This window comes from Ancalomicrobiaceae bacterium S20 (genome assembly GCA_040269895.1).
Taxonomy (GTDB): domain Bacteria; phylum Pseudomonadota; class Alphaproteobacteria; order Rhizobiales; family Ancalomicrobiaceae; genus Methyloraptor; species Methyloraptor flagellatus.
On the sequence record CP158568.1, the window covers coordinates 1,072,765 to 1,130,435 of the forward strand.

Below are 57,671 nucleotides of genomic sequence, written 5' to 3' on the forward strand. Positions count from 1 at the left end.
TTATAAGAGAACGTTGAGAGAAATTTTACTGCTGAGCCGATTGTGTTGCGTCGTGGTGACAGGTGTGGATAGCGGCCGCTATCTGCTTCACCTGCGGCGAATTGTACATTGGCCGCGATGATGTCGGCTTTATTGTGATCCTCCGATACACACGGGCGCCGCTTCAAGACGACGCCGTGACTCTGGGGGGAAACCATGTCGAAGCATACCCTCTGCGGCCTTGCGGCCGTGTTTCTCGCCGGTACGGCGGTGCCGGCCGTCGCGGGTCCTGCGCCCGGCGCGATCGACTACGTCAAGGTCTGCGGCGAATACGGCGATGCGTTCTTCTACATCCCGGGCACCGAGACGTGCCTCGCGATCGGCGGCTACGTCCGCTTCGACGCGATGGCCGGCTCGACCAGCAAGGGCTATCAGAACTTCAACGACTCGAGCCTGTGGACCGAGGTCGAGTCGGCCCATGAAGGCCCGGTGATCGGCTCCGGGCGGTCGTTCCACAATGCGCTGACCAACACGCAGGCGAGCCTGTCGTTCGATGCGCGCACGGCTTCCGAATACGGCCTCGTGCGCAGCTACGCCGAACTGCACTGGTCGGTCGGAAGCGCGACGCGCGCGGTCGAGATCGAGATCGAGAAGGCCTTCGTCCAGTTCGGCGGGCTGACCGCCGGTCGGTCGCAGTCGTTCTTCGACTTCTTCACCGGCTTCGATGATCCGGTGTATTTCGCCCCGTCGGTGTCGAACCGGCAGACCAACCTGCTCGCCTACACCTTCGCCTTCTCGCGCGAGATCACCGCGACGATCTCGATCGAAGACGGTACGTTCCGCCGCGCCACCAACGGCTCCGACGAATATGCGGCGGGCCACAAGGTGCCGGATATCGTCGCGAACGTCCGTATCGACCAGCAGTGGGGCATGTTCCAGGCCATGGCGGCCTACCACCAGGACTACGGCTCGCAGCAGAGCACGGCGGCCGGCACCGGCCCCTGGCAGAAGGACGGCTACGCCTTCGGCGTCGGCCTGATGTTCCGCCTGCCGCAGCTCGGCAAGGGCGACAAGCTGTGGCTGCAGGCGGCCTGGGCCAAGGGCGCGGTCGATTACACCGGCGCCGATCCCTACTGGCAGTCGGACTTCGCCGACCGCTCGAACACGGGCCTGTTCCAGCGCACCGACTGGTCGCTCACCGGCGGCTTCCACCATGGCTTCTCGAAGCAGTATGGCGTGAACCTGCTGGCGTCCTGGCATGACTCGCGCGGCTGGGTGTGGCGCAACACCTTCACCGGCGCCAATGCGATCTACGGACCGAAGTCGGCCGACTACACCCAGCTCGACCTCGGCGCGAGCTTCGACTGGACGCCGGCGGACAACTTCCTGGTCCGCGTCGGCGGCGAGTATCGCCGCGTCGAATACGCCACCGCCAACAACTACTTCAATCGCCGGCCGACCAACGTCGCCCGGAGCTCGGACGACGGCCTCGTCGGCTACGTCCGCGTGGTGCGCAAGTTCGGCGGCGACGACGATTGATCCTTGGCGCAACTGCGCATTCGGGCGTCGCCGCGGAGTATCTCCGCGGCGACGTTTTGCTTTTGGACGTCATCGGTGCCGGGCAAAATGGAGTTGGAAGGGGTGGTCATGAGAAACGGGTCTTTGGCGGTCATGACCTTGACGATGCTCGGTGTGGTCTTGGCCTGGGACGGAGCACGGGCGGGCCATCCCGCCATCGAGGAGCGCCAGGCGCTGATGAAGACGCTCGGCACCGCCACCAAGGCCGGTGCCGAAATGGTCAAGGGCGCGCGGCCCTACGACGCTGCGGAGGCCAAGCGCATCCTCGATACCTACGTGGCGGCGTCGAGCCGTATCGCCGGCCTGTTCCCGGCCGGCTCGGAGGAGGGCGGCTATACCAAGGCAATGATCGAGATCTGGTCGGACGCGACCGGGTTCAAGGCGGCTGTGGACAAGTTCGAGGCCGATGCCCGCGCCGCGGCCACTGCGACGGGCGATCTGGAGACATTCAAGCAAGCCTTCGCAACGGTTGGAGCCGACTGCCGATCCTGCCATTCGGACTATCGTCAATAGCGGCCGGCGACGTCCTCGTTTGACGCAGGTCGGCTCTGACATTGCGAGCCGCTTGACCGCGACCGGGCCGATCGGGTCTCTTGCCGACCGAACCGGCCGCCAGGGTCCGGCGGAACGGGGAGCGCCATGGCTGACAAACCTTTCACACTCTACGGCATGCTCGGCTCCGGACCGACCTACAAGGTCGCGCTGATGCTGACGCTCGCCGATGCACCCTTCGCCTTCGAGGCGATCAATCTGCGCGAGGGCGCCCACAAGCAGCCCGACTATCTGGCCAAGAACCGGTTCGGGCAGGTGCCGTGCCTGTCGCACGAAGGACGCTTCGTCGCGCAGTCGGCGACGATCCTCGAATACCTCGCCGACCGGCTGGGCGTTTTCGCCGGCCGCTCGGTCGAGGAGGAGTTGCGCATCCGCGAGTGGCTGTTCTGGGACTTCGATCGCCTGGCGCCCGGCATCTACCGGTCGCGCGCGATCAAGCGTGGCTTCCTCGCCGGCGACGACTCGCTGATCGACTATTTCAAGGGCGTCGGCGAGGCCGGGCTCGGCGTGCTCGAGGCGCATTTCGCCGCGCACGAGTGGCTGGTCGGCCGCAGCCCGACGATCGCCGACATCGATGTCTACGGCGTCGTCTGCTTCGCCGAGGAGGCGGGTTTCGACCTGTCGGAGCGGCCGGCGCTGAAGGCCTGGAAGGAGCGCTTCGAGGCGCTGCCGCGTTTCGGCACCATGGCCGAGATCGTGCCGGCGGAGTCCCGGCCCTGAGCGCCGCGGACCGCCCTGCGACAGCGGCGCGGGCTGCCGAGCCGTCGCCGCTACCCGGCATGACGATCCGCGCAGCCGAGGCAGCCGACGTCGCCGGTATCGTGGCGCTGTTCGCGGCCGACACGCTCGGCGGCCACGGCGACACGACCGATCCGGCCGCGGCGCCGGTCTATGCGGCGGCATTCGAGCGGATCCGCGCGCGGAGCGGGGAAAAGCTGTTCGTGGTCGTCGGTGACGGCGCCGTGGTCGGCACGGCGCAACTGTCGCTGATCACGACGCTGCTGCATCGCGGGCGCACACGGGCACTGATCGAGGCCGTGCATGTCGCTCCGGAGCTGCGCGGGCGTGGGGTCGGCGCGGCGCTGATGCGGCATCTGATCGCCGTCGCCAAGGCAGAGGGCGCCGGCGTGGTCGAGTTGACCTCGAACAAGACGCGCAAGGATGCGCACCGCTTCTACGAGCGGCTCGGCTTCGCCCGCAGCCACGAAGGGTTCAAGCTCACGCTGGAGGCCTGATGGCGGCGGGTGCGACGGCTCCGGCGCATGGGCGCGAACGAAAAGACCGGCCGGCGCTCGGCGCGCGCGGCCGGTCTCGTTCGTGCTCCGGCGCTCGTCCCGTCTTCGCCAGCCCGTCGTCGGGCCGGGCGAAGAGGCGATCACATGCACTTCGCCATGAAGGTGAAGTAGGCCTTCCAGCCCTTCGCGCCGGTCTTCTCCTTCTCGGTCTTCCACTTGGCGTCGCAGGCCTTCTTCTGGGCGCCGCTGCCGGCCTCTTCCTCGGCCGCGGCGGGCGCGGCGGCGGCGGGCTTGGCGGCGGCGGGCGCCGGCTTGGTCTGGGCGAGGGCGGGCGAGGCGACGAGCATCGCGGCGGTGAGGGCGGCGGCATAGAAGCGGATCGACATGGATCTGTTTCCCCGGTTGGGTATTGTTGCGCGTGCGGCCCGACCGGATCGGCGTTGCGCCGGCCGGCTCTCCCGGACCACGACCCCATGCACTTCCAGAACGACTTCCAACTGAACGGCTTCCAAAGCAGTGACTTCCCGATCGGTGCCGCTCCATGGCCGAGCACGCCTCCCGTGCCGGTTCAGAGGGAATGCCTGGGCATCGATCGTCGTGGGCGTCCGGCGGGAGACGACGAGTCGCCGTCCCGCTCCTCCCGTGATCACTTTATCTCGCGCAGCGAAGATGTCGACGGCATGTCTTCGTGCGACTGCAAGACTGTAACGTCGAGGCGTTCCGCCTCGTCTGACCGATTGCTGACGTGCTCTCGCGTCAGCCGACAGGGCCGCGCTCCGCACCATGGGCCGGACCTGCACCATTTCAGGCGTCCGGCCGTCAGCCGACGCCCTATCCGGAGGGATCCCCGATGGCCGAAGAGACCGTGAGCCCGATCGAACTCTACTACTGGCCGACGCCGAACGGCTGGAAGATCACCATCATGCTGGAGGAACTCGGGCTTCCTTATAGCGTGCGCTATGTCGACATCGGGCGCGGTGCGCAGTTCGAGCCGAAGTTCCTGGCGTTTTCGCCGAACAACAAGATGCCGGCGATCATCGATCCGGCCGGACCCGGCGGCCAGCCGATCTCGGTGTTCGAGTCCGGTGCGATTCTGCTCTATCTCGGCCGCAAGCACGGACGCTTCTACCCGACCGACGAGCGTGCCCGCGTCGCGGTCGAGGAATGGCTGATGTGGCAGATGGGTGGCTTCGGCCCGATGCTCGGGCAGAACCACCATTTCGCGCTCTATGCGCCGGAGAAGATCCCTTACGCGATCAAGCGCTATCGCGACGAGACGCACCGGCTCTACGGCGTGCTCGACAAGCGGCTCGCCGGCCGGGACTTCGTCGCCGGCGACTATTCGATCGCCGACATGGCGATCATCGGCTGGGCGACCGGCCACGAGCGCCAGGGCATCGATCTCGCCGAGTTCCCGAACCTCAAGGCATGGTACGACCGCATGCTGGCGCGGCCGGCGGTGACACGCGGTCTTGCGGTCGGCCGCGACATGCGGCGCGACATCGCGCAGGACGAGGAAGCCAAGAAGGTGCTGTTCGGCCAGCGCTGAGGCGCGGCGGATCGCCAGAGACAGGTGAGTGGGACGGCGTCCGAGCGATCGGGCGCCGTTTTTGTATGAGGATCGCGCGTTTCGCGCAAAAGCGGTTTTGTGGTCGACTGTTTCCTCAGCGGTGTGATTTGATGCTGCAGCAACAATTTGCCTCGCGATTGCATGCGATTTTGGGGATCGTCGATGTTCGGTTTGAAATTATTCAGTGCGGGGAAGAACAAGGCTGGGTCGAGCGACATGGGGCGAACCCTGATCCGGTCGAACCGGGGCGTCGATGGACCCGTGGTCACCGGCCCCTATGTGCGGATGGCGCCGGGACGCTACGTGGTCACCTTCAGGGTCGGCCTCACCGAAGAGCCGGCGGGCACGGCGGATGTGCGCTGCGGCTATCTGGACGTCTGCATCGATTGCGGAAACGTGATCTTGGCGCGGACCGAGCTGTTCCACTCCAGGCTTTCGAAAGAGCTGCGGGAGATCCATCTCGCGTTTGACCTCGATCGGGAAACGGAAGTCGAGTTCCGCGTCTTCAACATCGGGAGGGCCGGACTGGTCGTCGACGAGCAGCGCGACGTGAGCGCTCGCGCCCCCGATGTTCCCGACTTCACGCCGATGCTGCCGCCGGGCGCACCGGTGCCCGATGCGTTCTTCGTCGACAATGCCGAGCATTTCCGGAAGATGTATGAGAACGGCGCACGTCTCGCTGTCGTCGAGACGGGTACAATCGCGCAGTTCGGCGATGTTCGCTTCAAGGTGGCGAACCCTGAGGACTTTCAGATCGCCTATGAGGTCTTCATCGTCCGGGAGTACAATGCCTGCCTGCGGCGACGAAGCACCGTCTTCGATATCGGCATGAATGTCGGGCTGCTGTCCCTGTTCATGGCGTCGAACCCGCAGGTCTCCGAGGTTCATTCCTTCGAGCCATTTGCGCTGCCGAGGCGGCGTGCGGCCGAGAATTTTGCGCTGAACGGTCGGTTCGCGGACAAGATCACCGTTCATCCGTTCGGTCTCTCCGACAAGGACGATCAGATCGCGGTGGCGGTCAGCGACCAGGCGACGATTTCGACCTCGATCCGCGGGCGCGGCGATGGAGTCCGTACGGAGACGATCGATGTGCGCGCGGCCGCCGATGTGCTCGCCCCGCTGTTTGCCGCAGCCAAGGCGCGCGGCGACGACATCGTCATGAAGATCGACTGCGAGGGGGCCGAGTTCCCGATTTTCGAATCTCTGCGCTCCGCCAGCCTGTTCCGGTCGGTGACCGCGATCATGCTCGAATGGCACCGGAGCTGGTCGCCGGCCCTGTCGCAGGACGATCTGCTCGCGGTTCTGCGGGCCGAGGGCTTCATCGCCTTCGATCGCACGCTGGCAACCGATCAATTCGCCGGACAGATCCTCGCTGTCCGTGCGGCGTGAATGGCGATCGGCCGTGCCCGGGGCCCCTTTTGATGGGCCGACGGCCGTAATGCCGCCGTCCGCCGATCGCAGACGGATCATGCGTGATGAACGCGGTTCCGGAAAACGCGGTGAACGAAGGGTTGCCGCGATTTCCGGCATTTTCGGCGGGGGTCTTTGAAATCACTGCGGAATCGGCGCGGCCAAGATGAATCCTTCGTCAACTTAACGAATGGTTTCGCTGGCGTTGTGTGCTTGTTAATCTTGGACGTTAACGCCGACTTCAACGCTCGGGGGGCAGACTTACCCACATCAGATCGAGGACGAACGGTTCTTCGATGGGGACGTCAGAAGTAAACGAGAAGCGTTGGGGAGCGTATCATGGCTCGCTTTGAGATCCAGGAAGCTGAAATGGCGGTGATGGGACAGCAGAACCTGTCGCCGGAGATCTATTTCCAGCTCGGTATCAGCTATTCGACCGGCCGCGGTGTCGATGCGGACATGATCGCCGCGCACAAGTGGTTCAACCTCGCCGCGGCGCAGGGCAAGTCGGAAGCCGCGCAGTATCGCCAGGATGTCGCCCGCGAGATGTCGTCGGCCGATATCGCCGAGGCGCAGCGCCAGGCGCGCGAGCACCTCGCGATGATGACCCGCCACTGAACCGCGATCGGCGCTTGGCACGGATCCGAACGAGGGGCGCGCCGTCTGGGGAGGCGGGTGCGGTCACGCGGATTGATGAGCAAGGCGCTTCCGCATGGCGGAACGACGCGAGCCTCGGCGCATGCGGCCGGGACTCTGAAGACCATGGCCGGCGGCATGCCGGCCCAAGAGCGCGGTCCGGTCGATGCCGGACGGGCGAACGGTCGGCCGATACGGTCGGCTTGAGGATGGAACGAGACAATGCCGTGGCGCGACCGGTCCGGATGACCGTGTGAGGACCGCCGCCGACGGCCGACGCGCAAAGTCGGATTGGGCCGGCCTCTCGGGGGGGCCGACTTGCGTGTCAAGGATTCCGGCGCCGGGCAGGGGAACCCGGCTGCCACGCGGATTTCGGATAGGAGCAGACAAATGAATGCGGCCGCCCCCCTCGGGGGCGGCCGCATGGTGTTTTCGCGCTGGGTCGATCAGGCCGAGACGAACTTCTTGGCGTATTCGGTGCGCTTGGCGACGAACCAGGACTGCTGGGCCGGCCACCACCAGAGCTTCGACAGCGCATCGCCCGGATAGGCGGCCTGGAAGAACTTCTTCGCGGCCGGCTCCATGAGGTCGACGGCGCCCTTGGCGCAGGGGTTGGAACCAAAGGCGTGGCCCCACAGGTTCGAGCCTTCCGGCGTGTTGATCCAGGAGACCCAGGCGTGCGCCTGCTCGAGGTTCTTGGCGCCCTTCAGCAGCACGAAGTTCTGCAGCCAGCCGAACGCGCCTTCCTTCGGCGCCAGATAGCCGATCGGGAAGTTCTCTTTCAAGAGCGAGCCGGCCGAGGAATCCCAGTTGAAGCCGATTACGCAGCCGTTGGTGCGGAAGGCGCCCTGGGCTTCGTTCTCGTTCGACCAGAACTGCGCGATGTTCTTGCGCTTAGAGACGGCGAACTTGAGCGCCTCGTCCCAGTTCTTGACCATCTTGGCTTCGTCGACATAGCTGTCGTCCCACGGGAACGGCAGCTTGCCCTGGGCCTCGAGCCAGCGGCCGGCGGCGGCGAGGCCGGAGTGGCCACGCAGGACGAGTTTGCCGGCGTACTTGTCGTCGAACAGATCGCCGAGCGAGGCCTTGCCGTATTCGAGCTTCACTTCGGCCGTGTTGTACATCAGCGCCTCGGTGCCCCAGACCGAGGGGCTGGCGATGCGCTTGCCGTCGGCGGTCATCGCGGTGGCGAGCTTGCCGGTGGACATGGACGGCTCGACGCCGTCGATGTTGATCTTCTTCTCGTCCCAGGCCTGCAGGAAGCCGTTCTCGGCCCAGTTCGACAGGCGGTCGACGGTCGGCTCGGAGATGTCGAAGCTGCCGTTGGTGGCGGCGCCGGTCTTGGCCTGGGCGAGCATCTCGTCCTGGCTGCCGAGGCCGGTGAACTTGATCTTGATGCCGGTCTTCTTCTCGAAGGCGGCGAAGACCTGCGGGAACTCGTCGTAGCCGGCCCAGCCGAGGAAGTTCAGCTCGCCGGAGGAGGCGAGGGAGCCCTTCACGATGAAGGGGGCGGCGAGGCCGACGGCACCGGCCGCGGCCGTGCCCTTGAGGAGGTGACGACGGGTCAGACCGCCAGAACGAATACGTGACATCGAACGACTCCCTTGCTTCGCTTGAACTGCATGACCGGGTGTCGGGCACCCCTCATCCGGCTGGTCGCCCCGCCACGATCGCCGATCGTGCTCGTCCGGGAGAGACCGTCCTTCGAGTTCCTCGTCGTCCTCGGCGTGGTGCGCGCACGCGCCTCAGCCGCGGATCGTGATCGTCTTCGTGGCGGTATAGGCGTCGATGCCCTCCCGGCCCTTTTCCCGGCCGTAGCCGGATTTGCCCATGCCGCCGAACGGAAGCGCGATGCCCCCCGCCCAATAATCGTTGACGGTGACCTGACCCGCCACGATCTCCCGGGCGAGCCGCATGGCCCGTCCGATGTCGCGTGTGTAGATCCCCGCATAGAGACCGTATTCCGTCCCGTTCGCCGCCGCCAGTGCCGCGTCGTCGTCATCGACCACCTGCACCGACAGGACCGGACCGAAGATCTCTTCACAGACGCAAGCATCGTCGGCGGGCAGGTCGTCGATGATGGTCGGGCGGTAGAACCAGCCGGTATCGGCGATCGCATCGGCGCCGATGCCGCCGCCGGTCACGATGCTGCGGCCGCGGGCGCGCGCCGCATCGACATGGGTGCGAATGCGCGCGAGCTGAGCCGGCGAATTGATCGCGCCGACGTCGGCGCCGCGCAGGCCGTGACCGACCTTCAGCGCCTTGGTCAGCGTCACGATCTTCTCGACCAGGGCGCCATGGATCGACCGCTCGACGATCAGGCGCGAGCCGGCGGAACAGACCTGGCCGGCATTGCAGAAGATGGCCCAGAGCACGCCTTCGGCGGCTGCGTCGAGGTCGCAATCGCCGAGGCAGACGACCGGCGACTTGCCGCCGAGTTCGAGCGTCAGGCTCGCCACGTTGGGGGCGGCAGACTGCGCCACGCGGACGCCGGTGGCGACCGAGCCGGTGAAGGTGATGTGGCGGACGGCCGGATGGGCGACCAGCGGCGCGCCGGCATCGGTGCCGAGGCCGGTCACGACGTTGAGCACGCCGGCGGGCAGGCCGGCCTCCGACAGGATGCCGGCGAAGAGCAGCGCGGTGAAGGGCGTCGTCTCGGCCGGCTTGGCGACCGCCGAGCAGCCGGCGGCGAGGGCCGACGCGATGCCGCGCGCGAAGGTCGACGAGGGATAGTTCCAGGGGATGATGTGCGCGGTGACGCCGACCGGCTCGTTGACCGTGAAGCTGGTCAGGTCGGGGCCGAGCGGGATCGAGGCGCCCTCGTGGAGCTCGGCGAGACCGCCGTAATAGTCGAACAGGCGGGCGACATTGGCGATGTCGCCGCGCGCCTCGGCGATGGTCTTGCCGGAATCGAGCACCTCCATGAAGGCCAGCGTCTCGGCCCGCTCGCGCACTAGGCGCGCGGCCGCCGCGAGCACGCGGCGGCGTTCGATCGGCGTCGAGCGGCGCCAGAGCACGGCGGCGCGCGCCGCCGACGCGACGGCCCGCTCGACGTCCTCGGCATCACCGGCGGCGAAGCTCGCGAAGGCCTTGCCGAGGCCGGGATCGAAGGCTTCCATCGTGCCGCCGTTCGCCGAGGGGCGATAGGCACCGTCGATGAAATGGCCGGAGGGCAGGGCCGGCAGCGTACCGTCCTTGAAATAGGCCGCGGCGAGGGTTTCGGCGGTGGTGCTCACTGTTCGGCCTCGCTGACCTGGCGGACGGCCTTGTCGAGCCAGGCGGGGTTGATCTCGACGCCCCAGCCGGGTGCATCCGGGATTTTCGCGCGGCCGGCATCGATGGCGAAGGGATCGCCGAGGAACAGGCCGTCCTGCCACGGGTAGTAGTCGTCGCCCTCGATCGAGAATTCGAGGTACTTGCCGGCGTTGGGGATCGCGCCGAGCATGTGCATGGTGCACATCGTCACCAGCGAGAGATTGGCGCTGTGCGGCGTCACCGGCAGGCCCGCGGCTTCGCCCAGGCGGCAGACCCTGAGCGTGCGCGACAGGCCGCCCATGTACATGATGTCGGGCTGCAGCACGTCGACCGCACGCATCTCGATCATGCGTTCCCAGATGCCGATCTCGCAGTCCTGCTCGCCGCCGGTGACGTCGAGCGACAAGGCGTCGGTGACCTGCTTGGTCTGCTCGAGCTTCCAGTACGGGCAGGGTTCCTCGAAGTGGCTGATGCCCTCGGCCTCGAGCATGTGGCCGACCTCGATGGCGCGGGCCGGCGAGAAGCCGCTGTTGCCATCGACCAGCTTGGCGATGCCGTCGCCGAGCGCGCGGGCGACGGTCGGGATCACCGCCTCGGTGCGGCCGGGCCACTCGTCGATGTCGCGGCCGCATTCGGCGCCGACGCGCCACTTGAAGGCGTCGAAGCCCTTTTCGTCGCGCAGCCTGACGAAGCGGGCGGCCTCGGCTTCGGGCGTGATGTCGCGCTTCATCGACGAGGCGTAGGCGCGGAGGAAGCCCGGCTTGCCGCCGATCAGCTCGACCACCGGCTTGCCCTCGAGCTTGCCGCGCAGGTCCCACATGGCGGTGTCGAGGCCGGCGAGCGCGCGGCAGCGATAGCTGCCGGGGAACTTGTGCTCGCGTTCCTCGACGAGATCGATCAGCGCATCGACATCGAGCGCGCTGCGGCCGAGCACCCACGGCGCGACCTGCCGATGGAACACCGTCGCGGTGATGTCCGCATGGTAGGTCGAGGTCTGGCCCCAGCCGACGTCGCCGGTGTCGGTCGTCAGCTTGACGAAGCAGACGTAGGCGTTGGTGAAGGTCTCGAGCTTGGCGATCTTGGGCATATCGCGGGTCCGGGCTCCGGAGAGGCGTTTCAGCCGGCGGCGATCATGGCGGCGGCCTTGTGGCCGACCATGATCGCCGGGGCGTTGGTGTTGGCGGAGGTGACATTCGGAAAGATCGACGTGTCGGCGATGCGCAGGCCTTCGACCCCGTGGACCTTGAGGTCCGGGCCGACCACGCCGTCGGCCGCTTGCGGCGCCATGCGGCAGGTGCCGCAGAGGTGGAACACCGAGCCCGAGCGCTTGCGGAAATCCTCCACGATCGCCTCGTCGGAGGCGCGCGCGGGATCGAACAGGGTGATCGCGGCCGCGAGCGCCTTCATCGCGCGGGTTTCCTGCAGGCGCGCGACCAGCCGGGCGCCGGCGAGCACGTCGGCGAGGTCGCGATCGGTCGAGAGGTAGTTCGGGCGGATGCGCGGCTGGGCGAGCGGATCGGCGCCGGCGATGTCGATGCGGCCGGTGCTGGTCGGGCGGCAGGCGTTGAAGCTCAGGATGAAGCCCGGCCACGGGTCGGGCTTGGAGAGTTTGCGCTGGCCGGCGATCTCGGTCGAGTAGGACAGCGGGTTGAAATAGAGCTGCATGTCGGGGCGCGCGAGCTCCGGCGAGGAGCGAACCAGGCCGCCCATCTGGTTGACCGACAGGCTGAGCGCGCCGGTGCGGGTCGCCAGGAAGCGGATGCCGGCGGCGATGCGGCCGGGCCAGGTGCCGAGCACGGCGTTCAGCGTCGGTTCGGTGGCGCGGTAGTAGTAGTTGATGCCGAGATGGTCTTGCAGATGGCCGCCGACGCCGGGCGCGTCATGGACGACGGGCACGCCGAGACCGGCGAGGAGCGCGCCCGGGCCGACGCCCGAGCGCTGCAGGATCGCCGGCGAGCCGACCGCGCCGGCCGAGAGCACGATCTCGGCGCGGGCGCGGTAGCTCCGCCGCTCGCCGCCGATCAGGCATTCGACCGTGCGGGCGCGGCGGCCTTCGAAGCCGATGCGGTCGACGATCAGGCCGGTGGCGACGGTCAGGTTCGGCCGCTTCATGGCCGGGCGCAGGAAGGCGTCGGCGGCCGAGCAGCGCAGGCCCTTGCGCGTGTTGATCAGGTAGGGGCCGACGCCCTCGGCCTCGGTCAGGCCGAGGTCCGACACGATCGGCAGGCCTGCCTCGCGGGCGGCGGCGAGATAGTGCCGCTTCAGCGGATGATATTCGGCCTCGCGGTCGGAGACCCAGAGCGGGCCGTCGCCGCGCGCGCTGCCGTCGCCGGCGACCCGGCGCTCGAACGAACGGAACACCGGCTCGACGTCGGACCAGCCCCAGCCGGGATTGCCGGCATCGCGCCAGTCGTCGAAATCGCCGGGCAGCCCGCGCGCATAGACCATCGCGTTGATCGAACTCGAGCCGCCGAGCACCTTGCCGCGCGGGACGTAGACGACGCGGTCGCCGAGGCCGGGGTCGGGGAGGGACTCGAAGCGCCAGTTGACCGCCGGGTCGAAGAAGGACTTGCCGTAGCCGATCGGGGTCTTGATCCAGAAGCGGAAATCGCTGCCGCCGGCCTCGATCAGCAGGACCGAGCGGCGCGGATCGGCGCTCAGCCGGTCGGCGACCACGCAGCCGGCGGACCCGGCCCCCACGACGATGTAGTCGAACTCCTGCAAGCGCGGCCCCCGTCGTTCCGTCCGTGGCAAACTTGTTCGGCGAGGGATGTTGACACCGGGGCAGCCGTCAAACCATCAATATCAAACCGGTCTCAGGCCTTGTTCCTCTTTGGCCTCGTGCGCACGGATCGAGGGTCGCGCGGACACACCGCGCGACCGTGATGGGAAGGTTCGGCCGATGGCCTATTCGTTGGCATTGCTCGTCAATCTGCGCAGCTTCGAGGCTGCGGCCCGGCATCTGAGCTTCGCCAAGGCGGCGGTCGAGCTCGGGCTGACCCCGGCGGCGGTCAGCCAGCAGATGAAGGCGCTCGAGGCCCATCTCGGCTTCTCGCTGTTCGAGCGGCTGCCACGCGGGGTCAGGCTCACGGCGATCGCCCGCGCCTATCTGCCCTCCGTGCGAAAATCGCTCGATGAACTGACCACGGCGACCGCCGGCCTGTTCGGCACCAAGGGCTCGCGCAGCCTGACCATCCGCTGCCCGGTCAGCTACGCGACGCTCTGTCTGTCGCCGCGGCTGCCGGCGTTTCGCGCCATGCATCCGGGCGTGCAGATCAGCGTCTATTCGTCGGTCTGGGCCGACGATCTCGACGACGATCGCATCGATCTCGACATTCGCTGGGGCAGCGGTGCCAGTGGCGACGGGCGCTGGGAGAATTTCGACGCGACGCCGCTCGATCGCGCGGTTTCGATCCCGGCGTGTCCGCCGGGGACGGTTTTCGGTCCGGACCCGGCCGAGGCGGTGCGTCGGCTCGCGGCCGTGTGTCCGATCCATATCCTCGGCTGCGACAATCTCTGGAGCAGTTTCGCGCGTGCCGAGGGCTGGCCGGAAGGCTCGCTCGGCACCGGCGTGCTGGTCGACAGCACGGTCGTGGCGCTGTCGATGGTCGCGGCGGGCATGGGGACGGCGCTGGTGTCGCCGGATCTGGCGCGCGGCCATCTCGCGGAGGGCCGCATCGTGGCGCCGCCCGGCCTTTCCTATGGCCATGACGGCTGCCACCACGTGCTGATCCCGCGCCGCAAGGTGCAGTCGCCGCTGGCGCTCCTGTTCCGCGACTGGCTGGTCGAGGCCGAGAGCGCCTTCGAGCGGCGCGACGCGCGCGTCGCCTGAGCCGTGTACAGGCTCGGCGCCCGTCGGGGCAGGGCCAATCGGGGCAGGGCCAATCAGGGTTGGGCCAATCGGGGTTGGGCAGTCGGATCAGGGCGAGCCGGAACTCTCGACGGCGGCGAGCAGATGCGCGGCGAAAGCCTCGGCCGCGTCGGGCAGGCGGCGGCCGAGCATGGCCTGGACCTGATAATGGCGCTGGTCGATCGACGGGCCGCTGATCGGCACCGAGACGACGCGATTGCCGGTCCGGCGCGAATGCACGGTAAAGGCGCTCGCGACGGTCAGGCCGCCGCCTTCCTCGACGAAGCTCCACAGACCCGCGATGTAGTTCGATTCCAGGATCGGCTGCACGGCGATGCCTTCGAGGCCGCAGGCGATCTCGAACAGCTGGCGCGCGGTGGTGTTCTTTTCCGGCAACGCGAGCGGTTCGGCGGCGAGTTCGGAAAGCGAGACCGCGACGCGGCCCGCGAAGGGATGGTCGATCGGCGCCACCGCCAGGATCGGCGCCCGGCCGGAGCCGATCAGGCGCACGTCGGCCTCGGGCGCAAAGGTGAAGGTCGCGCCGATATCGACATCACCGTCACGCACCAGGCGCGTGACGTTGGCCGGTGCCGTGATCTTCAGCTCGAAGCGGATGCCCGGATAGCGCTCGCGAAAGCTGCGGATCGCGGCCGGCACCAGCATCATGCCGAAGCCCTCGGTCGCGCCGATGCGGACGGCGCCGGTGGCGAGGCCCTGCAGCAATTTCAGCTCGGTGACGATCGCCTCTTCCTCGAGAAAGGCGCGGCGGGCATGGCGGGCGAGGATCTCGCCGGCCGGGCTCGGCACCATGCCGCGCGGCCGGCGCTCGAACAATTCGACGCCGAGTTCGGCCTCGAGCCCGGCGATCTGACGGCTGATCGCCGAAGAGGCGACGTTGAGCCGGCTCGAGGCCTCCGCGATCGAGCCGGTGCGGGCGACTTCAAGAAAATAGCGCAAGGCCGTGTTGTTCATCGAAAATCCGCGAAAATGCGCTGCTTTTGCTGCATTGCACGCCGGTCAGCCTCGACTCGCGCCCGCCGGCGGAGGTGGAGAGCGTTGCCGATCTGGCAACGAAACATTCGATAGATTATAATTGCGGCATGCCTTTGTGCTCAATACCGTGTCATGGCCAATTTGTTTGCACCGCAACATCGGACGGGGGTTGGGGCATGACGGCAGTGACATTCGGGAAGTCGATCTTGGCTGCGGCGGCGCTGTCGCTCGGCCTGTCGGGCGCAGCTTTCGCCGGCAAGGCGAACGATACGCTGGTCTACGCCTCGGACAGCGAGCCGGAGAACATCAGCCCCTATCACAACAACCTGCGCGAGGGCGTCATCATCGCCCGGCACGCCTGGGAAACGTTGATCTACCGGAACCCCACGACCGGCGCCTACGAGCCCTATCTGGCGACGTCGTGGACCTGGGTCGATCCGGTGACGCTCGATCTGGAGCTGCGCCAGGGCGTGACCTTCCACGACGGTTCGCCGTTCACCGCCGACGACGTCGTCTTCACGTTCAACTACGTTCTGACGCCCGAAGCCAAGGTGGTGACGAAGCAGAACGTCGCCTGGATGGCCTCGACCGAGAAGCTCGGCGACTACAAGGTCCGCATCCACCTGAAGGGACCGTTCCCGGCCGCGCTCGAATATCTCTCCGGCCCGGACGCGATCCTGCCGGCGGCCTATTTCAAGAAGGTGGGCCTCGACGGCTTCGCGAAGGCGCCGATCGGCACCGGGCCGTACCGGATCGTTTCGGTCGACAGCGGCAAGGGCGTCAAGCTCGAGAAGTCGAAGACCTATTGGAAGGGCAGCCCGATCGGCGATGTCGCGATCGGCAAGCTCGAATTCCGCATCATCCCGGACGGCGAGACCCGCATGGCCGAGCTGATGACCGGCGGCGTCGACTGGATCTGGCGTGTGCCGACCGATCAGGCCAAGCAGCTCGAGGCGGTGCCGAACGTCACCGTGCTCGCGGCCGAGACCATGCGCGTCGGCTTCCTGCAGTTCGACGCGATCGGCCGCACCGATCCGAATTCGCCGCTCAAGAAGGAGAAGGTCCGTCAGGCCATTTCCTACGCGATCGACCGCAAGGCGATGGTCGACAACCTGGTCAAGGGCGGCGCCCGCGTGATGAATTCGGCCTGCTTCATCGAGCAGACCGGCTGCACCGACGAGGGCGTCACGCGCTATCCGTACGACCCGGCCAAGGCCAAGGCGCTGCTCGCCGAGGCCGGCTATCCGAACGGCTTCGACATCGATCTCTATGCCTATCGCGAGCGCGACTACGCCGAGGCGGTGATCGGCTACCTGCGCGCGGTCGGCATCCGCGCCAAGCTCAACTATCTGAAGTATGCCGCGCTGCGCGAGCTGAACCGCGCCGGCAAGGTGCCGATCTACTACCAGACTTGGGGTTCGTTCTCGGTCAACGACGCCTCCGCCTTCACCGGCGCGTGGTTCAAGGGCGACGAGGACGACATGTCCAACGACGCCGAGGTCAAGGCGCTGCTCGACAAGGCCGACACGACCAACGAACTCGCCGACCGCAAGAAGCTCTACCAGCAGGCGCTGTCGATCATCGCGGCCAAGGCCTACCTGCTGCCGATGTTCTCCTATTCGACCAATTACGCCTTCTCGTCTGACCTCGACTTCAAGGCCCAGCCCGACGAGGTGCCGCGCTTCTACGCGGCGCGCTGGAAGAAGTAAGGCGCCGGATCGAAGGCCCTGCCGCCGCTTGCCGGGGGCAGGGCGCGAGGGCGGTGGCCCCGCGGCTGACCACGCGGGCCGCCGTTCCGGCGGCGTGTTTCGTCCTCCCTCCGAGGAAGGGCTCCAACCCATGCTGATGTTTCTTCTGCGCCGTCTGGCCGTCGCCCTGTCGGTGGCGCTGACGGTCTCGATCGTGGCGTTCCTGCTCCTGCATCTTTCCGGCGATCTGGCGGTCGCCATCGCCGGCCCCGAGGCCTCGCCCGCGCAGGTCGAGCAGATCCGCGTCCAGTACGGTCTCGACAAGCCGCTGGTCGTGCAGTTCCTCGACTGGCTCGCCGGGGCGGTGCGGTTCGATTTCGGCAACTCGTTCTATTTCCGCGAGACGGTCGCGGCGCTGGTGGTCGAGCGCATCCCGGTGACGCTGACGCTCGGGGCGATCTCGCTCGGCATCGCGCTCCTGGTCGCGATCCCGCTCGGCGTGATCGCGGCGGTCAATCGCGGCGGCTGGATCGATCGCGCGGCGCTGATGTTCTGCGTGCTCGGTCAGGCGATCCCGACCTTCTGGCTCGGGCTCAGCCTGATCCTGATCTTCGCGGTGAACCTGCGCTGGCTGCCGGTCTCGGGCAGCGGCACCTGGGCGCATTACGTCATGCCGGCGATCGCGCTCGGCTGGTACGCGGCGCCGGCGGTGATGCGGCTGACCCGCAACGGCATGCTCGACGTGCTCGCCTCCGACTACATCCGCACCGCGCGCGCCAAGGGGCTGCGCCGCTCGACCGTGCTGTTCAAGCATGCGCTGCGCAATGCCGTCGTGCCGGTGGTCGCGGTCGCGGCGGTGCAGTTCGGCTTCATGCTCGGCGGCTCGATCGTGGTCGAGGCGGTGTTCTCGATGCACGGCATCGGGCATCTGGCCTGGGAGGCGATCGGGCGCAAGGACTTCCCCGTCGTGCAGGCGATCGTGCTCCTGCTCGCCACCATCTACATCGGCCTGACCTTCCTGGCCGACGTCCTCAACGCCTGGCTCGACCCGAGGATCCGCGTCGCATGAGCGCCTCCGCCCCGACCATGGCCGCGGCCGATGCGGGCTTCGTGCGGCGCTCGCCGCTCGCCCGCTTCGCCCGCCGCGCCGCGCGCAATCCGAGCTTTCTCGCCGGTGCGATCGTGCTCATCGTGATCCTGGTCGCGGCGCTGGCCGCGCCGCTGATCACGTCGCAGGATCCCTATGGCCAGGACATCGCCCGCCGGCTGATCCCGCCGGTGTGGCAGCCGAAGGGCTCGTGGGAGCACTGGCTCGGCACCGACAAGCTCGGCCGCGACTACTTCGCCCGGCTGCTCTACGGCGCGCGCATCTCGCTCCTGATCGGCGTCGCGACCGTCGCGGTCTCCGGCGTGATCGGCACCGCGCTCGGCGTCGCCGCCGGCTTCTTCGGCGGCCGGGTCGACATGGTGATCGGCTACATCATCAACGTCCGCCTGGCGCTGCCGGTGGTCTTGGTGGCGCTCGCGGCCTCCGCGCTGGTCGGCTCGTCGCTCGAGATCGTCATCATCGTGCTCGGCCTGCTGCTCTGGGACCGCTTCGCGGTGGTCGCCCGCTCGGCGACGCAGCAGGTCGCCAATGCCGACTATGTCGCGGCGGCGCGCGCGATCGGCTGCACGACCAAGCGCATCGTGTTCTCCGAGGTGCTGCCGAACATCCTCAATCCGCTGATCGTGGTCGCGACGCTCGAAATGGCGCACGCGATCCTGCTCGAGGCGGCGCTGTCGTTCCTCGGCCTCGGCGTGCAACCGCCGCTGCCGTCCTGGGGCCTGATGATCGCCGAGGGCAAGCAATTCATGTTCTTCAGCCCGTGGGTGATCGCCATTCCGGGCGCCGCGCTCGCGGTGCTGGTGCTCGCGATCAACCTGCTCGGCGACGGCCTGCGCGACATCACCGCGCCCGAGAACAGGAGCTGAGACCCATGGCGCTCCTCGACGTCGAAAACCTCACCATCGACATTCCGACCGAGGCCGGCCTGTTGCATGCCGTCGGCGGCGTGTCGTTCAGCCTCGATCGCGGCGAGACGCTGGCGATCGTCGGCGAAAGCGGATCCGGCAAGTCGCTGACTTCGCTCGCGATCATGGACCTGCTGCCGGGCCGCGCGATCCGTCGCGCGACGCGGCTCTCCTTCGACGGCATCGACCTCGCCGCCACCTCGGATCGGCAGATGGAGGATCTGCGCGGCGACCGGATCGCCATGATCTTCCAGGAGCCGATGACCTCGCTCAATCCGGCCTACACGATCGGTGACCAGCTGACCGAGGCGCTGCGCCGGCATCGCAAGGTCTCCCGCACGGAGGCGCGCGACCGGGCGGTGCACCTGCTCGAGCGCGTCGGCATCACGGCCGCCGCCTCGCGGCTCGGGCAGTACCCGCACCAGCTCTCCGGCGGCCTGCGCCAGCGCGTGATGATCGCCATGGGGCTCATGTGCGAGCCGGACCTGATCATCGCCGACGAGCCGACGACCGCGCTCGACGTGACGATCCAGGCGCAGATCCTCCGGCTCCTGCGCGATATCCAGCGCGAGTTCGGCATGGCGCTGATCCTGGTCACGCACGATCTCGGCGTGGTCGCGCGCGTCGCCGACAAGGTCGCGGTCATGTATGCCGGCCGGCTGGTCGAGACCGGCACGACCAGGGCCGTGTTCGGCGCTCCGAGCCATCCCTACACGCGCGGGCTCCTGCGCTCGATCCCGGTGCCGGGCCGGACCGCGCCGGGCGAGCCGCTCGGCACCATCCCGGGCCAGGTGCCGAGCCTGATCGGCAACGTCTCCGGCTGCGCCTTCCGCAACCGCTGCGACCTCGCGGTCGAAGCCTGCGCCGGGGCGATCCCGGATGTCGCGCTCGCTCCCGGCCACAGCATGGCCTGCATCCTCGAACCGTCGCTCGCGAGGCCGCAATGACCGCTCCGGTTCCCGTCCTCGAACTGAGGAACGTCACCAAGACCTACAAGGTGCCGCAGGGCTACTTCAAGCCGATGGCGACGCTGACCGCGGTCGGCGGCGTGTCGCTGACGGTCGCCCGCGGCGAGGTCCATGCGCTGGTCGGCGAAAGCGGATCGGGCAAGTCGACGCTCGCCAAGATGCTGCTCGGGCTGATCCCGGCCAGTTCCGGCGAGATCCTGATCGACGGCGTGCCGATCGCCAAGACCGATCGGCGCGAGGTCGCCCGGCGCATCCAGCCGGTGTTCCAGGATCCGTATTCGTCGCTCAATCCGCGCAAGTCGGTCGCCGACCTGATCGCGCTGCCCCTGGTCGCGCATGGCATCGGCATGCCGGCCGAGCGGCAGGCCAAGGTGTTCGAGATGCTCGACGCGGTCGGTTTGCCGCGCCGGGTGATCGACGCCTATCCGAACCAGCTCTCGGGGGGGCAGCGCCAGCGCGTCGCCATCGCGCGGGCGCTCATCATGCGGCCCGACGTGCTGATCTGCGACGAGCCGACCTCGGCGCTCGACGTTTCGGTGCAGGCGCAGATCCTCAATCTGCTCATGGACTTGAAGCGCGAGTTCAAGCTCACCTACTTCTTCATCAGCCACAATCTGGCGGTGGTCGAGCATCTCGCCGACCGGGTCGCGGTCATGTACCTCGGCCGGATCGTCGAGGAGCGGAGCCGGGCAGGGCTGTTCGAGGCGCCGCGCCATCCCTACAGCCAGGCGCTGCTCGACAGCGTGCTGACGCCGGATCCCGAGCTCGGCATGCCCGAGGCCGGCATCACCGGCGCCTTCCCCAATCCGATCGCGCCGCCGCCCGGCTGCACCTTCCATCCGCGCTGCCCGCGCGCCTCCGACCGCTGCAAGGTCGAGGTGCCGAAGGCGGCCGCCGTCCCCGACGGCTTCGCGACCTGCCATCTGGCCGCCTGACGCCGCCTTCCGCCGTTCCATCGACATCAGTCCAAGGTTCGTTTTCATGTCCGAGACCCCGTCCCGCGCCGGCGCCGTCGCCCGCGCCGCCGCCCACTATTCCTCCGGCCGCTTCCTCGCCGACATGCGCCGCCGCGTGGCGATGAAGACCGAGAGCCAGTCGGGCGCGCGGGATGCGGAGCTCCGCGCCTATCTGACCGAGGAGATGGTGCCGACGCTCGACAAGCTCGGCTTCACGTCGCGGATCTTTGACAATGCGGTTGCCGGCAAGGGGCCGTTCCTGGTCGCCGAGCGGATCGAGGACGCGACACTGCCGACCGTGCTCGTCTACGGCCATGGCGACGTCGTGCTCGGTCACGAGGGCCGCTGGCGCGACGGGCTCGATCCGTGGTCGATCACGGTTGACGGCGACCGCTGGTACGGTCGCGGCACGGCCGACAACAAGGGCCAGCATTCGGTCAACATCGCAGCCCTCGAAGAGGTAATGGCCGAGCGCGGCGGTACGCTCGGCTTCAACGCCAAGATCCTGATCGAGATGGGCGAGGAGGCGGGGTCGCCGGGCCTGCGCAAGCTCGCCGAGACCCATGGCGACGTGCTCGCCGCCGACGTGCTGATCGCCTCCGACGGCCCGCGGCTCCGGGCCGAACGGCCGACCGTGTTTCTCGGCTCGCGCGGTGCGCTCAACATCGATCTGGTGCTGAACCTGCGCGAGGGCGCGCATCATTCGGGCAACTGGGGCGGGCTCCTTGCCAATCCGGGCACCATCCTCGCCAATGCCATCGCCTCGCTCGTCGACGCGCGCGGCAAGATCCTGCTGCCGGCGCTCCGGCCGCCGGCGATCCCGGATGCGGTGCGCCAGGCGATCGCGGACCTCACCGTCGGCGGCGGGCCCAATGATCCGGCGATCGACCGCGACTGGGGCGAGCCGGGTCTGACCCCGGAAGAGCGCGTGTTCGGCTGGAACACGCTCGAGGTGCTCGCCTACGAGACCGGCACTCCGGCCGCGCCGGTCAATGCCGTGCCGCCCTCGGCCAAGGCGACCTTGCAGCTCCGCTTCGTCGTCGGCACCGATCCGATGGCGGCGATCGAGGCGATCCGCGCGCATTTCGACGCCAACGGCTTCGAGAAGATCGAGGTCAAGGCGAGCCGCATGGAGATGTTCGCGGCGACCCGGCTCGATCCGGCCGACCCGTGGGTCGGCTTCGCGCTCGCCTCGCTTGCCGAGACCACGGGCAAGAAGCCGGCGCTGCTGCCGAACCTCGGCGGCTCGATCCCCAACGACGTGTTCTCCGACGTGCTCGACCTGCCGACGATCTGGGTGCCGCATTCCTATCCGGCCTGTTCGCAGCACGCCCCGAACGAGCATCTGCTCGGCTCCGTTGCCGAAGAGGCGCTGCGCCTGATGGCGGGCCTGTTCTGGGACCTCGGCGAGCATGGCCGCACGATCCGGGAGGCCCGTCGCGCATGAGCCCGCTCGCCGCTGCCGCCAGTGCCTGGCTCGCCACCCGTCGCGGCGAGATGGAAGACTTTCTCCGCCGGCTCGTCGACATCGATTCCGGCAGCCGCGACCGCGCCGGCATCGACGCGGTCGGCGATGCCATGGCCGCGATGCTGGAAGCCGACGGCATCGCCGTCGAGCGCTATCCGGACGAAACCTATGGCGCCGTGCTCAAGGCCGAGGTTCCGGGCAAGGTCGGCGGCGCGCCGGTGCTGCTGATGGGGCATCGCGACACGGTGTTCCCGAAGGGCACGGTCGCGTTCCGGCCGTTCAGCCGCGACGGCGACACGGCGTTCGGGCCGGGCGTCGCCGACATGAAGGGCGGGCTCGTCGTCGACCTGTTCGTGCTGCGCGCGCTCAAAGCCGCGGGCGGCACCGACTTCCCGCTGATCGGCCTGTTCACGGCCGACGAGGAGATCGGCTCGCCGTCCGGTCGCCCGATGATCGAGCGGATCGCGACCGGCGCGCGCGGCGTTCAATACCGAACCGGGCCGGGCCTCGGGCAATGTCGTGACCGCGCGCAAGGGCGGGCTGACGCTGCACATCACCGTCACCGGTAAGGCGGCGCATTCGGGCGTGAACCATGCCGATGGCGCGAGCGCGATCGGCGCGCTCGCCGCCAAGGTCGGCCGGCTGCATGCGATGACCGACTACGCGGCGGGGATCACCACCAACGTCGGCACGTTCCGCGGCGGGCGCACCCACAACACGGTCGCCGATCGCGCCGAATGCGAGCTCGACATCCGTTTCGTGGCGGTCGGGCAGCTCGACGATATCCTGGCGCGCGTCGAGGCGATTCTGGCGGCGGAGGATGTGCCGGGCACGGCGGCGTCCTACGAGCGCGGCCACCTGTTCATGCCGCTCGAGGAGCGGCACTCGTCCGATCTCTTCGCGCGCTACCGCCAAGCGGCGGCCGACGTCGGTTTCGATGTCGGCGGTGAGTTCACCGGCGGCTGCGCCGATTCCGGCTTCACGGCCGCGCTCGGCGTGCCGTCGCTGTGCGGCCTCGGCCCGGTCGGCGGCGGTGCCCACACCGATCAGGAATGGTGCCGGCTCGATACGCTGGTGCCGCGCGCGCAGGCGCTGGCGGTGACGATCGCGGGGCTCTGAGGCGAGGGCGGCGCCGATCCCTGACGGCTCCGTCGACATCCACCGCACAAAGAAAAGAGCGCCGGAACCCGAGTTCCCGGCGCTCTTCCTGTGTCTGGGAGACACACAGTCCGCTCCGGCTCAGCCGTTGCGATAGGTGTAGGCGTAGCCGTTGATCGCCGGGGCGCCGCCGAGGTGGGCGTAGAGCACCTTGGAGCCTTCCGGGAAGTAGCCCTTCTTCACGAGGTCGATCATGCCCTGCATCGACTTGCCCTCGTAGACCGGGTCCGTGATCATCGCCTCGGTGCGGGCGGCGAGACGGATCGCCTCGTTGGTCTCCTTGCTCGGCACGCCGTAGGCCGGATAGGCGTAGTCCGGCAGGATCACGATCTCGTCGTCGCGGACGTCGCGGCCGAGTTCGACCAGCTTCGCCGTGCGGTCGACGATCTCGCGCACCTGCGAGCGGGTCTGCTCGAGTGTGCCGGAGGCGTCGATGCCGATCACGCGGGTGGCGCGGTCGTCGGCGGCGAAGCCGACGATCATGCCGGCCTGGGTCGAGCCGGTCACGACGCAGACGACGACATAGTCGAACTTGAAGCCGAGTTCGGCTTCCTGGGCACGGACTTCCTCGGCGAAGCTCACGTAGCCGAGGCCGCCGTAGGGATGGACCGAGGCGCCGGCCGGGATGCCGTAGGGCTTGCCGCCGGCGTCCTTGACCGACTGGATCGCGTCTTCCCAGCTCTTGCGGATGCCGATGTCGAAGCCGTCCTCGACGATGCGGCTGTCGGCGCCCATCAGGCGGGTCATCAGGATGTTGCCGACGCGGTCATAGACGGCGTCCTCGTGCGGAACCCAGCTCTCCTGCACGACCACGCACTTCATGCCGATCTTGGCGGCGGTCGCGGCGACCATGCGGGTGTGGTTCGACTGCACGCCGCCGATCGAGACCAGCGTATCGGCGCCCGACTTGATCGCGTCCGGCACGATGTACTCGAGCTTGCGCAGCTTATTGCCGCCCATGGCGAGACCGGAGTTGCAGTCTTCGCGCTTGGCGTAGATCTCGACCTTGCCGCCGAGGGCGGCGGTCAGGCGCGGCAGGTGCTCGATCGGCGTGGTGCCGAAGGTCAGCGGGTAACGTTCGAACTTGTCGAGGCGCAGCATCGCGGTCTCCAGAATGAGGATGCGCGACGCTAGCAAGTTTGCTATGAAAGGTGCTCTCGAAGTGGATGTCTGATTTTTGTGACTCTTCCGCAGAATTGGCATTTTGTGGAAGAAAGGGCTTAAAATCACGATTTTGATGAAAGAATCTTCCGAACCCTTGGAACTCGATCGGGTCGACCGTAAGATTCTCCAATTCCTGCAAAGGGATGGGCGGATTTCGAATGCCGATCTCGCGGCTGCCGTGAACGTCAGCCCGGCGACCTGCCATCGCCGGACGCAGCGGCTGTTCGAACTGGGCGTGGTGAAGTCCGTCCGGGCCGAGATCGAGCCGCGCATGGTCGATCGCGGCACGCTGGTCATGGTCGGCGTCGAGCTCGACCGCTCGACGCCCGAGGCCTTCGCCGAGTTCGAGATCGCGATCCGCAAGCTGCCCTTCGTGCTCGATTGCCATCTGGTGGCGGGCGACTTCGACTTCTTCCTCAAGATCCGCGTCCGCGACATCGCCGACTTCAACCGGCTGCACGGCGAACAGCTGATCGCGCTGCCGGGCGTGCGGCAGACGCGCACCTTCTTCGTCATGAAGGAGGTCATCGACAACGCGTTGCTGGATTTCTGAAGCGGCACATGGGGCCGGGCAGGGTAGGCGGGGCCACGCCTCCGGCTCCGGCCCGCCTCTCACCCGGTCATGCGGAGCCGCGCTTCGCGAAAGGCGCGGCCGTGCTCGAGGATCGTCTCGGCCAGCGCCTCGACCGGCGCGCTCGGCCGGCCGACCGCGGGCACGACAACGAACTCGGTCTCGGCGAGCGGCGGCAGACCGGCCGCCGGGCCGGGTACGACGACACCGTCGGCCTTCAGGCACTCCGATTGCGCGCCGACGCCGAGGCCGCCGCCAACTGCGCCGACGAGGCCGGACAGCGAGCCGCAGGTGCAGACGATGCGCCAGGGCACGTCGGCGGTCGCCAGCGCGGCGAGCACCGCCTCGCGCGTGATGCTGCGCGGCGGATAGAGCACGAGCGGCAGCGGCCGTTCCGGATCGCGCCGCCAGTCGGGCGCGGCGATCCAGACCATCGGCTCGCGCCAGACCGTGCGGCCGCGGCCGTCGCCGGCGCGGCGCTTGGCGAAGATCAGGTCGAGCGCGCCCTGATCGAGCCGCTCATAGAGATCGGCGGCGAGGCCGACGCTCATTTCGAGGTCGACGCCCGGATGGCGCGCCGCGAAGGCGCGCAGCACCTGCGGCAGCAGGCTCGACAGCGCGAAATCCTCCGAGGCGCCGAGCCGGACGCGACCGCGCAGCTCGGCGCCGGTGAAATAGCGCTCGGCGCGGGCATGGGCGGCCAGGATCTCCTCGGCGAGCCGCGTCAGCTCTCGCCGTCGACGGTCAGCGCGACCCGGTGCGTGTCGCGATCGAACAGGCGCCGGCGCGTCGCGGACTCCAGGCGGCGGACATGCTGGCTGACGGTCGATTGCCGAAGCCCGCGCCGGCGCGCGGCCTCCGAGAAGGAGCCGGTCTCGGCGACGGCAAGGAAGGAGACGAGCAGGTCGGGATCATACATGCCGGTTATCATAGAACATGATGACCGAAACTTCGATGAACGGTATTCCGAATGAGCCGCCGAACCGTCATAAGTCGGTCTTCCGCTCTCTCATCAGCCGGTCCGTCGATGTCGCTCGCCCGTTTCCTGCCCGATCGCTTCACCACCTTCCTGATCGCGACCGTGATCCTCGCCAGCGTCCTGCCGGCCAAGGGCGAGGCGGTGCCCGTGCTGGCGGTCGTCACCGACATCGCGATCGCCTTCATGTTCTTCCTTTACGGGACGCGGCTCGCGACCAAGGCGGTGATCGAGGGCATGGCGCATTGGCGCTTCCATCTCGTCGTGCTGGCGGCGACCTTCGTGATGTTCCCGCTGATCGGCGTCGCGGTGACCAAACTGCCGACCTGGCTGTTGCCGGCGCCGCTGGCGCTCGGGCTGCTCTATCTCTGCCTGCTGCCGTCGACGATCCAGTCGTCGCTCGCCTTCACCTCGATCGCGGGCGGCAATGTCGCCGCCGCGATGGTCGCCGCGACGCTGTCGAGCCTCCTCGGCACCGTGCTGACGCCGCTGCTGGTCGCCTGGCTCGCCTCCGCGCACGGATCGGTCGCGACGGCGGATGCGATCCGCGAGATCGTCAAGCTGCTGCTCATTCCCTTCGTGCTCGGCCAGCTCGCGCGGCCGTTCATCGGCGGCTTCGTGGCGCGCCACAAGCAGATCCTCGGCGCGACCGATCGCGGTTCGATCCTGCTCGTGGTCTATGGCGCGTTCAGCCATGCGGTGGTCGCCGGCATCTGGCAGGCGCTGCCCCCGAGCGGGCTCCTGTTCATGGTGGTGATCGAGGCGGTGATCCTCGGTTTCGCCCTGGTCACGACGCGCTTCGTCGCCCGTCGGCTCGGCTTCGATCGCGCCGATACGATCGCGATCGTGTTCTGCGGCTCGAAGAAGAGCCTCGCCTCGGGCGTGCCGATGGCCGGCGTGCTGTTCGCCGGCCCGGATCTCGGCATGGTGCTGCTGCCGGTGATGCTGTTCCACCAGATGCAGCTCATGGTCTGCGCCGTGCTCGCGCGGCGCTGGGGGGCCGAGTCCGCCGCGCTCGCCGCCGGAGCGCCGACGCCCGTGCCCGCCAAGGCCTGAGCCGGACCTCGCCGCAGGCATCTCAGCGGCGGCCGACGCCGACGCGCCAGAGTGCCAACGCGGCGGCGGCCGCCGAGGCGAGCATCAGGCCGGTCGCCCACAGCGCGCCGTCGGGAATGTCCTGCAAGGGCAGATCTTTGGTGTTCATGCCGAAATAGCCCGTCACCAGCGTCGGCGGCAGCAGGAGGCTGGTCGCGATCGACAGGATGTAGAGGTGACGGTTGGTCTCCTGCTGCTGACGCGTGTCGATCTCCTCATGCAGGAGGCGGGCGCGCTCCTGCAGCGAGACGACGTCCTGATCGAGCGCGGCGAAGTGATGGCCGCGCTGCTCGAACATGGTGCGCGTCGCGGGGCCGAGCTCGGCCGGCAGCACGGCGTCGAGCCGGTGGAACAGCCGCGCCGTGGTGCGCAGCGTGCGGTGCACCTGAATGAGCCCGCGCCGCAGCGTGCCGACGCGGGCGCGCAGGTCGGCGCGGCGCTCGGTGAAGATCTGTTCCTCGATCGTGTCGATCTCGTCGTTGTAGCCCTGGACGATGTCGCCGATCGTCAGCTCGAACGTCTCGGAGAGCGCGCCGAACAGGTCGGCCGGGCCGGCGAAGCGACGGCCGGCGTCGATCTCGGAGCGCACCGTCGCCATGGCGCGCAGCGGATGGGTGCGCGCGGTGACCAGCAGCCGATCGGTCGCGAGGAACCGGAAGCGGTCGTACTCGACCGCGCTCTCGTCGAGCTCCAGTCGGCGGAAGTCCGGCATCACGCCGACGATGGCATGCGGGGTGACCGACAACGACAGGTGCCGGTCGCGGGCGAGCAGCGCACGGCAGCCGTCGGCGGGAAGAAGCGCGAGGTTCGGCAGATAGACCGGCAGGCGCGCGTCGGTCAGCGAGAAATGCAGCCACAGGAAGCCGTCGGCCGGCAGTTCGTTCGGCGTGACGGTTTCGGCCGGCAGCAGCCGCGGCGCGGCGTGCGCGGGGAAATGATAGGCCCAGATCAGGCCGGGGATCGGCAGGTCGTCGGCGCTCATGGCGGCCTCCTCGGGCGGCATCTCGCAGGCGTCGTTCGCGCCGCAGCCTCGAGGGATGGCGCGGGCGCGGCGGCCCGGACGGAGCGGGAAGGGAAGGATCTCGTCAGCGGTCCGGCCTGACGATTCCGTCAGGCGCGTACCCTGAAATGGATCCGCCGGCCTCGCGGCCGGCGGATGGGGCTTGTCGAAAGCTGAGGCTGCGCGGCCGATCAGGCGAACAGCTTGGCGAACAGCACGTAGAGGCCGGCGGAGAGCGCCATGGCGACCGGCAGGGTCAGGACCCAGGCGAGCAGCATGTTGCGCAGCGTCGAGAGCTGCAGGCCGGACTTGTTGGCGGCCATCGTGCCGGCGACGCCGGACGACAGCACGTGTGTGGTCGAGACCGGCAGGCCGAGGCCGTCGGCGGCACCGATCGTCGCCATGGCGACGATCTCGGCCGAGGCGCCCTGCGCGTAGGTCAGGTGCGACTTACCGATCTTCTCGCCGACCGTGATCACGATGCGCTTCCAGCCGACCATCGTGCCGAGGCCGAGGGCGATCGCGACCGCCACCTTTACCCAGTCCGGGATGAACTTGGTCGAGTCGTCGAAGGCCTTCTGCAGCGTCTTGATCTTGGCTTCCGAAGCGGCGTCCATCTTGGCGCCGTGGGTCTTCAGGAGCAGACGCGCGGTCTCGGAGGCGAGGTACATGTCGTTGCGGACGTTCTGCACCGCGGCGGCCGGCACCTTGGCGAGCGTCTTGTAGGCGGCGACCTGGTCGGAGATGTCGAGCGCCAGCTTCTGGAACGACGCGACCGTGGTGTCGGTGATCTGCTTGGTGCGGATGTATTCGGTCAGATCGTCGCGATACTTCTCCGGCGCCGGGGCCTTGACGAAGGCCTGCATCACCGTGACCGCGCCGGCCGAGGCCTGCTGGTAGGCGAGGGTATGGCTCTCCGGCATGGCGCGGTTCAGCGCGTAGGCGGTCGGGACCGTGCCGATCAGGATCAGCATGATCAGGCCCATGCCCTTCTGGCCGTCGTTCGAGCCGTGGAAGAAGCTGACGCCGGTGCAGGTCAGGATCAGCAGACCGCGGATCCACCACGGCGGCGGCTGGTTGCCCTTCGGCTCCTCGTAGAGCGCCGGGTTTCGGATGGCGAACTTGAGCAGCAGGAACAGGCCGGCGGCGCAGGCGAAGCCGAACAGCGGCGACAGCAGCAGCGAGTAGCCGATCTCGGTCGCCTTCGACCAGTCGACGCCCGAGGTGCCGTCGCGACCGCGCAGCAGCGCGTTGGCGATGCCGACGCCGATGATCGAGCCGATCAGCGTGTGCGACGACGAGGCCGGCAGGCCGAACCACCAGGTCGCGAGGTTCCACAGGATCGCGGCGATCAGCAGAGCGAACACCATCGCAAAACCGGCCGAGGAGCCGACCTGCAGGATCAGTTCGACCGGCAGCAGCGAGATGATGCCGAAGGCGACGGCGCCGGTCGAGACCAGCACGCCGAGCAGGTTGAACACACCCGACCACACGACGGCGACGTTGGCCGGCAGCGAGTGGGTGTAGATGACCGTCGCGACCGCGTTTGCCGTGTCGTGGAAGCCGTTCACGAACTCGAAGCCGAGCGCGATTACGAGCGCGACGCCGAGCAGCAGGAACGGCAGGAAGGTGCGATGGTCGTCCGGCGCGGCGGTCGCGTCGACATAGAGCGAATAGGCGACGTAGAGCAGGCCGGCGGTCAGGAGACCGACGAACAGCAGGATCGTCGCCATACCGGAATTATGGTCGAGCTTCGGTCGTTTGGTGGCGGATCCGGCGAGCGCCGGATCGAGTGCGATATCGGACAAGGTCAGCCCCCTTCATTGTGCGCGGCCCGATCCCGCACGGGAGTGCGGGCGGGCCGGCTCCCCGAATGTCAACTGTCGCGCAGGCGGTGGACGTCGTGGACGACCAGGCCGCTGTCGGCCGGCATCTCGAGCCAGCGGCGATGCGCCAGCGTGCGCTTGGTGTCCTCGTAGCCGCTCTGCCAATGCTCGCGCATGGAGGTGCCCGAGAACTCGTAGTCCTTGGCGTGGCCCTCGTAGGCTTTCTGCTGGTAGATCAGGTGGATGATGTTGATCGACGGCAGGTCGGACAGTTCGTCCTTCAGGCGCCGCTCCTCGTCGGTGAGCTGGTCGTCCGGCAGCCGGTCGAGCGCCTTCTTCAGCCGCATCTTCCAGGTCTGGAGGTTGCGGTAGACGTCGGTGTTGTGGCGCGTGCGCGAGGAATAGACGATGTCCTTCTGGCGCCCGAGCACGTCGTGCATGTCGCGGGGCAGGGCGCCGCGCGCGCTGAACAGGTCGACCTGGAACACCAACGTGTCCTTGCGGTCGTCGTGGTCGAGCAGGTGCTGCAGCGGCGTGTTGGAGACGATGCCGCCATCCCAGTAGTAGTCGGTGCCGATCTTGACCATCGGCAGGGCAGGCGGCAGCGCGCCCGAGGCCATCACATGCTCGGCCGCGATCGTCTCCTCGGTGTTGTCGAAGTAGATGAAATTGCCGGTCAGCACATTGACGGCGCCGACCGCGAAGCGGCAGGCGCGATCGTTGATCATCGAGAAGTCGACGAGATCCTCGAGCGTCTCCTTCAGCGGACCGGCGTCGTAGAAGCTCGTCGCGGTCGCGGCACCGGCCGGGCTCATCCAGGCGTTCATCGACTGCGGTTTGAAGAAGCCGGGCTGGCCGAGCATCATCGTCATCATCGAGGAGGTGGCGTTGCGGGCGCGGCGGTAGACGTCACCGTCGGGCGTATAGTGCCAGACCGTGCGATCGGTGATCCGGCGCCAGAACTCGCGCAGCCGCTCCAGCCGCTTCTCGCGCGAATTGCCGGCGATGATCGCCGCATTGATCGCGCCGATCGAGACGCCGGTCACCCAGTCCGGCTCGATGCCGGCTTCGTGCAGCGCCTCATAGACGCCGGCCTGATAGGCGCCGAGCGCGCCGCCGCCCTGGAAGATCAGCGCGATCCGATCACAGCGGGCCGGCTTCCATCCGACCACCGAACCATCGGGGCCCGCGTGAGTGTGCTTGTTGGCGTCGACGCGCTGATCCATAGCCGATCCGGTCCCTCTAAGATTACAGAAAGACGTCCCGCGCCATGTCTCTGGTGCGAGTTGAGCGAGCGAGGTGGTTCGGTCCCTTTTTATTGTGTGAGGGATCAAACACACGAAAGAAAACAAAAATATGACGCAGTGCGTCATGCGAATTTCAAACAGGTCATGGCTTTATCGCCGGCATGTCGGATGGGCCTCGTTACTTTTGAAAGGTTCTTGTCAGCTTTGCGGCAAGCTGCCGCGAGCGTGGAAAACGATGACCATCCGCCGGAATTCGCACCTGCGAAGAGGGGCGAGCCACCGTTCGGGACCGTCGCGGCCCCGGAACGGCACTGGACCGACGATCCGCATGGATCGGCCAACAAGGACGGGGACGGACATGACGGAACGGCGAGTGGCGATCGTGACGGGATCGACGAGCGGCATCGGCCTCGGCATTGCGAGGCGGTTTGCGCATGCCGGCCACGACGTGGTGCTGAACGGCCTCGGCGACACGGGCGAGATCGAGAAGACCCGGGCCGAGCTGGAAGCCGAGACCGGCGCAAAAGTCGTGTTCGACGGAGCCGACATGTCGAAGCCCGACGACATCGTCGGCCTCGTGCATCGCACCGAGGCGGCGTTCGGGCGGCTCGACGTACTCGTCAACAACGCCGGCATCCAGTTCGTGGCGCCGATCGAGGACTTCCCGCCGGAGCGCTGGGACCTGATCCAGCAGATCAACCTGTCGGCCTCGTTCCATTCCATGCGTGCCGCGCTGCCGGGCATGAAGGCGCGGGGCTTCGGCCGGATCGTCAACATCGCCTCGGCGCACGCGCTGGTCGCCTCGCCGTTCAAGTCGGCCTATGTCGCCGCCAAGCACGGCATCGCCGGTCTCGTGAAGACCGTGGCGCTCGAAGCGGCCACCTTCGGCGTCACCGTCAACGCCGTCTGCCCGGGCTACGTGCTGACGCCGCTGGTCGAGAAGCAGATCCCGGACACCGCCAAAGCCCGCGGCATCACCGAGGAGGAGGTCGTCCGCGACGTCCTGCTCGCCGCGCAGCCGACCAAGCGCTTCGTCACCGTCGACGAGGTCGCGGCGCTCGCGCTGTTCCTGGCCGGCGACGAGGCGGGTTCGATCACCGGCGCGATCATCCCGATCGACGGCGGCTGGACCGCGCACTGAGCCCTTTCACCGAGACCTTTCACCGATCCGTTCGAACGGAGGCGTTCCCATGCGCGTCGAGGACATTCTCGATCTGCCGTCCATGCCGCTCGCCGGCCCGAGCTATCCCAAGGGGCCGTACCGGTTCGTCAACCGGGAGTATATGGTCCTCACCTACGAGACCGACGCGGAGATCGTCCGCGAACAGCTGCCCGAGCCGCTCGAACCGCTCGAGCGGCCGGTCGTCCACTACGAGTGGATCAAGATGCCGGACAGCTCCGGCTTTGGCAGCTACACCGAATCCGGCATGGTGATCCCGTGCCGTTTCAAGGGCGAGGAGATGAACTTCGTCGCCCAGATGTATCTCGACGACGATCCGCCGATCGTCGCCGGTCGCGAGATCTGGGGTTTTCCGAAGAAATATGCCCATCCGAAGCTCGAAGTGGTCAAGGACACGCTGACCGGCACGCTCGAATACGCCGGCCAGCTCGTCGCCATGGGCACGATGGGCTACAAGCACGAGAGCATGGCCGGCAACGGCGAGCGCACGACGGCGACGCTGAGCAAGACGCAGGTCAATCTGAAGTTGATCCCTGGCGTCGATGGCGGTCCGGCGCTCGCCCAACTCGTCGCCTACAACCTCGTCGATATCACCGTGAAGGGCTCTTGGATCGGACCCGGCCGGCTGCATCTGGTGCCGCATGTCAACGCGCCGGTCGCCGATCTCCCGGTGCGCAAGATCGTCGGCGCTCATCACTTCATCGCCGACCTGACGCTGCCCTACGGCCGCGTCATCCACGACTATCTGGCGCGCTGATCCGCGCGACGCGTTCGGAACGGCGGCGCCGGGGGTGGTGATCCCGGGCGCCGCTGTTCTTTCCCCGCCTGGTCACTGCCCGGGCCAAGACTGGACCGCGATCCCCGAACGGTTATCCTGCGCAGGATCGAACCCGGCCCAAGACCGGGGCTCGCGCGGGACGGGACCATGGATGCGCTGACGGCCAGACAGACGGACATCATCGAGATCGCGCGCGCCGCGGGGCGGGTCAACGTCGAGGATCTGGCGCGACGCTTCGACGTCACCGCGCAGACGATCCGCAAGGATCTCAATGAACTCTGCGACCGCCGGCTGATGAGCCGCATTCACGGCGGCGCGGTGATCTCGTCGGGCGTGCGCAACCTCGCCTATGACGCGCGCCGTTTCGTCGCCGCCGAGGAGAAGCGCACCATCGGCCGGGCGGCGGCGGAACTCATCCCGAACGGCAGCTCGCTGTTCATCAACATCGGCACCACCACCGAGGAGGTCGCCGAGGCGCTCTCCGGCCACGAGAACCTGCTCGTCATCACCAACAATCTGAACGTCGCGATGAACCTCAGCCGGCGCGAGGGCTTCGACGTGATCGTCGCCGGCGGGCCGGTGCGCGGCGCCGACGGCGCGGTGATCGGCTCGGCGGCGGTCGACCTGATCCGGCAGTTCAAGGTCGATACGGCCGTGATCGGCACCTCGGCGATCGACGAGGACGGCTCGCTGCTCGACTTCGACTACCGCGAGGTGCGGGTCGCGCAGGCGATCATCGAGAACGCCCGCCGGGTCATCCTGGTCGCGGACCGGACCAAGCTGGAGCGCACCGCGCCGGTCAGGATCGCGCATCTCGACCAGATCGACACGTTCGTCACCGACTGGATGCCGTCGGACCGGCTGCGCGCGCTCTGCCGCGAAAAGGGGATTCGGCTGGTCGAGACCATGCCCGAAAACGCATCCGAACCCGAACTGACGGACTGAAGAACAGCAGACTGACGAACGGCTTACCGCGGCGCGGAATCGTTTTCGCTGGTTTCGTTTTGATTTTCGATTGCGCAAAAAACGAAACACCGATACTCCTCAATGTAACAAAAAGCGCTTATGACGGGCTGCACGGCCCGCGATGGCGCGGGGCCCGTCAGTGGCTCGAGGGGAGGAACGGATGGACGAGGTCTATGACCTCGCCGTGATCGGCGGCGGCATCAACGGTTGTGGCATCGCGCGCGACGCGGTCGGCCGGGGCTTGTCGGTCTATCTCTGCGAAATGAACGACTTGGCGAGCGGCACGTCGTCGTGGTCGACCAAGCTCGTGCACGGCGGCCTGCGCTACCTCGAATATTACGAGTTCCGGCTGGTGCGCGAGGCGCTGATCGAGCGCGAGGTGCTGTGGCGCTCGGCGCCGCACATCATCGAGCCGCTGCGCTTCGTGCTGCCGCACCACACCGGCCTGCGCCCCGCCTGGCTGCTCAGGCTCGGCCTGTTCCTCTATGACCATCTCGGCGGCCGCAAGCTCTTGCCGGCGACGCGGACGCTCGACCTGACCCGCGACGTCGCCGGCGCGCCGCTGAAGCCCGGCCTGTTCCGGCGCGGCTTCGAATATTCGGACTGCCGGGTCGACGACGCGCGGCTGGTCGCGCTCAACGCTCGTGATGCCGCCGATCGCGGTGCCGTGGTCGAGACGCGCACCAAGGCGGTGTCGGCCGAGCGCTCGGCCGACGGCTGGACCCTGACGATCGAGGATCGTCTGAGCGGCCGGCGGCGGACGATCCGCGCGAAGGCGCTGGTCAATGCGGCGGGGCCGTGGGTCGCGGACGTTCTTTCGGGTACGCTTCGTTCGAATGCGAAAGCGAAAGTGCGGCTCGTGCAGGGCTCGCATATCGTGGTCAAGCGGCTCTACGACCACGACCGTTGCTACATCTTCCAGAACGCCGACGGCCGCATCATTTTCGCGATCCCCTATCAGCGCGACTTCACGCTGATCGGCACCACGGATCGCGACTACGAGGGCGATCCGGCGCTGGTCCGGGCGACGGAAGGCGAGATCGACTATCTCTGCCAGGCGGCGAGCGAGTATTTCACCCGCGCCGTGACCCGTTCGGACGTGGTCTGGAGCTATTCCGGCGTGCGGCCGCTCTATGACGACGGCGCGAGCGAGGCCAAGGCGGCGACGCGCGACTATGTCTTCGACGTCGATGAGGCGGTCGCCGGCGCGCCGCTCCTGTCGATCTTCGGCGGCAAGATTACGACCTACCGCCGGCTGGCGGAGGCCGCGCTCGAAAAGCTCGGCCGCCATTTCCCGAAAATGGGTGCGCCCTGGACGGCCGAGGGCCGGCTGCCGGGCGGCAATTTCGCGGTCGACGGCCGGGCGCGTCTCGCGGCCGACATCGCGGCCAAGTATCCGTTTCTCGACGAGCGGACCGCGGCGCGGCTGGCCTCGTCCTACGGCACGACGGCGTTCGGCTTTCTCGGCACGGCGCGGAGCCTCGCCGATCTCGGCCGGCATTTCGGCGCCGGCCTGACCGAGGCCGAGGTCAGGCACCTGATCGCCCGCGAATGGGCGGTCGATGCCGAGGACGTGTTGTGGCGGCGCTCGAAGCTCGGGCTGTTCGTCGGGGCGGATGGCGCGGCCGAACTCGAAACCTTCATGCGCGATGCCCGGACGGGGGCGCGCGCGGAAGCCATGACCGGAGGGGGAGCGCGGTGAGCGTCGCACTGGAACACGCATCGAAGGTGGTCGGCCGCGAAACCCATATCGCGGACGTTTCGATCACGTTCGAACGCAGCACGCTCAATGTCCTGCTCGGACCGACGCTGTCCGGCAAGACATCGTTGATGCGGCTGCTCGCCGGGCTCGATCGGCCGACATCGGGCCGCGTGCTGGTCGACGGCCGCGACATGACCGGCGTTCATGTGCGCGACCGCTCGGTGGCGATGGTCTACCAGCAGTTCATCAACTACCCGACGCTCAGCGTCTACGAGAACATCGCCTCGCCCCTGCGCGTGCAGAGGAAGGACAAGGCCGAGATCGACAAGCGCGTGCGTCAGGCGGCCGAGATGCTGCGGTTGACGCCCATGCTCGAGCGTACGCCGCTGCAGCTCTCCGGTGGCCAGCAGCAGCGCTGCGCCATCGCGCGCGCCGTCGTGAAGGGCGCCGATCTGGTGCTGCTCGACGAGCCGCTCGCCAACCTCGACTACAAGTTGCGTGAGGAACTGCGCGAGGAACTGCCGCGCATCTTCGCCGAGACCGGCGCGATCTTCGTCTATGCGACCACCGAGCCGAGCGAGGCGTTGCTGCTCGGCGGCAATACCGCGACGCTCTCCGAGGGCCGTCTGGTCCAGTTCGGCCCGACCGCGGCGGTCTACCGCCGTCCGGTCAGCCTGCGCTCGGCCGAGACCTTCTCCGATCCGCCGCTCAACGAGATGACGGTCGAGAAGCGCGGCGATGAGATCCGGCTGCCGTCCGGGCGCCCGGCCGCGGCCGGCGGCATGCTCGCGGGGCTTGCCGACGGCACCTACACGATCGGGGTCCGTGCCCATGCGCTCGGGCTCGCCCGCCGCGCCGAGAGCGACATCGAGATCGAGGGCACGGTCGACGTGACCGAGATCACCGGCTCGGAGAGCTTCGTGCACGTCCATGCCGGGCGGCTCAAGTGGGTCGCGCTGGCGCCGGGCGTGCACGAGATCGGGCCGGGGGCGCCGATCTCGGTGTTCGTCGACCCGCAAGCGATCTTCGTCTTTTCGACCGACGGCCGGCTCGTCGCCGCGCCGGCGGCGGACCGCTGAGGGGAGGGCACCATGGCACGCATCGATCTGGTCGACCTCGCCCACAGCTACAGCCCGGCGCTCCAGGCGGCCAACATCTACGCCCTGAAGCCGATGACCATGACCTGGCGGCAGGGCGGCGCCTATGCGCTGCTCGGCCCGTCCGGCTGCGGCAAGACCACGCTTTTGAACATCATCTCGGGCCTCGTCGTGCCGACGCAGGGCAAGGTGATGTTCGACGGCACCGACGTGACCCGTCTGCCGACCGAGAAGCGCAACATCGCGCAGGTGTTCCAGTTTCCGGTCATCTACGACACGATGTCGGTCCGCCAGAACCTGGCGTTCCCGCTCAAGAACCGCGGCGTGCCGGCGGCCGAGATCGAGGCGCGCGTCAAGGAGATCGCCGATCTGCTCGATCTCGGCGCCGAACTCGATCGCCGCGCGCGCGGCCTCGGGGCGGATGCCAAGCAGAAGATCTCGCTCGGCCGCGGGCTCGTCCGCGCAGACGTCGCGGCCGTCCTGTTCGACGAGCCGCTGACCGTGATCGATCCAGCGCTGAAGTGGGAGCTGCGCTCCAAGCTCAAGGCGCTCCACCGCAAGCTCGACATTACGATGATCTATGTGACGCACGATCAGACCGAGGCGCTGACCTTCGCCGATACGGTGGTGGTCATGCACGACGGCGGCATCGTCCAGGCCGGGCGGCCGGACGAGCTGTTCGAGCGGCCGGAACACACGTTCGTCGGCCACTTCATCGGCTCGCCGGGCATGAACATCCTGAAGGCCGACGTGGCGGGCCGCTCGGCGCATGTCGGCGGCGTCGCGGTGCCGCTCGGCCGCGGCTACGGCGCGCTGCCGTCGGGGGCGAAGATCGAGATCGGCATTCGCCCGGAATATGCGCGGCTGACGGGCGGCGAGGGGATCGCCGTCAAGGTCGAGCGCATCGACGATCTCGGCCGCATCCGTTTCGCCAAGGTCCGGCTCGGCGAGGCGCGGCTGTCGGTGGTCGCGCCGCCCGGTGTGGCGCTCGACGGCGACGCCGCGCGGATCGTGTTCGATCCCGCGCAGATCCATGTCTACGCCGACAGCCGGCGCGTCGCAGGGGAGGCGTGACGATGGACAAGCCCATCTATCAGGCCGCCTGGTTCTTCGTGCTGCCGGCGTTCCTGATCGTCGTTTTCAACGCCGTCGTGCCGATGATGACGGTGGTGAACTACTCGGTGCAGGACACGTTCGGCAACAACCAGTTCTTCTGGAACGGCATCGGCTGGTATCAGGAGCTGCTCAGCCCCTCAACCGAGCTCGGCGGCCGGTTCTACGACAGTCTCGGCCGCAACCTGTTGTTCTCCGCGATCATCCTTGCGATCGAGGTGCCGCTCGGCGTCGTCGTCGCCCTGTCGATGCCGCGCCAGGGTTGGACGGTCGCGGCCTGCCTCGTGATCATGGCGCTGCCGCTGCTGGTGCCGTGGAACGTCGTCGGCACGATCTGGCAGATCTTCGCCCGCGAGGACATCGGCCTGCTCGGCTACGTCGTGAACCGCGTGCTCGGCATCCCCTACAACTACACCGCCGGTGTGTTGTCGGCCTGGGTCACGATCGTGGTCATGGACGTCTGGCACTGGACGAGCCTGATCGCGCTCCTCTCCTACGCCGGCCTGAAGTCGATCCCGGACGCCTATTATCAGGCGGCTCGCATCGACGGCGCCTCGCGCTGGGCCGTGTTCACGACCATCCAGCTGCCGAAGCTGCGCCGCGTGCTGCTGATCGGCGTGCTGCTCCGGTTCATGGACAGCTTCATGATCTACACCGAGCCCTTCGTCGTCACCGGCGGTGGCCCGGGCAACTCGACCACCGTGCTATCGATCGATCTCGTCAAGATCGCGCTCGGTCAGTTCGACCTCGGCAAGGCCGCGGCCATGTCGATCGTCTATAACCTGATCGTGCTCGCCGTCTGCTGGATCTTCTACACCGTCATGACGCAGGTCGATGCCGACCGGCCGAAGGAGGAGACGCACTGATGCGCGCGCGCTCCCTGATCCTGATCGCCTATCTGATCTTCCTCATGCTGCCGATCTACTGGCTCGCCAACATGAGCTTCAAGGTGAACTCCGAAATCACCGGCGCCGACCTGACGCTGTGGCCGCGCGAGTTCACGGTGAAGAACTACGTCAACATCTTCACCGATCCGGCCTGGTATATGGGCTATGTCGACAGCCTGATCTACGTGGTGCTCAACACCGCGATCAGTCTCGCGGTGGCGTTGCCGGCAGCCTATGCCTTCTCGCGCTACCGGTTCCTGGGCGACAAGCACCTGTTCTTCTGGTTCCTGACCAACCGGATGGCGCCGCCGGCGGTGTTCGCGCTGCCGTTCTTCAATCTCTATTCGGCGATCGGCCTGTTCAATACCCATTGGGCGGTCGCGCTGGCGCATACGATCTTCAATGTGCCGCTGGCGATCTGGATCCTCGAAGGCTTCATGTCGGGCGTGCCGCGCGAGATCGACGAGACGGCCTATATCGACGGCTACTCGTTCCCGCGCTTCTTCCTGAAGATCTTCGTGCCGCTGACCGCCTCGGGCATCGGTGTCGCGGCGTTCTTCTGCTTCATGTTCTCGTGGGTCGAGCTGCTGCTCGCGCGCACGCTCACCAACAACATGCCGATCTCCTCGATCATGACGCGCACCGCCTCGTCGTCCGGCATGGACTGGGGGCAGCTCGCCGCCGCCGGCGTGCTGACGCTGATCCCCGGCGCGCTCGTGATCTGGTTCGTCCGCAACTACATCGCCAAGGGCTTCGCCCTGGGTCGGGTCTGAGGAGGCACGTCATGGACCTCGCATGGATGGCCTGGACGCCGGCGACGATCGCCTTCTACGCCGGCATCGCGTTCCTTCTCGCGCTGCTGACGGTGCTGGCGATCCGCTATCCGGAGACCGAGCGGGTCGGGGTGCTGGCGATCCCGACCACGCGGGGTGATCGCCTGTTCATTTCGCTGCTCGGCGCGGCCTTCATCCATCTCGGCTTTCTGGCGCTGTTCGGCGCCGACACGATCGCGACCCTGCCGGTCGGCGAGGGGCTCGAGGTCTCGAAGCTCTGGATCGGCAGCCTGATTTCCCTCGTCTATGCCGCGGCGGTGTTCCGCTGGGTGTGACGGGCAATGCATCGGAAGGGCGGCCCCGTGCGCGCCGCCCCGACGCACGTCCAGAAGCGCACGCAAAAGAGGTTGGGAGGGAATTCATGACCAGGATGACCAAGCGGTCGGCGCTCGGGGCCTTCGCCGCCCTGCTGATGACGACCAGCGCCATGGCCGGTACCGAAGAGGCCAAGAAGTGGCTCGACGAGTTCCAGCCCTCGACGCTCTCCAAGGAGGAGCAGCTCAAGGCGCTCCAGTGGTATATCGACGCCGCCAAGCCGTTCGCCGGCATGGAGATCAACGTCGTCTCCGAGACGCTGACGACGCACGAGTACGAGTCGAAGACCCTCGCCAAGGCCTTCGCCGAGATCACCGGCATCAAGGTCAAGCACGACATCATCCAGGAAGGTGACGTCGTCGAGAAGATCCAGACCCAGATGCAGTCGGGCAAGAACGTCTACGACGGCTGGATCAACGACTCGGACTTCATCGGCACGCACGGCCGCTACAACCAGACCGTCAACCTGTCCGACTTCATGACCGGCGAGGGCAAGGACGTCACCGATCCCAATCTGGATCTGAAGGACTTCATCGGCACGTCCTTCACGACCTGGACCGACGGCAAGCTCTACCAGCTGCCGGACCAGCAGTTCGCGAACCTCTACTGGTTCCGCTACGACTGGTTCACCAACCCGGACATCAAGGCGAAGTTCAAGGCCAAGTACGGCTACGAACTCGGCGTGCCGGTCAACTGGTCGGCCTATGAGGACATCGCCGAGTTCTTCACCAACGACATCAAGGAGATCGACGGCGTCAAGGTCTACGGCCATATGGACTATGGCAAGAAGGATCCGTCGCTCGGCTGGCGCTTCACCGACGCCTGGCTGTCGATGGCCGGCAACGGCGACAAGGGCCTGCCGAACGGCATCCCGGTCGACGAGTGGGGCATCCGCATGGAAGGCTGCCGCCCGGTCGGCTCGTCGGTCGAGCGCGGCGGCGACACCAACGGTCCGGCCGCGGTCTATTCGATCGTCAAGTACCTCGACTGGCTGAAGAAGTACGCGCCCCCGGCCGCTGCCGGCATGACCTTCGGCGAGGCCGGCCCGGTGCCTGCCCAGGGCAACGTCGCCCAGCAGATCTTCTGGTACACCGCCTTCACCGCCGACATGGTGAAGCCCGGCACGCCGGTCGTGAACGCCGACGGCACGCCGAAGTGGCGCATGGCGCCGTCGCCGCACGGTGCCTACTGGAAGGACGGCATGAAGCTCGGCTACCAGGACGTCGGCTCGGTGACGCTTTTGAAGTCCACGCCGAAGGACCGCGCCAAGGCGGCCTGGCTCTACCTCCAGTTCATCAACTCGAAGGTCGTGTCGCTGAAGAAGAGCCATGTCGGCCTGACCTTCACGCGTGAATCGGACATCTGGGACAAGTCATTCACGGAGCGCGCTCCGAAGCTCGGCGGCCTGATCGAGTTCTACCGCTCGCCGGCGCGCAAGCAGTGGACCCCGACCGGCAACAACGTTCCAGACTATCCGAAGCTCGCGCAGCTCTGGTGGCAGAACATCGGTGACGCCGCCTCGGGTGCGAAGACCCCGCAGGCCGCCATGGATGCGCTCGCCGCCGCGCAGGACTCGGTGCTCGAGCGTCTCGAGAAGTCGGGCGTGCAGGGTGCCTGCGGTCCGAAGCTCAACAAGAAGGAGACGGCCGAGTTCTGGTTCGCCAAGGCGGAGAAGGACGGCACGATCGCCCCGCAGCGCAAGCTCGCCAACGAGAAGCCGAAGGGCGAGACGATCGACTACGACACGCTGATCAAGTCCTGGCCGGCGACCCCGCCGAAGAACTGATCGACGGGACGGTCCTCCCAGGGACCAAACCAACCGCGACGGCCGGGCATCGGCCGTCGCGGCGCTCCTCCCGAGCGCACTTCCGAAGCATGGCCGCGCCGTCCCCTGCACGATCGGCGCGGCCATGCTTCGGCCTTCTCGGCGCCGTCCGCGACGCGGTTGAGGAGCGACGCGGTTGACGGGGCCGGCCGAGACAGCGACGCTGCCGCTTCAACAAGAAGACCGTCGGAAACGCCCAGAGATCGCCCAGAGACCGCCATGACCCACATCCTCGCCGTCGACCAGGGCACCACGTCGTCGCGCGCCATCGTCTTCCGCGCCGATCTCTCGATCGCGGCGGTCGCGCAGGAAGAGTTCCCGCAGCATTATCCGGCCTCCGGCTGGGTCGAGCACGACCCGGAGGATCTGTGGCGCACGACCGTGTCGACCATGCGCGAGGCGCTCGCCCGCGCCGGGATCGGGGCAGGGGCCGTCGCGGCGATCGGCATCACCAATCAGCGCGAGACGACCGTCGTCTGGGAGCGCTCGACCGGCCGGGCGATCCACAATGCCATCGTCTGGCAGGATCGGCGCACGGCCGAGACCTGCGCGCGGCTCAAGGCCGAGGGCCACGAGCCGATGGTCGCGGCCCGGACCGGGCTGCTGCTCGATCCCTATTTTTCCGGCACCAAGGTCGCCTGGATCCTCGATCGGGTGCCCGGCGCCCGGCAGCGCGCGGAGGCCGGCGAGCTCGCCTTCGGCACCGTCGACAGTTTCCTGCTTTGGCGCATGACCGGCGGCGCGGTCCACGCGACCGACGCCACCAATGCGTCGCGGACGCTGCTCTACGACATCCATCGCGGCGCCTGGGACGAGGATCTGTGCCGGCTGATCGGCGTGCCGATGGCGATGCTGCCGGAGGTGCGCGACAGCGCGGCCGATTTCGGCACCACGATCTCCGATCTGGTCGACCGGCCGTTGCCGATCCGCGGCATCGCCGGCGACCAGCAGGCGGCGACGGTGGGCCAAGCCTGCTTTTCGCCCGGCATGGCCAAGGCGACCTACGGCACCGGCTGTTTCGCGCTGCTCAACACCGGCGCGACGCCGGTCGCCTCCAAGAACCGGCTCTTGACCACCATCGCCTATCAGCTCGACGGCAAGCGCACCTATGCGCTCGAGGGCGCGATCTTCGTCGCCGGCGCGGCGGTGCAGTGGCTGCGCGACGGGCTCGGGCTCATCGCCGAGGCGGCCGAGACCGGCGCGCTCGCCGCGACCGCCGATCCGCATCAGGACGTCTATCTGGTGCCGGCCTTCGTCGGCCTCGGCGCGCCCTATTGGGACGCCGATGCGCGCGGCGCGCTCTATGGCCTGACGCGCGGCACCACCAAGCGCGAAATGGCGCGCGCGGCGCTGGAGAGCGTCGGCTACCAGACCCGCGACCTGATCGAGGCCATGCACGGCGACTGGGCCGGATCGGCCGACACGGTGCTGCGCGTCGATGGCGGCATGACCGCGTCGGACTGGACCATGCAGTTCCTGGCCGACATGCTCGATGCGCCGGTCGACCGGCCGAAGGTCATGGAGACGACCGCGCTCGGCGCGGCCTATCTCGCCGGGCTAGCCTCGGGCGTGCTGCCGGAGCCCGGCGTCTTCGCCGCGACCTGGGCGCTCGACCGCCGGTTCGTGCCGCATCTCGACGCCGCGACGCGGGATCGCAAATGGGCCGGCTGGAAGAGGGCGGTAGGGCGGACGCTGAGCTGAGCGCGCGCCTGGCGACTTCGGTATGGAGGATCGCGGCGATGCGCGCCGCGCGTCTGCGCGACTGGCTTGTCCTTGCCGGCGAGCGCGATTATGTTAGAGCCCGCTAATATTCGCTGCGGTTCAACGTGGTGCGCCGGACCGGCGCGACCGGCCGCGCGACAGGACAGGGTTCACCGATGGCTGTTTCGACCGAAAGCGCGGCCGGATCGCCGGCCGTTCAGGACGGCGACGGCGCGGTATGTGCGGTGTCGCAGAGCGAGTTCGACATTCTCGAAGGCAAGGCCGAGCGGGTCGCGCGCATGCTCTCCGCGCTCGGCAATGCCAAGCGCCTGCTGGCGCTCTGCCGGCTCATGGATCGCGAGATGGCGGTCGGCGCGCTCGCCGAAGCCGTCGGGCTCGGCCAGTCGGCTTTGTCGCAGCATCTCGCGCGGCTGCGTGACCTCGGCATCGTTGCGACCCGCCGCGATGGCCAGACGATCTACTACCGTCTCGCCTCCGATGACGCCCGGCGCCTGATCGGCGTGCTCTACGACATCTATTGCCGCTGAACGCGGGCCCAAGCGGCGCGCATTTCTCCGTCCCGGATCATGGAGGGGACGACGTCGAGCCTGCGCGGAGCGTTGCGGGCCGAGGTCGCGCGCGGCCGTCCGCTCCGTGAGGCGAGCGCCGATCCCGGCGGTCCGCCCGCAGTCGCATCATCGATCCGCGCAAAGCCTTAGACGCCGCGATTCCGGGAACGGGGCCCTTGCAATGACGCTGCATCGTTTATATTAGAATATTCGCAGATACATTGATGCGTCGCGGCGGTCGCGGCGCTCACCGCCCAAGGAGCCGTGCCATGACCCTCGACAAGTCCGTTCTCGCCTTCGCCGGTCTGATGGTCCTCGTGTCCGTCGCGCTGACCCTGTTCGTGCATCCGGCCTTCGTCTGGCTGACCGTGTTCGTCGGCGCCAACATGCTGCAGGCCGCCTTCACCGGCTTCTGCCCGGCGGCCATGATCCTGAAGATGATCGGCGTGAAGCCGGGCACCGCGTTCTGACATCGTGATCGCGGAGGGGGTTCGCATGTCCGCATTGGTTCGTCTCGTCGCCGCGTTCGGCGCGGCCGTCATCCTGTCCGGCGCGACGGGGCCGGCCGTCGCCGGTTCGGCGATCGTCGAAGCGCGATCGCTGACCGAATGGAAGGCGGTCTACGGCCGGGTCGAGGCGCGCGAGACGATCCCTGCGCGTGCCCGGATCGGCGGCACGCTGGTCGCGCTCGCCGTGACCGAGGGCGATTTCGTCAAGGCCGGGACCAGGATCGCCACCGTCCGCGACGACAAGATCGCGTTCCAGATCGATGCGCTCGACGCGCAGCTGCGCTCGCTCGCGGCACAGCTCGCCAACGCCGAGAGCGAACTGGCGCGCGGCAAGGCGCTGGTCGAGCGCGGCGTGGTCACCACGCAGCGCCTCGACCAGCTCGCGACCCAGGCCGACGTGCTGCGCGGCCAGATCGCCGCGACCGAGGCGCAGCGGCGCGTCCAGGTCCAGCAGGGTGTCGAGGGCGACGTCACCGCGCCGGTCGACGGCCGGGTGCTGACCGTGCCGGTCACGCGCGGCGCCGTGGTCATGCCGGGCGAGACCATGGCGACCATCGGCGGCGGCGGCTTCTTCCTGCGGCTCGCCGTGCCCGAGCGGCACGCGGCGACGCTGAAGCAGGGGCGGCGCTCGCGATCGAGACCGGCGGCGGCTCGATCGAGGGGCGCCTGAAGAAGCTCTATCCGCAGATCGCCAACGGGCGCGTGATCGCCGATGTCGAGGTGGCGGACCTGCCGACCGACTTCGTCGACGCGCGTGTGCTCGTGCGCCTGCCGGTCGGCACCCGTCGGGCGCTGACCGTACCGGCGACGGCGATCACGACCCGTTCGGGGCTCGATCTGGTCCGCGTCAAGACGCCGGCCGGCGAGGTCGAGCGGGCGGTCGTGCTGGGCGGCCGGGACGGGGTGCCGGGCACGGCCTCCGGGGCCGATCAGGTCGAGATCCTGAGCGGGCTCGATGCCGGGGAAGAGGTGGTGACGCCATGAAGCTCGGGCTCGCCGGAGGGCTGACGCGGCGCTTCATCGGCTCCGCGCTGACACCGCTGTTCCTGGTCGCCGCGCTCGCGGTCGGCGCCGTCGCGCTGATCACGCTGCCGCGCGAGGAGGAGCCGCAGATCTCGGTGCCGATGGTCGATATCGCCGTCGGCGCACCCGGTCTCAAGGCCGAAGACGCGGCCAAGCTGATCACCGAGCCGCTGGAGACGATCGTCACCGCGATTCCCGGCGTCGATCATGTCTATTCGACCACCTGGGACGACCGGGTGCTGGTCACCGCGCGGTTTCTGGTCGGTACGCCGGCCGACGCGGCGGTGCTGCGCGTGCACGACCGCATCCGCGCCAATCTCGATCGCATCCCCGTGGGCATTCGGGAGCCGACCGTCACCGGTCGCGGCATTGACGATGTCGCGATCGTGGCGCTCACGCTGACGCCGACGCCGGGCGAGACCGGCGTCACGCCGGCCGATCTGACGCGGGTCGCGCGAGAGCTGCGCTCGGAGATCGCCAAGGTGCCGGATGTCGGCCTGACCTATCTGGTCGGCGAGACGCCGGAGGCGATCCGCGTCGCGCCCGATCCGGAGAAGCTCGCGCTCTATGGCGTCACGCTGCAGCAGCTCTCCGCCAAGGTCGCCAGCGCCAACCGGGCATTCCCGGCCGGCACCGTTCGGCGCGACGGCGGCATGGCGGATCTGGTCGCCGGCGAGACGCTGCGCGATCCGGCCGAGATCGGCAATCTGGTCGTCACCACGCGCGACGGCCGGCCGGTCTACGTTCGCGATGTCGCAACCGTCGGGCTCGCGACCGACACCGCCGATCCGTTGGTCGGCGTGGTCGTGCGCGGCAAGGATGGTGGCTTCGAGCGCCGGCCGGCGGTGACGCTGGCGATCGCCAAGCGTGCCGGCGCCAATGCCGTCACCGTGTCGCACGATGTGCTGGCGCGCGTCGACATGCTGCGCGGCCGGGTGATCCCGTCGTCGATCGCGGTCGAGACGACGCGCAACTACGGCCACACCGCCGACGAGAAGGCCAACGAGCTTCTGTTTCATCTGGCGCTCGCGACCGTTTCGATCGTCGGCCTCGTGCTGATCGCGATCGGCTGGCGCGAGGCGCTGGTGGTGGCGATCGTGATCCCGGTCACGATCCTGTTGACGCTCTTCGCCGCCAAGGCGATGGGCTACACGCTGAATCGCGTGTCGCTGTTCGCGCTGATCTTCTCGATCGGCATCCTGGTCGACGACGCGATCGTGGTGATCGAGAACATCGCCCGGCACTGGGGCATGGCGGACGGCCGCTCGCGCATGGATGCGGCGGTCGATGCGGTCGCGGAGGTCGGCAACCCGACCATCGTCGCGACGCTGACGGTGGTCGCGGCGCTGCTGCCGATGCTGTTCGTGTCCGGCATGATGGGGCCCTACATGAGCCCGATCCCGGCCAATGCCTCGGCGGCGATGATCTTTTCGTTCTTCGTCGCGGTGATCGTGACGCCCTGGCTGATGATGAAGATCGCCGGCCGGGCCACGCTCTCCCACGGCGGGGCAGGCGAGGGCGGGCCTGGCGAAAGCCATGGTGGCCACGACCAGATTGGCCGCGGCCACGATGGTGTCGGCGCGGGAGGGCGGCTCGGGCGGCTCTACGCGGCGGTCGCTCGGCCCGTCCTCGCCTCCAAACGCGCGTCCTGGGTGTTCCTGCTCCTCGTCGGGGCGGCGACGCTCGGGTCGCTGGCGCTGTTCTACACCAAGGATGTCACCGTCAAGCTCTTGCCGTTCGACAACAAGCCGGAGTTGACCGTCATGGTCGACCTGCCCGAGGGGCGTCGGTCGAGGCGACCGACGCGGTCGTGCAGGCGGTCGCGCGGACCGCGCTGGCGCTGCCGGAGGCGATCTCGGCGGAGACGCATGCGGCGACCGCTGCGCCGTTCGACTTCAACGGTCTGGTGCGCCATTCCTTCCTGCGCGCGAGCCCGGAACTCGGCGATGTCCATCTGATCCTTGCGCCGAAGGACGAGCGCAAGCGTTCGAGCCATGCGATCGCGCTCGACCTGCGCGAGCGGCTCAAGGCGGTCGCGGTGCCGGACGGCACGGTGCTGAAGGTCGTCGAGCTGCCGCCTGGGCCGCCGGTCCTGGCGACGCTGCTCGCCGAGATCTACGGGCCGGATCCGGAGGCGCGGCGCAGGACCGCCGAGAAGGTCGAGGCGGCGTTCCGTTCGGTGCCGTTCGTGGTCGATGTCGACAATTCCTACGGCCGGCCGACGAACCGGCTGCGCACGACCGTGTCGACCGATGCGCTGGAGTTCTTCCGGGTCGAGGAACAGGACGTCTTCGACACGCTGGCGATCCTCGGCAACGGTTCGACCGTCGGCTATTCGCATCGCGGCGGCGGCCGCATGCCGATCCCGATCCGGCTCGAGCGGCCGAAGAGCGACCGGGTGCTCGACGAGCGCTATCTGTCGACGCCGATCCCGGCCAACGTGCTGCCCGGCGACCGCGGCGTGGTCGAGCTCGGCGACGTGGTCAAGGTTTCAAGCGAGAAGGCCTCGTTCCCGATCTTCCGGCACAACGGCCGCGCGGCCGAAATGGTGACGGCGGAACTCGCCGGGGCCTTCGAGGCGCCGCTCTATGGCATGCTGGCGGTGCAGGCCGCGCTCGACGCGCAGGACTGGACCGGGCTCGTCAAGCCGACCATCGCGCTGCACGGCCAGCCGGCCGACGAGAGCCGGCCGACGCTGCTCTGGGATGGCGAATGGGAGGTCACCTGGGTGACCTTCCGCGACATGGGCGCGGCCTTCGGCGTCGCCATGCTCGGGATCTACATCCTGGTCGTCGCGCAGTTCGGCTCGTTCAAGCTGCCGCTGGTGGTGCTGACGCCGATCCCGCTGACCTTCATCGGCATTCTCGGCGGGCACTTCCTGTTTGGGGCGCCGTTCACCGCGACCTCGATGATCGGCTTCATCGCGCTCGCCGGCATCATCGTGCGGAACTCGATCCTGCTCGTCGACTTCGTCCGGCATGCGCCGCGCGTGGTCGACGACGGGGCGGGGGCTAAGCGGCCGCGCGACCCGGTCGAGATCCTGATCGAGGCCGGCGCGATCCGGTTCAAGCCGATCCTGCTCACCGCACTCGCGGCGATGATCGGCGCGATCGTGATCCTGTCGGACCCGATCTTCCAGGGGCTCGCCGTCTCGCTCCTGTTCGGGCTCGCGTCCTCGACCGCGCTGACCGTGCTGGTGATCCCGGCGATCTATCGGGTGCTCCGGACCTGAGGCACGGGACCGGATCGCGCACAGGCCCATGCGGCGGCTCGGATCGGGCCGCCGCATTTTATGTGGAATGCCCGATGAAAGGTTCGATCGATAGTGATAGTTTGTCGGAATGTTTCATTAGAAACAGTGGATACCGATGAGCCGCCGTCCCCGCCACACCACCGCCGAGACCCGCCAAGCGATTTTCGACGCAGCCTCCGGACTGTTCGACACCGTCGGCTATTCCAACACGTCCATGGCGGATATCGCGGCCCAGGCCGGCATGTCCTCGGCCAATGTCTACAAGCATTTCCCCAACAAGGCGGCGATCATCCATTTCATCGCCGAGCACCATTTTCAGGAGATCGAGCGCGATCTCGGGCCGCTCGACCTGGCGCGGCCGGTCGAGGAGCAGATCCTGGCGGATGTGCTGCACCTGGCCCGACGCCTGAGCCTCGACGGAACTCCACAGATTCTCGACGTTCTCGCCTCAACCGTGTTCGATGAACCGCCGGTCTTGCGGAGCTTCCGGGGCCGTCTCGCGGCGCGGTTCGCCGCCGTTTTTGCGGCCGGCGTGGCGCGTGGCGAACTGGCACCGGGCGATCCCGTCGCCTCGGGCCAAACGGTGGTCGAAGCGCTCATGGCGTTCACCGATCCGCTGTTGCTCGTGCGTCGGCTGACCACCGAGCCGGGCTTCGACGCCGAGGGGTTGGCGCGGCGGCTGGTCAAGCTGCTGGTGGCAGGTCTCAAACATTTGCCTTGATAAGTGACGATTTACGTGATTTGTCACTTATAGAGGCGGGCGTTGTGGGGCGCGTCCGCACGACCGGTCATACGGAACGGACGCTCATGTCTCTGTCTTTGCCTTCCAGCGCGGCCTCGGTCGCCGCGCTCCTGCTCGCCACCGCGCTCGCCGGCTGCGCGGTCGGACCCGATTTCGAAACGCCGAAGGCCGATCCGGCGGCCGGCTATCTGCCGGGCGCATCCGCCGTTGCGGGGCTATCGCGCCGGTCGGCGGCGCGCGGCTCGTCTACGGGGCCGATATCCCCGGCCGTTGGTGGGAGCTGTTCCGCAACCGGCCGCTCAACGACCTGATCAAGGTCGCGATCGCCAACAATCCGGACCTCGAGGCGGCGCGCGCGGCCTTGCGCAAGGCCAACGAGGCGGCCGCGAGCGATCAGGCCAGCCTGTTCCCGACCGTCTCGGCCTCGGGCACGGCGACGCGAGCCGACAACACCGGCGCGCTCGCCACCAATGTCGGGCCCTACACGCTCTACACCGGCCAGATCGGCGCCTCCTGGGACGTCGATCTCTGGGGGGCTAAGCGCCGCACCGCCGAGGCGTCGCGCGCGGCGGCGGAAGCGCAGGCCTTCACGGCCGAGGCGACCTATCTGACACTGACCACCGATCTCACCAATGCGGTGATCACCGAGGCTTCGACGCGCGCGCAGATTGCAGCGACCGAGGACATCATCAAGGCGCTCGAGGAGTTGCTCGGGGTGCTCGACACCAAGGCCAATGTCGGCTCGGCGTCGCGGGCGAGCGTGCTGCAGCAGCGCGCGACGCTCGCGCAGGCGAGGGCGACGCTGCCGGGGCTCAAGAAGACGCTGGCGCAGACGCGCAACCGGATCGCGGCCTATGCGGGCGAATTCCCGAGCAGCTATCGCGGCGGGGCCTTCACGCTCGGCAGTCTGACCTTGCCGCACAAGCTGCCGCTGACCTTGCCGGCCGAGTTGATCCGGCAGCGGCCGGACATCCGTGCCGCCGAGGCGCAGCTCCATCAGGCGAGCGCGCTGGTCGGCGTGGCGATCGCCGCGCGGCTGCCGTCCCTGTCCTTGTCGGCGGCGCTACCGACCTCGACGACCGACATCGCCAAGCTGCTCAATTCCAGCGCGACCGGCTGGAGCCTCGCGGCGAGCGCGTCGCAGACGCTGTTCGACGCCGGCAAGCTCCAGCACCAGCAGAAGCAATACGAGGCGGCGCTCGATCAGGCGCTGGCCAATTATCGGTCGGTGGTGATCGCGGCCTATCGCGACGTCGCCAATGCGCTCAGGGCGATCCAGCATGATGCCGAGGCGGTCGCGGCCTATCGGGCGGCGGAAGACGCGGCGCGCGAGAGCCTGGAACTGTCGCGCACGCAGTTCAAGGCCGGTACCGGGTCCTACACCGACGTGCTGAATGCCCAGCAGACCTATCAGAACGCCCGCATCAGCAGCGTCCAGGCGCAGGCCCAGCGCTACACCGATGCGGTCACGCTGTTTTCCGTGCTCGGCGGCGGCTGGTGGAACCGGCCGGACAATCTCGCCCGGCTCGCCAATGTCACCACACCGGAGGGCGGCGCCGCTTCGGCGCCGGCGACGCCATGAGCCCTGAGCCCGAAAGCGAAAATGCCATGTGCGGCAAAACCTTGCGCGACAAAGTTAAGAGCGGTCCATCCATGCGCCCTTTCATGACCCGTCCGATCTTCGGCCTCGCGGTCGCCGCCGTCGCGGCGAGCCTCGCCTCCTGTGGCGACCAGTCGGGTGGCGGCAAGCCGCCGGCGGGCGGGCCGCCGGGCATGGGGGCGGCGCAGACGCCGAAGGTCGGCGTCGTGACGCTGCATCCGCAATCGGTTCCGCTGGTCACCTCGCTCGCCGGCCGCACCGTCGCCTTTGCGACGGCGGAGATCCGGCCGCAGGTGGGCGGCATCCTCAAGCAACGCGTGTTCAAGGAGGGATCGCAGGTCAAGGCCGGCGATCTGCTCTACGAGATCGATCCGCGGCCCTATGCGGCGAGCCTCGCCTCGGCGCAGGCGGCGCTGTCCCGCGCCAAGGCGGCGGTGCCGAGCGCGCAGGCCAAGGTGACGCGCTATGAGGAGCTCGCCAAGGTCAAGGGCGTCAGCCAGCAGGATCTGGACGACGCGCGCAGCACGCTGCTGCAGGCCAATGCCGACGTCGAGTCCGCCGCCGCCAATGTCGAGACCGCCCAGATCAATCTCGACTACACGCGCATCACCAGCCCGATCTCCGGCCTGATCGGCCGCTCGTCGGTCACGCAGGGTGCGCTCGTCACCGCGAGCCAGACGACGGCGCTCGCAACCGTGCGGCAGATCGATCCGATGTTCGTCGACCTCACGGAATCGAGCGCCAATCTGCTCCGGCTGCGCAAGATCCTCGGCCCCGAGATCGCACGGCGTCCCGACAAGCCGCCGGCGGTCAGGCTGACGCTCGAGGACGGCTCGGCTTTCGCGCCCGCCGGCGTGGTGGAGTCCCTCGAGGCGAGCGTCAGCGAGACCACCGGCTCGTTCACGATCCGCGCGCGCTTTCCCAATCCCGACCACATCCTGATGCCTGGCATGTATGTCCGCGCCGAGATCGAGGTCGGCACCGACGAGAACGTGTTCCTCGTGCCGCAGCGGGCCGTGTCTCGCAACGCGCGCGGCGAGGCGACGGCGCTGTTCGTCGGCGCGGACGGCAAGGCCGAGGCGCGCATTCTCGACACCAGCCAGTCGCACGGGTCGGCCTGGCTGGTCCGCGCCGGGATCAAGGACGGTGATCGGCTGATCGTCGACGGTCTCCAGAACGCCCATGCCGGCGCGCCGGTCGAGCCGATCGAGGTCGTCGTCGACGCGGCCGGTCTGGTCCAGCCGAAGCCGGCGGCGAATTGAGGGGATCGACCATGTCGCACTTCTTCATCGAACGGCCGATCTTCGCCTGGGTGATCGCGATATCGATCATGCTCGGCGGCGTCCTCGGGCTCTACACCCTGCCGATCTCGCAATACCCCGAGATCGCGCCGCCGACGGTCCGCATCACCGCGACCTATCCGGGCGCAAGTGCCGAGACGGTCGAGAACTCGGTCACCAAGGTGATCGAGCAGAATATGACCGGGCTCGACAATCTCGACTACATGTCGGCGTCGAGCACCTCGTCGGGTCAGGCGACCATCACGCTGACCTTCAACAACAAGGCCAATCCGGACATCGCCCAGGTGCAGGTGCAGAACAAGCTGCAGCTCGTCACCGCGCTCCTGCCGACCGCGGTCACGGCGCAGGGTGTCACCGTCACCAAGGGCTCCGACAGCATCTTCATGGTCGTGTCGCTGGTGTCGACCGACGGATCGCTGAGTTCGGTCGATCTCGGCGACTACATCTCGAGCAACATCGAGGATCCGATCCGCCGCGTGTCCGGGGTCGGCTCGCTGGAAGTGTTCGGGTCGGCCTATGCCATGCGCATCTGGCTCGATCCCGACCGGTTGCGGCAGTACCAGCTGACGCCCGATGACGTCACGGCCGCGATCCGGGCGCAGAACACGCAGGTGTCGGCCGGCCAGCTCGGCGACCTGCCGCACCCGACCGGCCAGCAGCTCAACGTCACGATCACCGCGCAGAGCCAGCTCTCGACGCCCGAGCAGTTCCGCCAGATCATCCTGAAGACCGACACGACCGGCGCGATCGTCCGCATCTCGGACGTCGCGCGCGTCGAGATCGGCGCGAAGAGCTACAGCTTCTCGTCGACCTACAACGGCAAGCCGGCCGCGGGCTTCGGCGTCAATCTCTCCACCGGCGCCAATGCGATCGACACCGCCAAGGGTCTGCGCAAGGCGATGGACGATCTCAAGAAGACGCTGCCGCCCAATGTCGAGGTGGTGATTCCCTACGACACGACACCCTTCGTCGAACTGTCGATCCAGAAGGTCGAGCACACGCTGTTCGAGGCGATCGGGCTCGTGTTCGTGGTCATGCTCTTGTTCCTGCAGAACCTGCGCGCGACCTTCGTGCCGATGGTGGCGGTGCCGGTCGTGCTGCTCGGCACCTTCGGCGTGCTGGCGTTGTTCGGCTATTCGATCAACACCTTGACCATGTTCGCCATGGTGCTGGCGATCGGCCTGCTCGTCGACGACGCGATCGTCGTGGTCGAAAACGTCGAGCGCGTCATGGCGGAAGAGGGGCTCGGGCCCCGCGAGGCGACCGAGAAGTCGATGAAGGAGATCACCGGCGCGCTGATCGGCATCGCGCTGGTGCTGTCGGCGGTGTTCGTGCCGATGGCGTTCTTTGGCGGTTCGGTCGGCATCATCTACCGGCAGTTCTCGGTGACCATCGTCACCGCGATGCTGCTGTCGGTCGTGGTGGCGCTCGTCCTGACGCCGGCGCTCTGCGCGACGCTGCTGAAGCCCGGTCACGGCGAGAAGCGCACCGGCTTCTTCGGCCTGTTCAACCGCGGCTTCGGCGCGCTGACCGGTGGCTATGTCGGCAGCGTCGCCGGCATCCTGAAGCGCCCGATCCGGCTCATGCTGATCTACGTCCTGATCCTCGGCGGTGCCGCGTTCCTGTTCAAGGCGATCCCGAGCTCGTTCGTGCCGGACGAGGACCAGGGCATGCTGATGGTCTCGATCGAGCTGCCGAGCGGGGCGACCGAAACACGCACGGCCGCGGTCGTCGACAAGGTCGTCCAGCACTTCCTGGTCGACGAGAAGGATGCGGTCGATGGGGTGTTCGCGGCCATGGGCTTCAGCTTCGGCGGCAGTGGCCAGAACGTCGCGATGGCCTTCGTGCGGCTGAAGGACTTCGACGAGCGCAAGACCCCGGCACTCTACGCCGATGCGATCGTCGGCCGTGCCATGGGCGCGCTGTCGCAGATCCGCGACGCCCGCATCTTCACGCTGGCGCCGCCCGCGATCCCGGGTCTCGGCCAGTCGAGCGGCTTCGACATGTATTTGCAGGATGCGTCGGGCGTCGGTATCGGCGCCCTCGCCAAGGCGCGCGACACCGTGCTGATGAAGGCCAACCAGGACGGCCGGCTGATGGCCGTGCGCCAGAACGGCCAGGCCGATCAGGCGCAGTTCAAGATCGACGTGGATCAGGAACGCGCGGGCGCGCTCGGCCTCGCCGTCTCCAATGTCAACGCGATCCTCACCACGGCCTGGGCCGGAACCTACGTCAACGACTTCATCGACCGCGGCCGCGTGAAGAACGTCTATGTCCAGGCCGATGCGCCGTTCCGCATGCAGCCGGAGGACGTGTTGCGCTGGTATGCCCGCAATACCAACGGGGAGATGGTGCCGTTCTCGGCCTTCACCACCACGCGCTGGTCGTTCGGGCCGCCGCGGCTCGACCGCTTCAACGGCCTGTCGGCTATCAACATCCAGGGCAGCCCGATGCCCGGCACCAGCTCCGGCGCCGCGATGGACGCGATGGAGCAACTGGTCGCGGCCGCCGGGCCGGGCTTCCGGGCCGAATGGGCGGATCTGTCGTTCCAGGAGCGGCTGTCGGGCAACCAGGCGACCGCGCTCTACGTGATCTCGATCATCGTGGTGTTCCTGTGCCTGGCGGCGCTGTACGAGAGCTGGTCGATCCCGCTCTCGGTGCTCCTGTCGGTGCCGGTCGGCGTGCTCGGCGCGCTGGCGGCGGCCGTGCTGTTCAACCAGCAGAACGACGTCTACTTCAAGGTCGGCCTGCTCACGACCATGGGCCTCGCGGCCAAGAACGCGATCCTGATCGTCGAGTTCGCCAAGGATCTGCAGGCGCAGGGCCGCGAGCTGATCGACGCGACGCTGACCGCGGTCCGGCTGCGTCTGAGGCCGATCGTGATGACGTCCTTCGCCTTCATCCTCGGCGTGCTGCCGCTCGCGATCGCGACCGGTGCCGCCTCGGGGGCGCAGAACGCCATCGGCATCGGTGTGCTCGGCGGCATGCTGGCCTCCACATTGATCGGCATCTTCTTCGTGCCGCTGTTCTACGTGCTGGTCATGAAGCTCGCCGCGCGCGTCGGCGGGCGCAGGACCGGGGTGCCCATCGAGGTACCGTCGCACGTCGGGTGAGCCGGCGCGCTCCGAAGAACGAACCGCCGAGCCGTCCGAAAAGGACGCGCCTCGGCGGTTCGCTTTTTTACCGGCCCCGTGTCTGCACCTCAGACGGCGACGAGCAGCGCCACGGTCATCAGGACGACCGGCACGACCATCGCGCCGAGGCCGAGATGGGCCTGGGCGAGGGCGCCGAGCAGGCATCCGGCCAGGAAGCCCGCCACGGGCGCCGCGGCGGTCCAGAGCGTTGCGGCGAGCGACGCGGGCACGGCCGTGCCGGCCTGACTCTTGGGGGCGGGCGGCTTCGGGGCGAGATGCAGCGCGTGAGCGAGCGCCACCGCGAAGCCGGTGACATTGCCGGTCATCACGGTGAAGGGCGGGCCCATGCCCGGCTCGAGGCGGTGAGCGGCATTGAGCAGGCCCATGGCGACGACGAGCACCATCGCCGACGCCGTGTCGGCGCGCGGGCCGATGGCGAAGGCCGCGATCGTCACCAGCAGGAACAGCGCGGTCGCGGCTGCGAGCAGCCGCCGCGTGCCGGGCCGTCCGCCACCGGCACGTCCGGCGATCACCGCGGCGGCGATGACGGCGAGGACGAACAGCGGAAACGACGAGAGCTGCAGCACGGCGGTAGAGGCATGTTCGCCGCCGATATCGGCATGGGCGCCGAGGCCTCGACCAAGCGTGGCACCCAGCAGTACGAAGTTGCCGGTCACGTGCGCGACGAACAATCCGCCCATGTAGACAAAGACGGCCGTGTCGACGAATCCGGAGAGTGTCGACAGGATGAAATTCAAGAGTTTCGTGTTCTTCATGGCATAGGTCCGCTCGGTTCAGGATCTTGCTTTCCTGCTTTCTTCTTTCTTTCTGCGCGGTAGCTGTTCCTCGTTGCGGAGTTCGGCCGGAACGGGCTCGACAGCGGCCGTATTCGCCTTTGTTCTTTGAACGTCACACGATGATCGCGATTGGAGGGCGCGGGAGGTCAATCCGATCCAAGACCGCGCTATTCGTCTATGTGATTTTGCGCAGGCATAAGGTGGCGGCGAGATAAGAACAGGTCGTGCGGCAATTGTCGATCTAATTGAGTCATCGCAAATAAAGTAATGGCAGGTGACTCTGTGGAGATGGCATGTTGCCGTAATCTACCCTTGGGGAATGTAAGATCGCCTCGGCGTCGAGTGGGCGATCTTCTTTAGGGTTTGTTCTCGAGCGTGCGCGGTGGGTGCCTGCTCTTTTCTTCTTTTTCTCCGTCAGTCCGTGGCCATCCCGGCCGGGGGCTGAGATGAGCCCTCAACGATTGTGGCCCGAATGGCGGCCAGGGAGTTCCAACCATGACCAACGATACGATCACGACCCGCGGCGGCGTCCGGATCTTCTACAAGGACTGGGGGCAGGGGCGCCCGATCGTGTTCAGCCACGGCTGGCCGCTGACTTCGGATGCCTGGGAAGACCAGATGATGTTTCTCGGCAACCACGGCTACCGCGTGATCGCCCATGACCGTCGCGGTCACGGCCGGTCGAGCCAGCCGTGGGACGGTCACGACATGGACCACTACGCCGACGATCTGGCCGCACTCACCGAGGCGCTCGACCTCAGCGACGCGGTGCATGTCGGCCATTCGACCGGCGGCGGCGAGGTCGCGCGCTACATCGGCCGCCACGGCACGGCCCGCGTCGGCAAGGCGGTGCTGATCGGCGCGGTGACGCCGATCATGGCCAAGACCGATTGGAACCCGCAGGGCGTCGACATGGCGGTGTTCGACGGCATCCGCACCGGCGTGCAGGCGGATCGCGCGCAGTTCTTCAAGGATCTGACGGTGCCCTTCTATGGCGCGAACCGGCCGGGTGCCGCGGTTTCCGAAGGCGTTCGGGAGACGTTCTGGCTGCAGGGCATGCTCGGCGGTCTGAAGGCCCAGTACGACTGCATCACGGCCTTCTCGGAAACCGATTTCCGCGAGGACCTCAAGAAGATCACCGTGCCGCTCCTGGTCCTG

General features: G+C 67.9%; 49 protein-coding genes and 2 pseudogenes (1 of these 51 running past the window's edge). 39 read left to right on the plus strand and 12 right to left on the minus strand.

From position 1 onward, the window contains the following. The first annotated feature begins 195 nt into the window (after window positions 1–195). From ABS361_05215 to ABS361_05230, 4 genes are all read left to right on the plus strand, one after another. Entirely contained in the window at window positions 196–1,518 is a 1,323-nt protein-coding gene (locus ABS361_05215; GenBank protein XBY45675.1) for a porin, read from the plus strand. Between the two features lie 3 nt (window positions 1,519–1,521). Beyond that, window positions 1,522–2,070 (plus strand): cytochrome c, encoded by a 549-nt coding sequence (locus ABS361_05220; GenBank protein XBY45676.1) that lies wholly within the window; start codon window positions 1,522–1,524, stop codon window positions 2,068–2,070. Window positions 2,071–2,196: 126 nt separating this feature from the next. After that, window positions 2,197–2,829 (plus strand): glutathione S-transferase family protein, encoded by a 633-nt coding sequence (locus tag ABS361_05225; protein XBY45677.1) that lies wholly within the window; start codon window positions 2,197–2,199, stop codon window positions 2,827–2,829. A gap of 59 nt (window positions 2,830–2,888) precedes the next feature. Continuing rightward, window positions 2,889–3,344, plus strand: a complete 456-nt coding sequence (locus ABS361_05230; protein XBY45678.1) for a GNAT family N-acetyltransferase — start codon at window positions 2,889–2,891, stop codon at window positions 3,342–3,344. A gap of 140 nt (window positions 3,345–3,484) precedes the next feature. On the opposite strand, the gene ABS361_05235 is transcribed toward ABS361_05230, so the two are convergent. Then, the gene (locus ABS361_05235) at window positions 3,485–3,730 is read right to left on the minus strand and encodes a hypothetical protein (GenBank protein ID XBY45679.1); all 246 of its coding nucleotides are present in this window, start codon (window positions 3,728–3,730) and stop codon (window positions 3,485–3,487) included. 464 nt (window positions 3,731–4,194) lie between these two features. On the opposite strand from ABS361_05235, the gene ABS361_05240 reads away from it, so the two are divergent. The 3 genes from ABS361_05240 (at window position 4,195) to ABS361_05250 (ending at window position 6,942) form a co-directional block, all read left to right on the plus strand. Beyond that, window positions 4,195–4,893 (plus strand): glutathione binding-like protein, encoded by a 699-nt coding sequence (locus ABS361_05240; GenBank protein ID XBY45680.1) that lies wholly within the window; start codon window positions 4,195–4,197, stop codon window positions 4,891–4,893. Window positions 4,894–5,076: 183 nt separating this feature from the next. Continuing rightward, the gene (locus ABS361_05245; protein ID XBY45681.1) at window positions 5,077–6,303 is read left to right on the plus strand and encodes an FkbM family methyltransferase; all 1,227 of its coding nucleotides are present in this window, start codon (window positions 5,077–5,079) and stop codon (window positions 6,301–6,303) included. A 360-nt stretch (window positions 6,304–6,663) separates the two neighbouring features. Continuing rightward, window positions 6,664–6,942: an SEL1-like repeat protein gene (locus ABS361_05250; protein XBY45682.1), complete on the plus strand. Its 279-nt coding sequence runs from the start codon at window positions 6,664–6,666 to the stop codon at window positions 6,940–6,942. 464 nt (window positions 6,943–7,406) lie between these two features. Here ABS361_05250 and ABS361_05255 read toward each other — a convergent pair whose 3' ends face one another. The 4 genes from ABS361_05255 to ABS361_05270 all read right to left on the minus strand — a co-directional run bounded on the left by ABS361_05255 (window position 7,407) and on the right by ABS361_05270 (window position 12,939). Next, a complete protein-coding gene (locus ABS361_05255; protein ID XBY45683.1) occupies window positions 7,407–8,552 on the minus strand; it encodes an extracellular solute-binding protein in 1,146 nt (381 codons plus the stop codon). Window positions 8,553–8,705: 153 nt separating this feature from the next. After that, complete coding sequence (locus tag ABS361_05260) at window positions 8,706–10,196, minus strand: aldehyde dehydrogenase family protein (GenBank protein XBY45684.1); 1,491 nt, start codon at window positions 10,194–10,196, stop codon at window positions 8,706–8,708. Further along, the gene (locus ABS361_05265; GenBank protein ID XBY45685.1) at window positions 10,193–11,302 is read right to left on the minus strand and encodes a mandelate racemase/muconate lactonizing enzyme family protein; all 1,110 of its coding nucleotides are present in this window, start codon (window positions 11,300–11,302) and stop codon (window positions 10,193–10,195) included. Before ABS361_05265 ends, ABS361_05260 begins: the two co-directional genes overlap by 4 nt. A 29-nt stretch (window positions 11,303–11,331) precedes the next feature. Further along, window positions 11,332–12,939 (minus strand): GMC family oxidoreductase N-terminal domain-containing protein, encoded by a 1,608-nt coding sequence (locus ABS361_05270; protein XBY45686.1) that lies wholly within the window; start codon window positions 12,937–12,939, stop codon window positions 11,332–11,334. Window positions 12,940–13,117: 178 nt separating this feature from the next. Between ABS361_05270 and ABS361_05275 the strand changes: the two genes are divergently transcribed. Beyond that, window positions 13,118–14,047, plus strand: coding sequence for a LysR substrate-binding domain-containing protein (locus ABS361_05275; GenBank protein ID XBY45687.1), 930 nt, complete (start codon window positions 13,118–13,120; stop codon window positions 14,045–14,047). A gap of 87 nt (window positions 14,048–14,134) precedes the next feature. Here the strand turns inward: ABS361_05275 and ABS361_05280 are convergent, their stop codons facing one another. Beyond that, on the minus strand, window positions 14,135–15,037 hold the full coding sequence (locus ABS361_05280; GenBank protein XBY45688.1) for a LysR family transcriptional regulator: 903 nt from the start codon (window positions 15,035–15,037) through the stop codon (window positions 14,135–14,137). A gap of 197 nt (window positions 15,038–15,234) precedes the next feature. Between ABS361_05280 and ABS361_05285 the strand changes: the two genes are divergently transcribed. From ABS361_05285 to ABS361_05320, 8 genes are all read left to right on the plus strand, one after another. Then, window positions 15,235–16,767: an ABC transporter substrate-binding protein gene (locus ABS361_05285; protein XBY45689.1), complete on the plus strand. Its 1,533-nt coding sequence runs from the start codon at window positions 15,235–15,237 to the stop codon at window positions 16,765–16,767. Window positions 16,768–16,897: 130 nt separating this feature from the next. Continuing rightward, window positions 16,898–17,815 (plus strand): ABC transporter permease, encoded by a 918-nt coding sequence (locus tag ABS361_05290; GenBank protein ID XBY45690.1) that lies wholly within the window; start codon window positions 16,898–16,900, stop codon window positions 17,813–17,815. Window positions 17,816–17,832: 17 nt separating this feature from the next. After that, a complete protein-coding gene (locus ABS361_05295; GenBank protein ID XBY46815.1) occupies window positions 17,833–18,720 on the plus strand; it encodes an ABC transporter permease in 888 nt (295 codons plus the stop codon). Between the two features lie 5 nt (window positions 18,721–18,725). Next, on the plus strand, window positions 18,726–19,706 hold the full coding sequence (locus ABS361_05300; GenBank protein XBY45691.1) for an ABC transporter ATP-binding protein: 981 nt from the start codon (window positions 18,726–18,728) through the stop codon (window positions 19,704–19,706). After that, window positions 19,703–20,662 carry an oligopeptide/dipeptide ABC transporter ATP-binding protein gene (locus tag ABS361_05305; GenBank protein ID XBY45692.1) on the plus strand — a complete coding sequence of 320 codons (960 nt, stop codon included), beginning with the start codon at window positions 19,703–19,705 and terminating at the stop codon, window positions 20,660–20,662. Before ABS361_05300 ends, ABS361_05305 begins: the two co-directional genes overlap by 4 nt. 46 nt (window positions 20,663–20,708) lie before the next feature. Beyond that, a complete protein-coding gene (locus ABS361_05310; GenBank protein ID XBY45693.1) occupies window positions 20,709–22,130 on the plus strand; it encodes a M20 family metallopeptidase in 1,422 nt (473 codons plus the stop codon). After that, window positions 22,127–22,720 carry a M20/M25/M40 family metallo-hydrolase gene (locus ABS361_05315; GenBank protein XBY45694.1) on the plus strand — a complete coding sequence of 198 codons (594 nt, stop codon included), beginning with the start codon at window positions 22,127–22,129 and terminating at the stop codon, window positions 22,718–22,720. The genes ABS361_05310 and ABS361_05315 overlap by 4 nt, the downstream gene beginning before the upstream one ends. Further along, window positions 22,671–23,270 (plus strand): M20/M25/M40 family metallo-hydrolase, encoded by a 600-nt coding sequence (locus tag ABS361_05320; protein ID XBY45695.1) that lies wholly within the window; start codon window positions 22,671–22,673, stop codon window positions 23,268–23,270. Before ABS361_05315 ends, ABS361_05320 begins: the two co-directional genes overlap by 50 nt. A gap of 120 nt (window positions 23,271–23,390) precedes the next feature. Here the strand turns inward: ABS361_05320 and ABS361_05325 are convergent, their stop codons facing one another. Continuing rightward, window positions 23,391–24,410, minus strand: coding sequence for a 1-aminocyclopropane-1-carboxylate deaminase (locus ABS361_05325; protein XBY45696.1), 1,020 nt, complete (start codon window positions 24,408–24,410; stop codon window positions 23,391–23,393). Window positions 24,411–24,546: 136 nt separating this feature from the next. Here ABS361_05325 and ABS361_05330 point away from each other — a divergent pair, with 136 nt between their 5' ends. Further along, complete coding sequence (locus ABS361_05330) at window positions 24,547–25,026, plus strand: Lrp/AsnC ligand binding domain-containing protein (protein XBY45697.1); 480 nt, start codon at window positions 24,547–24,549, stop codon at window positions 25,024–25,026. Between the two features lie 59 nt (window positions 25,027–25,085). Here the strand turns inward: ABS361_05330 and ABS361_05335 are convergent. Next, window positions 25,086–25,963: pseudogene (locus tag ABS361_05335) on the minus strand (LysR family transcriptional regulator). A 108-nt stretch (window positions 25,964–26,071) separates the two neighbouring features. Between ABS361_05335 and ABS361_05340 the strand changes: the two are divergent. Continuing rightward, window positions 26,072–27,076: a bile acid:sodium symporter family protein gene (locus tag ABS361_05340; protein XBY45698.1), complete on the plus strand. Its 1,005-nt coding sequence runs from the start codon at window positions 26,072–26,074 to the stop codon at window positions 27,074–27,076. Between the two features lie 22 nt (window positions 27,077–27,098). Here ABS361_05340 and ABS361_05345 read toward each other — a convergent pair whose 3' ends face one another. The 3 genes from ABS361_05345 to ABS361_05355 form a co-directional block, all read right to left on the minus strand. After that, on the minus strand, window positions 27,099–28,097 hold the full coding sequence (locus ABS361_05345; GenBank protein ID XBY45699.1) for a CorA family divalent cation transporter: 999 nt from the start codon (window positions 28,095–28,097) through the stop codon (window positions 27,099–27,101). Window positions 28,098–28,306: 209 nt separating this feature from the next. After that, on the minus strand, window positions 28,307–29,848 hold the full coding sequence (locus ABS361_05350) for an inorganic phosphate transporter (protein ID XBY46816.1): 1,542 nt from the start codon (window positions 29,846–29,848) through the stop codon (window positions 28,307–28,309). Window positions 29,849–29,991: 143 nt separating this feature from the next. Next, window positions 29,992–31,167 (minus strand): patatin-like phospholipase family protein, encoded by a 1,176-nt coding sequence (locus tag ABS361_05355; GenBank protein ID XBY45700.1) that lies wholly within the window; start codon window positions 31,165–31,167, stop codon window positions 29,992–29,994. A gap of 379 nt (window positions 31,168–31,546) precedes the next feature. Here ABS361_05355 and ABS361_05360 point away from each other — a divergent pair, with 379 nt between their 5' ends. From ABS361_05360 to ABS361_05455, 20 genes and pseudogenes are all read left to right on the plus strand, one after another. Next, entirely contained in the window at window positions 31,547–32,329 is a 783-nt protein-coding gene (locus tag ABS361_05360) for a 3-hydroxybutyrate dehydrogenase (GenBank protein ID XBY45701.1), read from the plus strand. Between the two features lie 49 nt (window positions 32,330–32,378). Next, window positions 32,379–33,125: an acetoacetate decarboxylase gene (locus ABS361_05365; protein ID XBY45702.1), complete on the plus strand. Its 747-nt coding sequence runs from the start codon at window positions 32,379–32,381 to the stop codon at window positions 33,123–33,125. A 168-nt stretch (window positions 33,126–33,293) separates the two neighbouring features. Beyond that, a complete protein-coding gene (locus tag ABS361_05370; GenBank protein XBY45703.1) occupies window positions 33,294–34,091 on the plus strand; it encodes a DeoR/GlpR family DNA-binding transcription regulator in 798 nt (265 codons plus the stop codon). 181 nt (window positions 34,092–34,272) lie between these two features. Further along, a complete protein-coding gene (gene glpD / locus ABS361_05375; GenBank protein ID XBY45704.1) occupies window positions 34,273–35,814 on the plus strand; it encodes a glycerol-3-phosphate dehydrogenase in 1,542 nt (513 codons plus the stop codon). Next, the gene (locus tag ABS361_05380) at window positions 35,811–36,893 is read left to right on the plus strand and encodes an ABC transporter ATP-binding protein (protein XBY45705.1); all 1,083 of its coding nucleotides are present in this window, start codon (window positions 35,811–35,813) and stop codon (window positions 36,891–36,893) included. Before glpD ends, ABS361_05380 begins: the two co-directional genes overlap by 4 nt. A gap of 12 nt (window positions 36,894–36,905) precedes the next feature. Beyond that, window positions 36,906–37,985 carry an ABC transporter ATP-binding protein gene (locus tag ABS361_05385; GenBank protein XBY45706.1) on the plus strand — a complete coding sequence of 360 codons (1,080 nt, stop codon included), beginning with the start codon at window positions 36,906–36,908 and terminating at the stop codon, window positions 37,983–37,985. 2 nt (window positions 37,986–37,987) lie between these two features. Next, window positions 37,988–38,890, plus strand: coding sequence for a sugar ABC transporter permease (locus ABS361_05390; protein ID XBY45707.1), 903 nt, complete (start codon window positions 37,988–37,990; stop codon window positions 38,888–38,890). Beyond that, complete coding sequence (locus ABS361_05395) at window positions 38,890–39,684, plus strand: carbohydrate ABC transporter permease (GenBank protein ID XBY45708.1); 795 nt, start codon at window positions 38,890–38,892, stop codon at window positions 39,682–39,684. Before ABS361_05390 ends, ABS361_05395 begins: the two co-directional genes overlap by 1 nt. A gap of 11 nt (window positions 39,685–39,695) precedes the next feature. Further along, window positions 39,696–40,019, plus strand: coding sequence for a DUF2160 domain-containing protein (locus ABS361_05400; protein ID XBY45709.1), 324 nt, complete (start codon window positions 39,696–39,698; stop codon window positions 40,017–40,019). Window positions 40,020–40,114: 95 nt separating this feature from the next. Beyond that, on the plus strand, window positions 40,115–41,845 hold the full coding sequence (locus tag ABS361_05405) for an ABC transporter substrate-binding protein (protein XBY46817.1): 1,731 nt from the start codon (window positions 40,115–40,117) through the stop codon (window positions 41,843–41,845). 258 nt (window positions 41,846–42,103) lie between these two features. Then, window positions 42,104–43,585 carry a glycerol kinase GlpK gene (glpK, locus tag ABS361_05410; GenBank protein ID XBY45710.1) on the plus strand — a complete coding sequence of 494 codons (1,482 nt, stop codon included), beginning with the start codon at window positions 42,104–42,106 and terminating at the stop codon, window positions 43,583–43,585. Window positions 43,586–43,884: 299 nt separating this feature from the next. Next, the gene (locus ABS361_05415) at window positions 43,885–44,133 is read left to right on the plus strand and encodes a metalloregulator ArsR/SmtB family transcription factor (protein XBY46818.1); all 249 of its coding nucleotides are present in this window, start codon (window positions 43,885–43,887) and stop codon (window positions 44,131–44,133) included. Between the two features lie 290 nt (window positions 44,134–44,423). After that, window positions 44,424–44,624 carry a DUF2892 domain-containing protein gene (locus ABS361_05420; protein ID XBY45711.1) on the plus strand — a complete coding sequence of 67 codons (201 nt, stop codon included), beginning with the start codon at window positions 44,424–44,426 and terminating at the stop codon, window positions 44,622–44,624. Window positions 44,625–44,649: 25 nt separating this feature from the next. Further along, on the plus strand, window positions 44,650–45,333 hold the full coding sequence (locus ABS361_05425; GenBank protein XBY45712.1) for a biotin/lipoyl-binding protein: 684 nt from the start codon (window positions 44,650–44,652) through the stop codon (window positions 45,331–45,333). A gap of 32 nt (window positions 45,334–45,365) precedes the next feature. After that, on the plus strand, window positions 45,366–45,647 hold the full coding sequence (locus tag ABS361_05430; protein XBY45713.1) for a hypothetical protein: 282 nt from the start codon (window positions 45,366–45,368) through the stop codon (window positions 45,645–45,647). Further along, window positions 45,644–48,918 (plus strand): annotated as a pseudogene (locus ABS361_05435) (efflux RND transporter permease subunit). Before ABS361_05430 ends, ABS361_05435 begins: the two are co-directional and overlap by 4 nt. 136 nt (window positions 48,919–49,054) lie before the next feature. Further along, complete coding sequence (locus ABS361_05440) at window positions 49,055–49,660, plus strand: TetR/AcrR family transcriptional regulator (GenBank protein XBY45714.1); 606 nt, start codon at window positions 49,055–49,057, stop codon at window positions 49,658–49,660. Between the two features lie 238 nt (window positions 49,661–49,898). Beyond that, window positions 49,899–51,263, plus strand: a complete 1,365-nt coding sequence (locus tag ABS361_05445) for an efflux transporter outer membrane subunit (protein ID XBY46819.1) — start codon at window positions 49,899–49,901, stop codon at window positions 51,261–51,263. 83 nt (window positions 51,264–51,346) lie between these two features. After that, a complete protein-coding gene (locus ABS361_05450; protein ID XBY45715.1) occupies window positions 51,347–52,543 on the plus strand; it encodes an efflux RND transporter periplasmic adaptor subunit in 1,197 nt (398 codons plus the stop codon). Window positions 52,544–52,554: 11 nt separating this feature from the next. Continuing rightward, on the plus strand, window positions 52,555–55,695 hold the full coding sequence (locus ABS361_05455) for an efflux RND transporter permease subunit (protein ID XBY45716.1): 3,141 nt from the start codon (window positions 52,555–52,557) through the stop codon (window positions 55,693–55,695). A gap of 89 nt (window positions 55,696–55,784) precedes the next feature. Here the strand turns inward: ABS361_05455 and ABS361_05460 are convergent, their stop codons facing one another. Beyond that, window positions 55,785–56,492 carry a YoaK family protein gene (locus ABS361_05460; protein ID XBY45717.1) on the minus strand — a complete coding sequence of 236 codons (708 nt, stop codon included), beginning with the start codon at window positions 56,490–56,492 and terminating at the stop codon, window positions 55,785–55,787. Window positions 56,493–57,008: 516 nt separating this feature from the next. Between ABS361_05460 and ABS361_05465 the strand changes: the two genes are divergently transcribed. Then, window positions 57,009–57,671 carry the 5' portion of an alpha/beta hydrolase gene (locus tag ABS361_05465; protein ID XBY45718.1) on the plus strand. It continues 165 nt past the right edge of the window, so only the first 663 of its 828 coding nucleotides appear in the window; it begins with the start codon at window positions 57,009–57,011; the stop codon falls past the right edge of the window.

Excerpts from the sequence above, each read along its gene's own strand:
- ABS361_05420 (XBY45711.1), top strand. The coding sequence starts at position 44,424 with ATGACCCTCGACAAGTCCGTTCTCGCCTTCGCCGGTCTGATGGTCCTC.
- ABS361_05265 (XBY45685.1), bottom strand. The coding sequence starts at position 11,302 with ATGCCCAAGATCGCCAAGCTCGAGACCTTCACCAACGCCTACGTCTGC.
- ABS361_05225 (XBY45677.1), top strand. The coding sequence starts at position 2,197 with ATGGCTGACAAACCTTTCACACTCTACGGCATGCTCGGCTCCGGACCG.
- ABS361_05300 (XBY45691.1), top strand. The coding sequence starts at position 18,726 with ATGGCGCTCCTCGACGTCGAAAACCTCACCATCGACATTCCGACCGAG.
- ABS361_05350 (XBY46816.1), bottom strand. The coding sequence starts at position 29,848 with ATGGCGACGATCCTGCTGTTCGTCGGTCTCCTGACCGCCGGCCTGCTC.
- glpK (XBY45710.1), top strand. The coding sequence starts at position 42,104 with ATGACCCACATCCTCGCCGTCGACCAGGGCACCACGTCGTCGCGCGCC.
- ABS361_05345 (XBY45699.1), bottom strand. The coding sequence starts at position 28,097 with ATGAGCGCCGACGACCTGCCGATCCCCGGCCTGATCTGGGCCTATCAT.
- ABS361_05255 (XBY45683.1), bottom strand. The coding sequence starts at position 8,552 with ATGTCACGTATTCGTTCTGGCGGTCTGACCCGTCGTCACCTCCTCAAG.
- ABS361_05360 (XBY45701.1), top strand. The coding sequence starts at position 31,547 with ATGACGGAACGGCGAGTGGCGATCGTGACGGGATCGACGAGCGGCATC.
- ABS361_05450 (XBY45715.1), top strand. The coding sequence starts at position 51,347 with ATGACCCGTCCGATCTTCGGCCTCGCGGTCGCCGCCGTCGCGGCGAGC.
- ABS361_05355 (XBY45700.1), bottom strand. The coding sequence starts at position 31,167 with ATGGATCAGCGCGTCGACGCCAACAAGCACACTCACGCGGGCCCCGAT.
- ABS361_05295 (XBY46815.1), top strand. The coding sequence starts at position 17,833 with ATGGCCGCGGCCGATGCGGGCTTCGTGCGGCGCTCGCCGCTCGCCCGC.
- ABS361_05250 (XBY45682.1), top strand. The coding sequence starts at position 6,664 with ATGGCTCGCTTTGAGATCCAGGAAGCTGAAATGGCGGTGATGGGACAG.
- ABS361_05460 (XBY45717.1), bottom strand. The coding sequence starts at position 56,492 with ATGAAGAACACGAAACTCTTGAATTTCATCCTGTCGACACTCTCCGGA.
- ABS361_05290 (XBY45690.1), top strand. The coding sequence starts at position 16,898 with ATGCTGATGTTTCTTCTGCGCCGTCTGGCCGTCGCCCTGTCGGTGGCG.
- ABS361_05340 (XBY45698.1), top strand. The coding sequence starts at position 26,072 with ATGTCGCTCGCCCGTTTCCTGCCCGATCGCTTCACCACCTTCCTGATC.
- ABS361_05230 (XBY45678.1), top strand. The coding sequence starts at position 2,889 with ATGACGATCCGCGCAGCCGAGGCAGCCGACGTCGCCGGTATCGTGGCG.
- ABS361_05330 (XBY45697.1), top strand. The coding sequence starts at position 24,547 with ATGAAAGAATCTTCCGAACCCTTGGAACTCGATCGGGTCGACCGTAAG.
- ABS361_05325 (XBY45696.1), bottom strand. The coding sequence starts at position 24,410 with ATGCTGCGCCTCGACAAGTTCGAACGTTACCCGCTGACCTTCGGCACC.
- ABS361_05285 (XBY45689.1), top strand. The coding sequence starts at position 15,235 with ATGACGGCAGTGACATTCGGGAAGTCGATCTTGGCTGCGGCGGCGCTG.
- ABS361_05400 (XBY45709.1), top strand. The coding sequence starts at position 39,696 with ATGGACCTCGCATGGATGGCCTGGACGCCGGCGACGATCGCCTTCTAC.
- ABS361_05390 (XBY45707.1), top strand. The coding sequence starts at position 37,988 with ATGGACAAGCCCATCTATCAGGCCGCCTGGTTCTTCGTGCTGCCGGCG.
- ABS361_05315 (XBY45694.1), top strand. The coding sequence starts at position 22,127 with ATGAGCCCGCTCGCCGCTGCCGCCAGTGCCTGGCTCGCCACCCGTCGC.
- glpD (XBY45704.1), top strand. The coding sequence starts at position 34,273 with ATGGACGAGGTCTATGACCTCGCCGTGATCGGCGGCGGCATCAACGGT.
- ABS361_05385 (XBY45706.1), top strand. The coding sequence starts at position 36,906 with ATGGCACGCATCGATCTGGTCGACCTCGCCCACAGCTACAGCCCGGCG.
- ABS361_05280 (XBY45688.1), bottom strand. The coding sequence starts at position 15,037 with ATGAACAACACGGCCTTGCGCTATTTTCTTGAAGTCGCCCGCACCGGC.
- ABS361_05370 (XBY45703.1), top strand. The coding sequence starts at position 33,294 with ATGGATGCGCTGACGGCCAGACAGACGGACATCATCGAGATCGCGCGC.
- ABS361_05240 (XBY45680.1), top strand. The coding sequence starts at position 4,195 with ATGGCCGAAGAGACCGTGAGCCCGATCGAACTCTACTACTGGCCGACG.
- ABS361_05395 (XBY45708.1), top strand. The coding sequence starts at position 38,890 with ATGCGCGCGCGCTCCCTGATCCTGATCGCCTATCTGATCTTCCTCATG.
- ABS361_05415 (XBY46818.1), top strand. The coding sequence starts at position 43,885 with ATGCTCTCCGCGCTCGGCAATGCCAAGCGCCTGCTGGCGCTCTGCCGG.
- ABS361_05215 (XBY45675.1), top strand. The coding sequence starts at position 196 with ATGTCGAAGCATACCCTCTGCGGCCTTGCGGCCGTGTTTCTCGCCGGT.
- ABS361_05425 (XBY45712.1), top strand. The coding sequence starts at position 44,650 with ATGTCCGCATTGGTTCGTCTCGTCGCCGCGTTCGGCGCGGCCGTCATC.
- ABS361_05310 (XBY45693.1), top strand. The coding sequence starts at position 20,709 with ATGTCCGAGACCCCGTCCCGCGCCGGCGCCGTCGCCCGCGCCGCCGCC.
- ABS361_05305 (XBY45692.1), top strand. The coding sequence starts at position 19,703 with ATGACCGCTCCGGTTCCCGTCCTCGAACTGAGGAACGTCACCAAGACC.
- ABS361_05365 (XBY45702.1), top strand. The coding sequence starts at position 32,379 with ATGCGCGTCGAGGACATTCTCGATCTGCCGTCCATGCCGCTCGCCGGC.
- ABS361_05275 (XBY45687.1), top strand. The coding sequence starts at position 13,118 with ATGGCCTATTCGTTGGCATTGCTCGTCAATCTGCGCAGCTTCGAGGCT.
- ABS361_05405 (XBY46817.1), top strand. The coding sequence starts at position 40,115 with ATGACCAAGCGGTCGGCGCTCGGGGCCTTCGCCGCCCTGCTGATGACG.
- ABS361_05245 (XBY45681.1), top strand. The coding sequence starts at position 5,077 with ATGTTCGGTTTGAAATTATTCAGTGCGGGGAAGAACAAGGCTGGGTCG.
- ABS361_05455 (XBY45716.1), top strand. The coding sequence starts at position 52,555 with ATGTCGCACTTCTTCATCGAACGGCCGATCTTCGCCTGGGTGATCGCG.
- ABS361_05235 (XBY45679.1), bottom strand. The coding sequence starts at position 3,730 with ATGTCGATCCGCTTCTATGCCGCCGCCCTCACCGCCGCGATGCTCGTC.
- ABS361_05440 (XBY45714.1), top strand. The coding sequence starts at position 49,055 with ATGAGCCGCCGTCCCCGCCACACCACCGCCGAGACCCGCCAAGCGATT.